The 54,609-nt window shown below is 65.2% G+C and carries 57 protein-coding genes (2 of these 57 only partly in view); 41 read left to right on the forward strand and 16 right to left on the reverse strand.

Annotation, left to right across the window (positions count from 1 at the left end; all coding sequences use genetic code 11):
* Together ACTJKQ_RS08215 and ACTJKQ_RS08220 are read right to left on the reverse strand one after the other, a co-directional pair.
* Positions 1-873, reverse strand: the 5' portion of a protein-coding gene (locus tag ACTJKQ_RS08215; RefSeq protein WP_440596553.1) for a sensor histidine kinase. Its footprint begins 1,302 nt before the window's first position; only the first 873 of its 2,175 coding nucleotides appear in the window; its start codon is at positions 871-873; its stop codon lies off the left edge, out of view.
* A complete protein-coding gene (locus ACTJKQ_RS08220) occupies positions 870-1,568 on the reverse strand; it encodes a response regulator transcription factor (RefSeq protein WP_056747842.1) in 699 nt (232 codons plus the stop codon). Before ACTJKQ_RS08220 ends, ACTJKQ_RS08215 begins: the two co-directional genes overlap by 4 nt.
* A 230-nt stretch (positions 1,569-1,798) precedes the next feature.
* Between ACTJKQ_RS08220 and ACTJKQ_RS08225 the strand changes: the two genes are divergently transcribed.
* The 3 genes from ACTJKQ_RS08225 to gph all read left to right on the forward strand — a co-directional run bounded on the left by ACTJKQ_RS08225 (position 1,799) and on the right by gph (position 5,464).
* Positions 1,799-3,148, forward strand: a complete 1,350-nt coding sequence (locus ACTJKQ_RS08225; protein ID WP_440596554.1) for an SPFH domain-containing protein — start codon at positions 1,799-1,801, stop codon at positions 3,146-3,148.
* Positions 3,149-3,150: 2 nt separating this feature from the next.
* Positions 3,151-4,674 (forward strand): hypothetical protein, encoded by a 1,524-nt coding sequence (locus ACTJKQ_RS08230; RefSeq protein WP_440596555.1) that lies wholly within the window; start codon positions 3,151-3,153, stop codon positions 4,672-4,674.
* A 79-nt stretch (positions 4,675-4,753) separates the two neighbouring features.
* Positions 4,754-5,464 carry a phosphoglycolate phosphatase gene (gene gph, locus ACTJKQ_RS08235; protein ID WP_436075838.1) on the forward strand — a complete coding sequence of 237 codons (711 nt, stop codon included), beginning with the start codon at positions 4,754-4,756 and terminating at the stop codon, positions 5,462-5,464.
* Between the two features lie 19 nt (positions 5,465-5,483).
* Here the strand turns inward: gph and ACTJKQ_RS08240 are convergent, their stop codons facing one another.
* Both ACTJKQ_RS08240 and ACTJKQ_RS08245 read right to left on the reverse strand, forming a co-directional pair.
* On the reverse strand, positions 5,484-7,133 hold the full coding sequence (locus ACTJKQ_RS08240) for a methyl-accepting chemotaxis protein (RefSeq protein WP_116748151.1): 1,650 nt from the start codon (positions 7,131-7,133) through the stop codon (positions 5,484-5,486).
* Between the two features lie 280 nt (positions 7,134-7,413).
* Positions 7,414-8,013 carry a chalcone isomerase family protein gene (locus ACTJKQ_RS08245; RefSeq protein WP_015016056.1) on the reverse strand — a complete coding sequence of 200 codons (600 nt, stop codon included), beginning with the start codon at positions 8,011-8,013 and terminating at the stop codon, positions 7,414-7,416.
* Between the two features lie 363 nt (positions 8,014-8,376).
* Between ACTJKQ_RS08245 and trpE the strand changes: the two genes are divergently transcribed.
* From trpE to ACTJKQ_RS08290, 9 genes are all read left to right on the forward strand, one after another.
* A complete protein-coding gene (gene trpE, locus ACTJKQ_RS08250) occupies positions 8,377-9,876 on the forward strand; it encodes an anthranilate synthase component I (RefSeq protein WP_440596556.1) in 1,500 nt (499 codons plus the stop codon).
* Positions 9,873-10,208: a chorismate mutase gene (locus ACTJKQ_RS08255; protein WP_121941203.1), complete on the forward strand. Its 336-nt coding sequence runs from the start codon at positions 9,873-9,875 to the stop codon at positions 10,206-10,208. The genes trpE and ACTJKQ_RS08255 overlap by 4 nt, the downstream gene beginning before the upstream one ends.
* On the forward strand, positions 10,205-10,792 hold the full coding sequence (locus tag ACTJKQ_RS08260; protein ID WP_436076890.1) for an aminodeoxychorismate/anthranilate synthase component II: 588 nt from the start codon (positions 10,205-10,207) through the stop codon (positions 10,790-10,792). The genes ACTJKQ_RS08255 and ACTJKQ_RS08260 overlap by 4 nt, the downstream gene beginning before the upstream one ends.
* Entirely contained in the window at positions 10,792-11,457 is a 666-nt protein-coding gene (locus ACTJKQ_RS08265; protein WP_440596664.1) for a LysE family translocator, read from the forward strand. Before ACTJKQ_RS08260 ends, ACTJKQ_RS08265 begins: the two co-directional genes overlap by 1 nt.
* A gap of 17 nt (positions 11,458-11,474) precedes the next feature.
* On the forward strand, positions 11,475-12,512 hold the full coding sequence (gene trpD / locus ACTJKQ_RS08270; RefSeq protein ID WP_440596557.1) for an anthranilate phosphoribosyltransferase: 1,038 nt from the start codon (positions 11,475-11,477) through the stop codon (positions 12,510-12,512).
* Positions 12,513-12,532: 20 nt separating this feature from the next.
* The gene (locus ACTJKQ_RS08275) at positions 12,533-12,682 is read left to right on the forward strand and encodes a hypothetical protein (protein WP_192421952.1); all 150 of its coding nucleotides are present in this window, start codon (positions 12,533-12,535) and stop codon (positions 12,680-12,682) included.
* Positions 12,675-13,478, forward strand: a complete 804-nt coding sequence (trpC, locus tag ACTJKQ_RS08280) for an indole-3-glycerol phosphate synthase TrpC (protein WP_440596558.1) — start codon at positions 12,675-12,677, stop codon at positions 13,476-13,478. The genes ACTJKQ_RS08275 and trpC overlap by 8 nt, the downstream gene beginning before the upstream one ends.
* A gap of 70 nt (positions 13,479-13,548) precedes the next feature.
* Complete coding sequence (locus tag ACTJKQ_RS08285; RefSeq protein ID WP_440596559.1) at positions 13,549-14,265, forward strand: uracil-DNA glycosylase; 717 nt, start codon at positions 13,549-13,551, stop codon at positions 14,263-14,265.
* A 28-nt stretch (positions 14,266-14,293) separates the two neighbouring features.
* Positions 14,294-14,563 carry a DUF3253 domain-containing protein gene (locus tag ACTJKQ_RS08290; protein ID WP_056747861.1) on the forward strand — a complete coding sequence of 90 codons (270 nt, stop codon included), beginning with the start codon at positions 14,294-14,296 and terminating at the stop codon, positions 14,561-14,563.
* A gap of 13 nt (positions 14,564-14,576) precedes the next feature.
* Here ACTJKQ_RS08290 and ACTJKQ_RS08295 read toward each other — a convergent pair whose 3' ends face one another.
* Positions 14,577-15,488, reverse strand: coding sequence for a LysR substrate-binding domain-containing protein (locus ACTJKQ_RS08295; protein ID WP_440596560.1), 912 nt, complete (start codon positions 15,486-15,488; stop codon positions 14,577-14,579).
* Between the two features lie 152 nt (positions 15,489-15,640).
* On the opposite strand from ACTJKQ_RS08295, the gene ACTJKQ_RS08300 reads away from it, so the two are divergent.
* Together ACTJKQ_RS08300 and ACTJKQ_RS08305 are read left to right on the forward strand one after the other, a co-directional pair.
* Positions 15,641-16,624, forward strand: a complete 984-nt coding sequence (locus ACTJKQ_RS08300) for a Bug family tripartite tricarboxylate transporter substrate binding protein (protein WP_440596561.1) — start codon at positions 15,641-15,643, stop codon at positions 16,622-16,624.
* Between the two features lie 168 nt (positions 16,625-16,792).
* Positions 16,793-18,394 (forward strand): gamma-glutamyltransferase family protein, encoded by a 1,602-nt coding sequence (locus ACTJKQ_RS08305; RefSeq protein ID WP_440596562.1) that lies wholly within the window; start codon positions 16,793-16,795, stop codon positions 18,392-18,394.
* Positions 18,395-18,478: 84 nt separating this feature from the next.
* On the opposite strand, the gene ACTJKQ_RS08310 is transcribed toward ACTJKQ_RS08305, so the two are convergent.
* From ACTJKQ_RS08310 to ACTJKQ_RS08325, 4 genes are all read right to left on the reverse strand, one after another.
* Positions 18,479-19,384 carry a DMT family transporter gene (locus ACTJKQ_RS08310; RefSeq protein WP_440596563.1) on the reverse strand — a complete coding sequence of 302 codons (906 nt, stop codon included), beginning with the start codon at positions 19,382-19,384 and terminating at the stop codon, positions 18,479-18,481.
* A complete protein-coding gene (gene queA, locus ACTJKQ_RS08315; protein ID WP_440596564.1) occupies positions 19,381-20,544 on the reverse strand; it encodes a tRNA preQ1(34) S-adenosylmethionine ribosyltransferase-isomerase QueA in 1,164 nt (387 codons plus the stop codon). The genes ACTJKQ_RS08310 and queA overlap by 4 nt, the downstream gene beginning before the upstream one ends.
* Before the next feature lie 90 nt (positions 20,545-20,634).
* A complete protein-coding gene (locus ACTJKQ_RS08320; RefSeq protein ID WP_146872042.1) occupies positions 20,635-21,594 on the reverse strand; it encodes a 1-phosphofructokinase family hexose kinase in 960 nt (319 codons plus the stop codon).
* Positions 21,595-21,597: 3 nt separating this feature from the next.
* Positions 21,598-22,878, reverse strand: a complete 1,281-nt coding sequence (locus tag ACTJKQ_RS08325) for an HD-GYP domain-containing protein (protein WP_056065324.1) — start codon at positions 22,876-22,878, stop codon at positions 21,598-21,600.
* Positions 22,879-22,988: 110 nt separating this feature from the next.
* Here ACTJKQ_RS08325 and recG point away from each other — a divergent pair, with 110 nt between their 5' ends.
* From recG to ACTJKQ_RS08350, 5 genes are all read left to right on the forward strand, one after another.
* Positions 22,989-25,148: an ATP-dependent DNA helicase RecG gene (gene recG, locus ACTJKQ_RS08330; RefSeq protein WP_440596565.1), complete on the forward strand. Its 2,160-nt coding sequence runs from the start codon at positions 22,989-22,991 to the stop codon at positions 25,146-25,148.
* Between the two features lie 41 nt (positions 25,149-25,189).
* A complete protein-coding gene (locus tag ACTJKQ_RS08335; RefSeq protein WP_056747872.1) occupies positions 25,190-26,155 on the forward strand; it encodes a LysR substrate-binding domain-containing protein in 966 nt (321 codons plus the stop codon).
* A 146-nt stretch (positions 26,156-26,301) separates the two neighbouring features.
* Positions 26,302-28,035, forward strand: coding sequence for a dipeptidase (locus tag ACTJKQ_RS08340; RefSeq protein WP_440596566.1), 1,734 nt, complete (start codon positions 26,302-26,304; stop codon positions 28,033-28,035).
* Positions 28,036-28,188: 153 nt separating this feature from the next.
* Complete coding sequence (locus ACTJKQ_RS08345; RefSeq protein ID WP_060984998.1) at positions 28,189-28,707, forward strand: Dps family protein; 519 nt, start codon at positions 28,189-28,191, stop codon at positions 28,705-28,707.
* A 185-nt stretch (positions 28,708-28,892) separates the two neighbouring features.
* Complete coding sequence (locus ACTJKQ_RS08350) at positions 28,893-29,261, forward strand: response regulator (protein ID WP_056747877.1); 369 nt, start codon at positions 28,893-28,895, stop codon at positions 29,259-29,261.
* A gap of 127 nt (positions 29,262-29,388) precedes the next feature.
* Here ACTJKQ_RS08350 and ACTJKQ_RS08355 read toward each other — a convergent pair whose 3' ends face one another.
* Genes ACTJKQ_RS08355 through ACTJKQ_RS08370 form a run of 4 tightly spaced genes read right to left on the reverse strand, consistent with a single transcriptional unit; the run spans position 29,389 to position 35,474 of the window.
* Complete coding sequence (locus ACTJKQ_RS08355; protein WP_440596567.1) at positions 29,389-30,513, reverse strand: hybrid sensor histidine kinase/response regulator; 1,125 nt, start codon at positions 30,511-30,513, stop codon at positions 29,389-29,391.
* A gap of 52 nt (positions 30,514-30,565) precedes the next feature.
* Positions 30,566-31,189: a chemotaxis protein CheB gene (locus ACTJKQ_RS08360; RefSeq protein WP_440596568.1), complete on the reverse strand. Its 624-nt coding sequence runs from the start codon at positions 31,187-31,189 to the stop codon at positions 30,566-30,568.
* On the reverse strand, positions 31,186-32,022 hold the full coding sequence (locus ACTJKQ_RS08365; RefSeq protein WP_440596569.1) for a CheR family methyltransferase: 837 nt from the start codon (positions 32,020-32,022) through the stop codon (positions 31,186-31,188). Before ACTJKQ_RS08365 ends, ACTJKQ_RS08360 begins: the two co-directional genes overlap by 4 nt.
* Before the next feature lie 8 nt (positions 32,023-32,030).
* Complete coding sequence (locus ACTJKQ_RS08370) at positions 32,031-35,474, reverse strand: response regulator (protein WP_440596570.1); 3,444 nt, start codon at positions 35,472-35,474, stop codon at positions 32,031-32,033.
* A 196-nt stretch (positions 35,475-35,670) separates the two neighbouring features.
* Between ACTJKQ_RS08370 and ubiA the strand changes: the two genes are divergently transcribed.
* The gene (ubiA, locus tag ACTJKQ_RS08375; protein ID WP_440596571.1) at positions 35,671-36,564 is read left to right on the forward strand and encodes a 4-hydroxybenzoate octaprenyltransferase; all 894 of its coding nucleotides are present in this window, start codon (positions 35,671-35,673) and stop codon (positions 36,562-36,564) included.
* A gap of 43 nt (positions 36,565-36,607) precedes the next feature.
* Here ubiA and proC read toward each other — a convergent pair whose 3' ends face one another.
* The 3 genes from proC to ACTJKQ_RS08390 form a co-directional block, all read right to left on the reverse strand.
* Positions 36,608-37,453, reverse strand: a complete 846-nt coding sequence (gene proC, locus ACTJKQ_RS08380; RefSeq protein WP_440596572.1) for a pyrroline-5-carboxylate reductase — start codon at positions 37,451-37,453, stop codon at positions 36,608-36,610.
* A gap of 207 nt (positions 37,454-37,660) precedes the next feature.
* The gene (gene glpK / locus ACTJKQ_RS08385) at positions 37,661-39,154 is read right to left on the reverse strand and encodes a glycerol kinase GlpK (RefSeq protein ID WP_121941181.1); all 1,494 of its coding nucleotides are present in this window, start codon (positions 39,152-39,154) and stop codon (positions 37,661-37,663) included.
* Between the two features lie 21 nt (positions 39,155-39,175).
* Positions 39,176-39,940, reverse strand: a complete 765-nt coding sequence (locus ACTJKQ_RS08390) for a DeoR/GlpR family DNA-binding transcription regulator (protein ID WP_440596573.1) — start codon at positions 39,938-39,940, stop codon at positions 39,176-39,178.
* A 236-nt stretch (positions 39,941-40,176) separates the two neighbouring features.
* Between ACTJKQ_RS08390 and ACTJKQ_RS08395 the strand changes: the two genes are divergently transcribed.
* The 21 genes from ACTJKQ_RS08395 to rpsK form a co-directional block, all read left to right on the forward strand.
* Positions 40,177-41,268, forward strand: a complete 1,092-nt coding sequence (locus tag ACTJKQ_RS08395; RefSeq protein ID WP_440596574.1) for an ABC transporter ATP-binding protein — start codon at positions 40,177-40,179, stop codon at positions 41,266-41,268.
* Position 41,269: 1 nt separating this feature from the next.
* The gene (locus ACTJKQ_RS08400) at positions 41,270-42,361 is read left to right on the forward strand and encodes an ABC transporter ATP-binding protein (RefSeq protein WP_440596575.1); all 1,092 of its coding nucleotides are present in this window, start codon (positions 41,270-41,272) and stop codon (positions 42,359-42,361) included.
* Positions 42,362-42,419: 58 nt separating this feature from the next.
* Positions 42,420-43,316, forward strand: a complete 897-nt coding sequence (locus ACTJKQ_RS08405) for a carbohydrate ABC transporter permease (protein WP_056065369.1) — start codon at positions 42,420-42,422, stop codon at positions 43,314-43,316.
* On the forward strand, positions 43,309-44,121 hold the full coding sequence (locus ACTJKQ_RS08410; protein WP_440596576.1) for a carbohydrate ABC transporter permease: 813 nt from the start codon (positions 43,309-43,311) through the stop codon (positions 44,119-44,121). The genes ACTJKQ_RS08405 and ACTJKQ_RS08410 overlap by 8 nt, the downstream gene beginning before the upstream one ends.
* Positions 44,122-44,133: 12 nt before the next feature.
* Positions 44,134-44,442 carry a DUF2160 domain-containing protein gene (locus ACTJKQ_RS08415; protein ID WP_056065375.1) on the forward strand — a complete coding sequence of 103 codons (309 nt, stop codon included), beginning with the start codon at positions 44,134-44,136 and terminating at the stop codon, positions 44,440-44,442.
* A 113-nt stretch (positions 44,443-44,555) separates the two neighbouring features.
* The gene (locus tag ACTJKQ_RS08420) at positions 44,556-46,286 is read left to right on the forward strand and encodes an ABC transporter substrate-binding protein (RefSeq protein ID WP_440596577.1); all 1,731 of its coding nucleotides are present in this window, start codon (positions 44,556-44,558) and stop codon (positions 46,284-46,286) included.
* Positions 46,287-46,474: 188 nt separating this feature from the next.
* Positions 46,475-48,067 (forward strand): FAD-dependent oxidoreductase, encoded by a 1,593-nt coding sequence (locus ACTJKQ_RS08425; protein WP_440596578.1) that lies wholly within the window; start codon positions 46,475-46,477, stop codon positions 48,065-48,067.
* 194 nt (positions 48,068-48,261) lie between these two features.
* Positions 48,262-48,630, forward strand: coding sequence for a 50S ribosomal protein L14 (gene rplN, locus ACTJKQ_RS08430; RefSeq protein ID WP_007861702.1), 369 nt, complete (start codon positions 48,262-48,264; stop codon positions 48,628-48,630).
* A gap of 9 nt (positions 48,631-48,639) precedes the next feature.
* On the forward strand, positions 48,640-48,960 hold the full coding sequence (rplX, locus tag ACTJKQ_RS08435; RefSeq protein WP_008906524.1) for a 50S ribosomal protein L24: 321 nt from the start codon (positions 48,640-48,642) through the stop codon (positions 48,958-48,960).
* A gap of 9 nt (positions 48,961-48,969) precedes the next feature.
* Positions 48,970-49,509, forward strand: coding sequence for a 50S ribosomal protein L5 (gene rplE, locus ACTJKQ_RS08440; protein ID WP_005793632.1), 540 nt, complete (start codon positions 48,970-48,972; stop codon positions 49,507-49,509).
* A gap of 8 nt (positions 49,510-49,517) precedes the next feature.
* Positions 49,518-49,823, forward strand: coding sequence for a 30S ribosomal protein S14 (gene rpsN / locus ACTJKQ_RS08445; RefSeq protein WP_015016017.1), 306 nt, complete (start codon positions 49,518-49,520; stop codon positions 49,821-49,823).
* Positions 49,824-49,843: 20 nt separating this feature from the next.
* Positions 49,844-50,239 (forward strand): 30S ribosomal protein S8, encoded by a 396-nt coding sequence (gene rpsH / locus ACTJKQ_RS08450; protein ID WP_005793636.1) that lies wholly within the window; start codon positions 49,844-49,846, stop codon positions 50,237-50,239.
* 25 nt (positions 50,240-50,264) lie between these two features.
* Positions 50,265-50,798, forward strand: a complete 534-nt coding sequence (rplF, locus tag ACTJKQ_RS08455; RefSeq protein WP_056065384.1) for a 50S ribosomal protein L6 — start codon at positions 50,265-50,267, stop codon at positions 50,796-50,798.
* Positions 50,799-50,809: 11 nt separating this feature from the next.
* Positions 50,810-51,175: a 50S ribosomal protein L18 gene (gene rplR / locus ACTJKQ_RS08460; protein WP_005793639.1), complete on the forward strand. Its 366-nt coding sequence runs from the start codon at positions 50,810-50,812 to the stop codon at positions 51,173-51,175.
* A 17-nt stretch (positions 51,176-51,192) separates the two neighbouring features.
* Entirely contained in the window at positions 51,193-51,711 is a 519-nt protein-coding gene (gene rpsE, locus ACTJKQ_RS08465; RefSeq protein ID WP_015016014.1) for a 30S ribosomal protein S5, read from the forward strand.
* Positions 51,712-51,725: 14 nt separating this feature from the next.
* The gene (gene rpmD / locus ACTJKQ_RS08470; protein ID WP_005793644.1) at positions 51,726-51,908 is read left to right on the forward strand and encodes a 50S ribosomal protein L30; all 183 of its coding nucleotides are present in this window, start codon (positions 51,726-51,728) and stop codon (positions 51,906-51,908) included.
* 10 nt (positions 51,909-51,918) lie between these two features.
* Positions 51,919-52,350, forward strand: a complete 432-nt coding sequence (gene rplO / locus ACTJKQ_RS08475) for a 50S ribosomal protein L15 (RefSeq protein ID WP_056065387.1) — start codon at positions 51,919-51,921, stop codon at positions 52,348-52,350.
* A 24-nt stretch (positions 52,351-52,374) separates the two neighbouring features.
* Entirely contained in the window at positions 52,375-53,694 is a 1,320-nt protein-coding gene (secY, locus tag ACTJKQ_RS08480) for a preprotein translocase subunit SecY (protein ID WP_056065391.1), read from the forward strand.
* A 137-nt stretch (positions 53,695-53,831) separates the two neighbouring features.
* Positions 53,832-53,945: a 50S ribosomal protein L36 gene (gene rpmJ / locus ACTJKQ_RS08485; protein ID WP_005793651.1), complete on the forward strand. Its 114-nt coding sequence runs from the start codon at positions 53,832-53,834 to the stop codon at positions 53,943-53,945.
* 23 nt (positions 53,946-53,968) lie between these two features.
* Complete coding sequence (gene rpsM / locus ACTJKQ_RS08490; protein ID WP_008906516.1) at positions 53,969-54,334, forward strand: 30S ribosomal protein S13; 366 nt, start codon at positions 53,969-53,971, stop codon at positions 54,332-54,334.
* Between the two features lie 16 nt (positions 54,335-54,350).
* On the forward strand, positions 54,351-54,609 hold the 5' portion of the coding sequence (gene rpsK, locus ACTJKQ_RS08495; protein WP_005793662.1) for a 30S ribosomal protein S11. It continues 146 nt past the right edge of the window; only the first 259 of its 405 coding nucleotides appear in the window; the start codon lies at positions 54,351-54,353; its stop codon lies beyond the right edge, outside the window.

The raw sequence follows: 54,609 nt of genomic DNA on the forward strand, positions 1-54,609 counted from the left end.
ACGCATCTGCCCCAGGTCCTCCGGCGGCCAGACCAGGCGCTCGTCCTTGCGGAACAGGGCTTCGCGGAACAGTTCGACCGGCAGGCGGATGGAGTAGTGGGTGCGGCGCAGGCAGTCAGTGGTGGTCGCCTCGCCAGCGGGCGAGCTGGCCGATGGGGGCGGCAGGTCGCGGCACTGGCCGTTTTGCCACAGCCAGCCGCGAAAGTCGCGCACCGGCCGCGCGCGGGCTTCGAGCTGCGGCGTGCCGTTGTCCACAAACCCCGTCAGGCGCCCGCGCACGGCCGCGCTGCCTTGTGGGGGCATGGCCTCATACGGCGCAATCCAGCGGTAGGTGGCACCGCGCATGTCGAGGCTGATGCGCGCGCGGTGCGCCTCGGCGGGCACCAAGGCGCCGCGCTCGCGGGGTATCAGCTCGCCGGCATAGAAGCTGCCCACCAGGTAAATGAAGCCGCCCGCATAGGGGTTGTTGCCAATCGCAACGCACACTGAGGCGCCATCGGGGTACTGCACGGAGCAGCCCGCCATCTCCACGGCTTGCTGTGATTTTTGCGGGTCGTCAAAGTCGATGGCCGCATAGGGCAGCAGCAGCGGCGCCAGCGGCGTCACGCCCTGGCTGAGGTGGCTGGCGTTGAGCAGCGCCAACTGGCCCGAGGGGTGGCGCAGCCGCGCCATGACCTCGGCCTGGCTGCGCACAAAGCCATGCTGGTAAGCCTGCCAGGCGCGCTCCTTTTCGTCCTTGAGCACCACCACGCTCAGCACCACCGTGGCCAGTGCCAGCAGCACGAACACCCCGCGCACCAGAATGCGCAGGCGGAACGCGGGCAGGCCCAGCCGGGGCATCTCCAGCGCGGGGCGGCGCAGCAGGCGCTTCATTTACCGACCCAGCGGAAGCCGCGCATGGGCACGTTCTCAATGCCTTCAAATCCGGGGTCCACTTCACGCAGCGCCTCGCGAATGGTGCTCACATGCTTGCGCACGTTGTCACGATTGCGCCCGCTTTTCACCACCTCGAACAGTTCGTCATACGACACCACCTCGCCACTGCGCTGGTGCAGCGTGGCCAGGATGCGCTGGGCCGTCAGTGGCAGGTTGATGCGCTCGCCGCGCCAAGTGGGGGTGCGCTGCCACAGCGGGTCCAGCACCAGTGCATCACCCACGGGGGCGGAGGGCGCGCTGGCTGGGGCCTGGGCCTGTGTGGTACGCAGGATGTCGAGAAAGGTCTCAATGAAATCGGCCTCTTCGAACGTGGTTTTCTGCAGGTAGTCCCACGCGTCCAGCGCCTTCATGATGCTGCGGTAGATGGCCGCAGGCATGGCCGACACCACCAGCACCGGCGTGCCCTGGCGCAGCTTGTTGATGGCGTTGATGAGGGCCACGCCCGCATGGCGCTCGCGGCCTAACTCAATGTCCAGCACCACCGCGTCGTAGTGCTCGCGGGCCAGCGCGGCCTCGGCCTCGTCGCGGGTAAACCACTGGTCGATGACGATGCCGCTCTTGGCGCTGCGTATCCACCCGGCCAACTGGTTGCTGGTGGGCAGGTCGTCTTCGATCACGGCAATGCGGGTCATGGGCAGGGCGGGGCAGTAGAGGGGTGGGTGGATTATCCCGGCGCCCCGTTCTGGGCGGTGTGAGTTTTTCTTCCGGGACCGGAAGGTTCGTGCGACCGGTGTGAGCGCATTGGGGGCTGCACTGCGTTGTTGCTTCCGGGGTGGATTCGAACAATCGGTCCTCAATGAGCCAGCCACGGCGACGGCTCAGAAACGACAACAACACCGAACCAACCTGAGAGAGAAACACCATGAAAGCCACCTGGAATCGCATCGTGCAGACCCTGAAGGGCCGCCGCTCTACCCCTTTGTCCGAAGCAGGCACGGAGCCCGTGCTGGAGGCTGAATTGCAAAGCCCTGTGGCAGCCGATGCACGCGGCGCCGAAGCCCCTCACCTGAACTGGGCCTACCTGCTGCCCACCGCCCGCACCGTGCGCTGGCTGACCGCTGGCGCTGTGGTGGCCGCTGCAGGCCTGATGGTGTACCGCAATCCGCCGGTGCAACACCTGGCGCAAGGCGACCTGGGTGTGCGCCTGAATCAGTTCACCGGTGCCGTGAGCCTGTGGCGCGATGGCAGCGTGTGGGTGGTGCCCGGCCTGCACACGGTGCGCGTGTTCTCGCTGCGTGACCAGAGTTACCGCCCCGAAGCCATGCGCCAGGCCACGGGCAGCGCGCCGCTGCAGTCGGTGGAAGGCCTGTCGCTGGGCCTGGACCTGAGCGTCCGCTATGCGCTGGACCCCAACTCGCCCGCCGTCAAGGCCGGCAACCTGCCCGACAACGTGGGTGTCAACATCGTGGAGCCTGCCGTGCAGGGCCTGGTCTACAAGGTGTTTGCCCGCTACACGGTGCGCGAAATCTTCTCGTCCAAGCGCGCCGAAATTGCACAGACCATCGAAACCGAACTGCGCGCCCGCCTGGCGGCCGATGGCGTGACGCTGCGCAGCCTGCAGATTGGCAAGGTGGACCTGCCCGCCGAATACCGCCGTGGCATGGACAGCCTACTGGCCGAAGAGCTGGCGTCCGAAAAAATGCGCTACACGCTGGAGCTGAAAGACAAGCGCGTGAAGGAAACCGAGCTGGACGCCAACGCCGACAAGGTGCGTCGCGAAGTGGCCGCCGAAGCCGCCGCGCGTGAGCAGGTCATCGCCGCCAAGGCCCAGGAAGAGGCCATGAAGCACGTGCTGCCCTTCAAGCAGCGCCAGATCGAACAGCGCCAGCTTGAAGCTGAAGCTGAACGTGTGGCCCGCGTGAAAGCTGCTGAAGGCGCCGCCCAGGCCCGCCGCATCGAAGCCAACGGCGAGGCCGACGCCCGCCAGAAGCTGGCCGAGGCCGAGGCCTACCGCATGGACCGCGTGGGCAAGGTCAACGCCGAGCAAATGGCCCGCGAAGGCGCACTGGTGACCAAACACCCCCTGCTCATTCAGAAGACGCTGGCCGACAAGCTCTCGGACAAGATCCAGGTCATCATCGCGCCCCCGCCTACCAACGGCGACTTCATCGGTGCTGCTCTGCTGGGCGGCAACCGCAACGCCCAGGCCGGTGCAGCCCATGCTGCAGCCGTGGCCGACGACGCCACCACTACCCAAGCCGTGGAGCAGTGAACATGAACGCCACCTTCGCAACTTTGTTGGCAGCCGTTGCCAGCGCTGCAGTGACCGTGGCGGCCGAGGCCGCCCCCCAGCCATCGCCCGGCGCTCAGGGCAGCGCCATCGTGGTGCAAGACCAGGCCAGTCTGCGCGCCGCACCCCGTGACGGTGCCCAGCAGCAGGCCAGCCTGTGGCAGGGCGAAGTGCTCGAAGTGCGCGGCGAACGCCTCGACTATTTGCAGGTGTGGGACCACAAGCGTGAGCGCGGTGGCTTCATCCGCGCCAGCGATGTGCGCCGCGTGGCTCTGACCGAGGCCGACGGCCCCGCGCTGCTGGCCGTGATGCGCTTTGTGCAGGACACGCCGGGTGCCGAAGCGCTGGGCATTGGCCTGACCGCCGCGTACTTGCAAGCCGCGCCCGCCAAGGCCCTGGCGGGTGTGGAGGGTGCCCAGGCCTTCGATGCCCTGGGCACCTTTGCCGACCGCCTGGCCCGCCGTGCCTCGGTGGCCGTGCCGGGCAAGGCCTCGGGCGCCGTGCTGTCGGCACACCTGGATGTTGCCAATGGCTACGGCGTGCGCTTTGCCACCTACGAGGTCGAAGGCCGCATGCAGGTCTGCTACGAGGGCGAGGCCTTTCGCCGCCTGCTGGCCATGCCCGTGGCCGATGCCGAGCAGCGCGCACGTGCCGTCCTGGCGCTGACCCGCCCCGAATGCATCAACCCCGACCTGCCCGCACACGAGCGTGCCAAGGTCACCGCCTGGCAGGCGGAGGTGCTGGAGCGCGTGGACGTGGCGGGCCTGCCCGGCTACCTGCGCAACCGGGTGCAGATGCGCCGCGCCAGCGTGTGGGGTACTGCAGCCTTCCAGCAGGCGCGCAGGAACGCGGCTGACCCGGCTGTGGCCGCAGCCGCCGCACGCGCCCTGACGGAATTCACTGGCGTGAACAAGGTTGACCTGCCCGACGAGGACCAGAGCGCCTACAACGACGCTGCCATGCGCGTGAGCGCCGTACGCTGGGCGCTGGTGCCTGCTGCGACGCCTGTCGCGACCGCCGCCGGAGCACGCCCCACACTGCTGACCGAACCCGGCGCCCCCGGCGAAACCTGCGTGCTGCTGGTGGACGCGCAGCACAGCGCCAAGGCCCCGCTGCTGCGCCGCTGCACCTACGGCGTGGTGTGGACTGCATCGGCCAGCACCAACCGTGAAGGCACGGCCGTGGCCCTGGCCGTGCAGCCCATGGAAGGCTGGCGCGAGCTGTGGGTGCTGCGCAAAACGGACGGCGGCTGGCTGGCCGATGTGTTGCCGCCTGCCGCCGCCACGCCCGAAACCGGCGTGGCCGAATGGGCGGGCTGGGTGCCTGGCGGCCAACAAATGCTGGTGGCGCGCGAAGCCCGGGGCCAGGGCCGCTACCGCAAGAGTTTTGAGGTGGTGCGGCTGGAGGGCTTGACCACCGAGCGCGTGACGGGCGATGTGGCAGCGCTGCCCCTGTTCCAGCGCTGGCAGGACCCTGCGTGGAAGCGCGAGACGCTCAGTCTGCGGTGAACGAAGCAAGGCAGACCAGGGGAGGATTTGACGGGTTCCGTAAACTTGGTCCCGTCTTCTCTTTCCGAATGCTTGCCCAATGTCTCTCGCCGTTACCCCCTCGCTGTCCACATTGCTCACCGGCGTGGACGCCGCCATCATCGACCTGGACGGAACCATGGTGGACACCATGGGTGATTTCAACGAGGCACTGAACCGCATGCTGCGCGAACTGGAGCTGCCGTCGATTGCGGCACAGACCATCGAGCACATGGTGGGCAAGGGGTCGGAGCATTTGCTGCGTTCAGTGCTCCACCACGTGCTGGCGCAGATAAATCATGCCTCTGTTGCTACTGAAATTGAAGCGTTGTATCCATCGGCCTGGGCCAGCTACCAACGCCACTATCTCGCCATCAATGGCCAGTATGCCGGGGTGTATGACGGTGTGGAGGCGGGGCTCCAGGCTTTGCGCGCCCGGGGTCTGCGTCTCGCCTGTCTGACCAACAAGCCCCGGGACTTTGCGCTGCCCTTGCTGCAGTCCAAGGGGCTTGACGGCTATTTCGAGAAGGTCTTCGGTGGCGACTCGTTCGAGCGCAAGAAGCCCGATCCGTTGCCGTTGCTCAAGACCTGCGAAGCCTTGGGTACCGACCCTGCGCGCACGCTCATGGTGGGCGACTCCAGCAACGATGCACAGGCCGCGCGGGCTGCGGGCTGCCCGGTGGTGCTGGTCACCTATGGCTACAACCACGGCCAGCCCGTGCGGGCCGTGGATGCCGATGGTTTTGTGGATGCGCTGGCGCAGCTCGCCTGAGCTGGCCGAGCCTGCCTGTTCAGGCGGTCAGCTGGCGCGGCGCCACGCTGCGGTAGTCCAGACGTGATGAAGCGGGGGGATTGCTGCGCACGGGGGCGGGCGCGGTGCTGCTGGGGCGCGTGGCGTTGTCCGAGAGGCGGAACACTGCCACGGCATCCACCAGCTGGCCGGCCTGGGTCTTGAGGCTATCGGCGGCGGCCGCACTTTGTTCCACCAGGGCGGCGTTTTGCTGGGTAGCCTGGTCCATCTGCGTGATGGCCTCGCCGACCTGTGAGACGCCCTGGCTTTGTTCGCTGCTGGCAGCGCTGATCTCGCCCATGATGTCGGTCACGCGCCGAATCGCGCTGACCACTTCGGTCATCGTGGCGCCGGCCTTGTCCACCAGGGCCGTGCCGCGCTCCACGCGTTCCACACTGGTTCCAATCAGACCCTTGATCTCCTTGGCGGCCTCGGCGCTGCGTTGCGCCAGGCTGCGCACCTCGCCCGCCACCACGGCAAAGCCCCGACCCTGTTCGCCCGCGCGTGCGGCCTCCACAGCCGCGTTCAGCGCCAGGATGTTGGTCTGGAAGGCGATGCCGTCGATCACGCTGATGATGTCTGCGATCTTACGGCTGCTGTCGTTGATGCCCTTCATGGTGTCCACCACCTCGGCCACCACATCCCCGCCCTGCACGGCCACGGTGCTGGCGCTCATGGCCAGCTGGTTGGCGGTGCGGGCGTTGTCGGCGTTCTGGCGCACGGTGGAGCCCAGCTCTTCCATGGAGGCTGCGGTTTCCTCCAGTGCGCTGGCCTGCTGTTCTGTGCGGGCACTCAGGTCGTTGTTGCCTGATGCAATCTCGGCACTGGCCGTGGCCACGCCCTCGGCGCTGTTGCGCACGTTGCCCACGATGGTGGCCAGGCGCGATTGCATGGTGGACAGTGCCTGTAGCAACTGGCCGGTTTCGTCATTGCCACTGGTGGTAATGGGGTGGGTCAGGTCGCCATCTGCAATGCTTTCGGCGGCTTGTTGGCCTTGCTGCAAGGGGCGCACGATGGAGCGCGTGACGGTCAGGCCCATCAATGCGCCGAGCGCGACGGCCACCAGCGTGCCTACGCCCAACAGCACCTGGCTGGCTTTGGCCAGGGTGGAGGTGTCTGCCTGGCTTTCGGCCAGCTGGGCGGCCATGGTTTTGCGCAGGTCGTCGAGGGATTGAAGGTATTTGTCGGCCAGCGGGCGCAGGTCTTTGTCCACGAGGGCGGGCACGTTGGGTTCGCCACCGCGGTGCAGTTCCCGGATTTCGTTGAGCTTGTCGTTGTAGGCCTGCCGGGCCGTCGCAATTGCGGCCAGAAGCCCCTTGGCCTGGTCGCCTTGCACCAGTGCCTCAATGCGCTTGACCTTGGCTTCCATGCCCTTCGCTGTCGCCTGGGTATCGGCGGTGAGCTTGTCCATGTAGTCGCGGTCGATGGCCTTGAGGAAGGCCTCGGTGCGTACCCAGTTCAGACGGATGTCCGACGCCCAGTCCTCCACAAGGGTTTGCTGCTCGATCTCCTGCGTGGCGACGCGCTCGCTGGCACTTTGCAGGCTGGCAATGCGCCACATCCCTGTGGCCGCAATGAGAGCCGTGATGAGAAGAATGGCGCCGAAGGATGCGCCCAGGCGCAGGCCGACGGAAAGGTTGCTGAGTTTCATGGTGGTGTCTGGCGCGTAAGGGGGCTGGGGGCAGAAGGGGCGTTACAGACGGCTCGTTGCGGGGCGCGGATAGCGCACAAAGCTCGGTTCAGGCCGTGGTCTCGGGCGCTGCGGGTGCACGCAGCGGGAGGCCGGTTGTCGCGTTGTCAAAAAAGGGCTGGAAAGGTTGTGCAATGGCTGGAGCGGGGACTGAGGCACAGGCTACTCCCGGGTAGGGGGTGCGTCTGTCGGGCGCGCGACAGCCTTTGCCGGGAGGGCGTGGGTGTTTGCCCTAGGACAACTAGGACGATGACTGGGCGGTCTTGCCCAGCAACGCGTCCTTGAGCTTCCAGTCAGCTGGCGCATTGCCCAGCCAGATACCCAGCAACGCGTTGAAGAACTCGGGTTCCTTGAAGGGCTCTCCCTGCGGCTTGCCCTTGACGGTGATGATGGTGCCGGTACCCGGAATCCAGTCGATCTGGAACTGGTCTCCCGCCACCAGCTTCTTGTGGTCCGAGAAGATCTGGCTCATGCGGAGCACGCCAGGAATGAGCTTGGAGAATGCCGCGCGGTCCATGTTGTCCTCCATGCCGCGCGAGAACAGCTTGCCCAGCTCTGTGGAGTCGATGTCGCGAAGCATGGTGATGCTCATGCGCTTGGGGCCCTTCTGGGCCATGACGTCGGCGGGTGTGCCAGCTTTCTTTTCAAGATACAGCCCCGCCGTGTACACCTTGAACACTGCCTTGTAGCGCACCCCTGCGCCGTTGAGCTGCAGGGTGCTGCCGCTCAGGCTGGCGGTTTCTTCGTACTTCACGTCGGCCACGGTAATGGGCTGGGCAATGGCACTGGCTGCCAACAGGCAAGCTCCCGCCATCACAGCGCATCGCGTCAGGAATTTCATGCGCAGCTCCTTAAAAAAGAACGGTCGTTCGTTTCAAATTGTTGCAGCGCTCCTGTCGGGCCGCAACAGGGTTTTCGAGCGGTTGTGCGATCTCGCTGTGAGGGCTGTCAAATCAGCCCGCTAAAAAAGCTTTGCTACACTTTGGCCCATGTTCATTCACCACGTGTTCATCACAGGTTGCAGCGACCGGGGAGCCTGGCCCTGGCGTCAGCCTGTCGCTTTGAACGCCTGATGGCACCTGGGCAGCAGCCCCAGCGTGCACCCGTGGCCTCCACCCGGATGCGGTGAGGCCGATTGAATGGACCGCAGCGCCCCCTTTCTATTGCACAGGGACACGCGCTGCGACAGCTGGGAGCCCTCCCCGTGATCACAGAACTTGAATTCAAAAGCCTGGCCAGCGAAGGCTATAACCGCATTCCGCTCATGGCCGAGGCCTTTGCGGACCTGGAAACTCCGCTCTCGCTCTACCTGAAGCTGGCGCACACCAAAGACGGCGGCAAGCACAGCTTCCTGCTCGAATCCGTGGTGGGCGGCGAGCGCTTCGGGCGCTACAGCTTCATTGGCCTGCCCGCCCGCACCCTGCTGCGCGCCAGCGGCTTTGGCGACCAGGCCAGGACCGAGGTGGTGACCGACGGTCAGGTGGTCGAGACCGCGCAAGGCAACCCGCTCGATTTCATCGAGGCCTACCAAAAGCGTTTCAAAGTGGCTTTGCGCCCCGGCCTGCCGCGTTTTTGTGGCGGCCTGGCCGGTTACTTCGGCTACGACGCGGTGCGCTATATCGAAAAGAAGCTGGAGACCACCTGCCCACCCGACACCCTGAGCTGCCCCGACATCCTGCTGCTGCAGTGCGAGGAGCTGGCCGTCATCGACAACCTCTCGGGCAAGCTGTACCTTATTGTCTACGCCGACCCGGCCCAGCCGGAGGCGTACGCCAAGGCCAAGAAGCGCCTGCGCGAGCTGAAAGAGCAGCTCAAGTATTCGGTGAGCGCCCCCGTAGTCAAGGCCACCGAAAGCCACCCCGCCCAGCGCGACTTTGCCAAGGCCGACTACCTGGCCGCCGTGGAGCGCGCCAAGGAGCTGATTGCCGCAGGCGACTTCATGCAGGTGCAGGTGGGCCAGCGCATCCACAAGCGCTACACCGAATCGCCCCTGTCGCTGTACCGCGCGCTGCGTTCGCTGAACCCGTCGCCGTACATGTACTTCTACGACTTTGGCGACTTCCATGTGGTGGGCGCCAGCCCCGAGATCCTGGTGCGTCAAGAGAAGACCGACGAAGGCACCAAGGTCACCATCCGCCCCCTGGCGGGCACCCGCCCGCGCGGCGCCACACCCGAGAAGGACAAGGCCACCGAGGTTGAACTCATCAACGACCCCAAGGAACGTGCCGAACACGTGATGCTGATCGACCTGGCGCGCAACGACATCGGCCGCATCGCCAAAACCGGCACCGTGAAGGTGACCGAGGCCTTTGCCGTGGAGCGCTACAGCCACGTGATGCACATCGTGAGCAACGTGGAAGGCATCCTGCACGACGGCATGACCAGCATGGATGTGCTCAAGGCCACCTTCCCCGCCGGCACACTCACCGGCGCGCCCAAGGTGCACGCCATGGAACTCATCGACCAGCTCGAACCCACCAAGCGCGGCCTGTACGGCGGCGCCTGCGGCTACCTGAGCTACGCGGGCGACATGGACGTGGCGATTGCGATCCGTACCGGCATCATCAAGAACGGCACGCTCTACGTGCAGGCGGCAGCCGGTGTGGTGGCTGACTCGGTGCCCGAGCTGGAATGGAAAGAAACCGAACACAAGGCCCGTGCGCTGCTGCGCGCCGCCGAACTGGTCGAGGAGGGGCTGGAATGACCCTCGCTATCACCCGAGTCAAACCCTGCGCCACCATGCAGGACGTGCGCCGCGAAGTGAACGCGCTGGACGACGTCCTGGTGCCCTTGCTGGTGGAGCGCGTGGGCTACATGACCCAGGCCGCCCGCATCAAGCAAGGTGTGGAACAGGTGCGCGATGAAGCGCGCATCGAGGCCATCGTGGCCCGCGTGCGCGAGCGCGCCCAAACCGAAGGCGGCGACGCCGACGTGATGGAAGCCATCTACCGCAGCCTCATGGAAGCCTGCATTGCCTATGAACACCGCGAGTTCGCCCGTCTGCGCGAGCCCGCCCTTGCCGGGAGCGCCGCATGACTAAACTCTTGATGGTCGACAACTACGACAGCTTCACCTACAACATCGTCCAGTACTTTGGTGAACTGGGTGCCGAGGTCGAGGTGTTCCGCAACGACGAGATCACCGTGGCCGAGATCGAGGCGCGTCTCAACGCGGGCCAGCTCGACCGCCTCGTCATCTCGCCCGGCCCTTGCTCGCCCGCAGAGGCGGGCATCTCCGTGGCCGCGATCAAGCACTTTGCCGGCAAGCTGCCCATCCTGGGCGTGTGCCTGGGCCACCAGAGCATTGGCGCGGCCTTCGGCGGCAACATCATCCGCGCGCAGGAGCTGATGCACGGCAAGACCAGCGTCATCACCACCACGCAAAAGGGCGTGTTTGCGGGCCTGCCTGAGCAATTCACCGTCAACCGCTACCACTCCCTCGCCATTGAGCGCGCCACCTGCCCCGATGTGCTGGAGGTGACGGCCTGGACGGAGGACGGCGAGATCATGGGCGTGCGCCACAAGACGCTGGCGATCGAAGGCGTGCAGTTCCACCCCGAAAGCATCCTCACCGAACACGGCCACGCCATGCTCAAGAACTTTCTGGAGCAGCGCGCATGATGATCGACACCCACCAGTTGGTGATGTTCATTGCCGCAGGCTGGCTGCTCAACCTCACGCCCGGGCCGGATGTGCTTTACATCGTGACCAACGCGCTCAAGTCCGGCACCCGCGCGGGCATCGTGGCGGGCCTGGGCATCACGGCCGGGTGTTTTGTGCACATCTTTGCGGCGGCCGTGGGCGTGGGCGCGCTGCTGGCCGCATCGGCCACGGCGTTCACCGTGCTCAAGTGGATCGGTGCAGCGTACCTGATGTGGATGGGTGTGCGCATGCTGTTGTCCAAGCCCGGTGCCGATGGGGGCAACAGCGCAGCGCTGGCAGCCGCGCAGGCGGCCCCTGCGCAGCACACACCGCTGCGCAAGGTGTTCCTCAGTGGCTTCTGGACCAATGTGCTCAACCCCAAGGTCGCGATCTTCTTCCTGGCCTTTGTGCCGCAGTTCATCGCGCCGGGCGCGGACAACAAGGCGCTGGCCTTTGTGCTGTTGGGCGTGCTGTTCAACCTCAACGCCATCCCCGTCAACGTGGGCTGGGCGCTCGCGGCATCGTGGATGGCACGGCGCGCCGGGGTGATCCAGCGCGGCATGCACTGGCTGGACCGCGTGGCCGGTGCCATGTTCATCGGCTTCGGACTCAAGCTGGCCCTGACGGACCAGCCCTCCGCTTAAATACCAGGAGACATTCCATGCCCATCACCCCCCAGGAAGCGCTGCAGCGCACCATCGAGCACCGCGAAATCTTCCACGACGAGATGCTGCACCTGATGCGGCTCATCATGAACGGCGAACTCTCGCCCGTCATGACCGCGTCCATCATCACCGGCCTGCGCGTGAAGAAGGAAACCATCGGCGAGATCACCGCAGCCGCGCAGGTGATGCGCGAGTTCAGCACCAAGGTGCACGTCAAGGACGCGACCCACATGGTGGACATCGTGGGCACGGGCGGCGACGGGGCCAACACCTTCAACATCTCCACCTGCTCGATGTTCGTGGCCGCCGCCGCGGGCGCCAAGGTCAGCAAACATGGCGGGCGCGGTGTGTCGAGCAAAAGCGGCAGCGCCGATGTGATGGAGGCCCTGGGCATCCACATCAACTTGAAGCCCGAGCAGATCGCCCAGTGCATCGCTGAAGTCGGCATCGGCTTCATGTTTGCGCCCAACCACCACCCGGCCATGAAGAACGTGGCCCCGGTGCGCAAGGAACTGGGCGTGCGCACCATCTTCAACATCCTGGGCCCGCTGACCAACCCGGCCGGTGCGCCCAACATCTTGATGGGCGTGTTCCACCCCGACCTCGTCGGTATCCAGGTGCGCGCGCTGCAGCGCCTGGGCGCCGAACACGCGCTGGTGGTGTACGGCCGTGATGGCATGGACGAAGTGAGCCTGGGCGCCGCCACGCTGGTTGGTGAGCTGAAGAACGGCCAGATCACCGAATACGAGATCCACCCTGAAGACTTCGGCCTGCCGATGGCCAGCAACCGGGCGCTCAAGGTCGAAACACCCGAGCAGTCGCGTGAGATGCTGATCGGCGTGCTCAAGGGCGAACCCGGTGCCGCGCAGGACATCGTCTGCCTGAATGCAGGCGTGGCCCTGTACGCCGCCAACGTGGCCGAGTCCATCCAGACGGGCATTGCCAAGGCACGCGCTGCGATTGCCTCCGGCGCCGCTCTGGCCAAGCTGGAGCAGGTGGTCACCCGCACGCATGCGCTGGCCACAGTGGTCTGATACGGCGGCCTGACCCCGCCATGTGGCACGACCCGGGCACCTGGATCGCACTGGGCGTCTCTGCCCTGTTCATCGTGGCCGGGGTCGTGATGCACCGCGTGTTCACCCGCATTCTGAAACAGGGCTCCGCTGAGCCCACCGAAACCGACAAGGCAGCCAACCATGAGTAGTGACATCCTCAACAAGATCGTGGCCGTCAAGCACGAAGAAGTGGCCGCCGCCAAGAAGCGCCTGCCGTTCGATGCCATGCGCGCCGATGCCGAGAGCCGCGTGCTCACGCGCGACTTTGAAGGTGCGCTGCGGGCCAAGATCGCCAAGGGCCAGGCGGCGGTGATTGCCGAGGTCAAGAAGGCCAGCCCCAGCAAGGGCGTGCTGCGCGCTGACTTCGAGCCCGCTGACATTGCGCAAAGCTATATGGAAGGCGATGGCAAGGTCAGCGCGGCCTGCCTGTCGGTGCTGACCGACCGCCAGTTCTTTCAGGGCCAGCCCGACTACCTGAAGCAGGCCCGTGCCAGCACCTTGCTGCCCGTGCTGCGCAAGGACTTCATGGTGGATGCGTACCAGATCTACGAATCCCGCGCCATGGGCGCCGATGCCATCCTGCTGATCGCTGCCTGCCTGGATGACGCGCAGATGGCTGATTTCGAGGCCATTGCCCGCAGCCTGGACATGGCGGTGCTGGTGGAGGTGCACGACCGCGCCGAACTGGAGCGCGCGCTCAAGCTCAAGACCCCGCTGGTGGGCATCAACAACCGCAACCTGCGCACGTTTGAAGTCACGCTGGACACCACCCTGGGCATGCTCAAGGATGTGCCTGCGGACCGTTTGCTGGTCACCGAGTCCGGCATCCTCAAGCCTGCCGATGTGAAGACCATGCGCGACGCGGGTGTGCACGCCTTTCTGGTGGGCGAGGCCTTCATGCGGGCGGATGACCCCGGCCTGGCGCTGGCCAAGCTGTTCGCTTGACAGTGATCGATCACTATGTTTTTGATAGCTGCTGGAGCATGTGTAACTAGCGCTACCAGCCCATTTCGCCATGAATTCCTCTGAAATGCCCGCCACGCAACTCCAGACGGCCCGACCCGCCGACTGGCCGGTGGCCCCTGGCTGGCAGCCCTTGATGGACGCCTTTTTTGCGGGCGCGCGTGGGCAGGCGTTGCTCGCTCACTTGCAGGCGCGGCTGCAGGCCGGGGCAGCGATCTTTCCGCCCCAGCCGCTGCGTGCGCTGGAGCTGACGCCACCCGAAGACGTGCGCGTGGTTATCCTGGGGCAGGACCCTTACCACGGCCGGGGCCAGGCCGAGGGTCTGGCATTTTCGGTGGCGCCGGGCGTGCGCCTGCCGCCCTCGCTGCAGAACATCTTCAAGGAAATGCAGCGCGACCTGGGGGTGGCGTTTCCCCCGTTCCCGAACCCCGGCGGTAGCCTGGTCAAGTGGGCAAAGAATGGCGTGCTGCTGCTCAACACCTGCCTCACGGTGGAAGAGGGCCAGGCCGCCAGCCATGCGGGCAAGGGCTGGGAAGAGCTGACCGACACCGTCATCCGCCACGTGGCCGAGGGCCCGCGTCCGGTGGTGTTCATGCTCTGGGGCTCGCACGCGCAGGGAAAGCGCGCGTGGATTCCCGCAGACCGGGGGCACCTGGTGCTCACGTCCAACCACCCCTCGCCGTTGTCGGCGCTGCGCCCGCCCGTGCCCTTCATTGGCAACGGGCACTTTGGCAAGGCGCGGGATTTTCGCGCGCAGCACGGGTACTGAGCAGGGTTCGCAACACCGCGCGCGCGCCATGACCGACGCAGACGTGGAGGCGCAAATCTTCGCCTTGCTGGCGCAGCGCAAGCCGCACACGACGATCTGCCCGTCAGAGGTCGCTCGGGCGTTGGTGCCAGAGGGCGGTGACTGGCGCCACTACATGCCTCAAGTCAGGCAGGTGGCGCAGGTTTTGGCACATCAGCAACGCCTGCGCGTCACGCGCGGCGGGGTGCTGGTGGATGCCACGGCGCCCGGCGGCCCGATTCGCCTCGGCCGGCCGATGGATGACCAGCCCCGCGCCTAGCCCACGCCAAGGGCTACCACGGCTGCGGTAGCCGCTCCTTGAGCAGTTCCAGAAACGCCTGCGCCGCCACCGGCAGGCTGCGCCCGGCCAGGGTCTGGATCTCGATGTCGCGCAGGTCCATGCCGGGGTCGCTGATGGGCAGGGCCACGATGGCGCCTTCGGCCACCAGGTGGCGCACGGCGATCTCGCTGGCCACCGACAACCCGCCGCCCAGCTGCACAAAGTTGACCACCGTCTTGGCGTGGTTGCTGATGAGCACGGCCTCCAGCTGCAGGCCCTGGCGGCTGCAGACGATGTCGATCATCTGGCGCACCGTGGTTTCAGGAGGGGGCAGCGCGAGGGGGTACCCGGCCATCTGCGCCAGGGTCACGCTGCCTGCGCTGGCCAGCGGGTGGCCCGGGGGCAGCAGGGCCAGCACCGGCGCGCTCTGGCGGTAGGCCACGTCGATGTCCTTGTGCGGTGCGCGGCTGAAGCACAGGCCGATGTCGGCTGCGCCGCTGCGCACGGCGTCGGGCACCTGTGCCGTGGGCAAGGCGATCACGCTGAACTGCACCCCTGCGTACGTGCGCTGGAACTCCACGCACAGGCGCGGCACCAGCTCGTTTGCGAACGCATCCGATGTGGCCAGACGCACCTGCCCCGCACGCAGGCCCTGCAGCGCGCCGATCTCGCCCAGCGCGCGCTCGGCGTCCAGCAACGTGCGGCGCGCGTGCACCGCCAGGATCTCGCCCGCCGCTGTCAGCACCATGCCGCGCGGGTGGCGCTCAAAGAGGGGCGTGCCCAGCTGGGCCTCCAGCCCCGCGATCTGGCGGCTCAGTGCCGAGGCGGCCACATGCAGCCGGGCCGAAGCCTCGGTGAGCGATCCACTCTGCGCCACGGCCAGAAAGTAGCGCAGGGTGGTGTCTTGCAGCAGGTGGGGACGCATGGAGGAAGGGGCGGAGAGGGAGGTGTTCAGTATGCGCCGGTTTGCCGTGGTGGCAAAGCAGCTTGCTGAAATGCTGGTGGTCAAGCAAGGTGCAGCTTCCTAAGATGGTTCCATCCTCTGTTGTGTCCGATTTCTTTGCGGGAGTGCTCTGTATGCGTCTACTTTCCTGGGGCCGTGGTGTCTGGGGCCTGGCCGGCCTGCTGGTGCTGGCATCTGCCGCGCAGGCACAAGCCAACTGGCCGGACCGCCCTGTGCGGGTGATCGTGCCCTTCCCGGCCAGCGGCGCGACCGACCTGGTGGCGCGCGTGGTCACGCAGCGTGTGGCGGCCGACCTGGGCCAGCAGCTGGTGGTGGACAACAAGCCCGGCGCTGGCGGCACCCTGGGCACGGCCGAGGCGGCCAAGGCCGCACCCGACGGCTATACCCTGCTGCTGACCACGAGCAGCACACATGCCATCTCGCCCCACCTCATGCCCAAGCTGGCTTATGACCCGCGCAAGGACTTCACGCCGGTGGCCCATGTAGCCGACGCACCCAGCGTGCTGCTGGTCACCAACAGCCTGCCGGTCAAGACCGTGGGCGAACTGATTGCCTACGCCAAGGCCCACCCCGGCAAGCTCAACTACGCCACCAGCGGCAATGGCACCATCGTGCACCTGAACACGGCCGCCTTCAGCGCCCAGGCGGGTGTGGAGATGACGCACATCCCCTACAAGGGAACGGCCCTGGCCATCCCGGACCTGATTGCCGGGCAGACGCATGTGCTGTTTGACTCGCTGCCCACCGGCATGCCGCACGCCAAGGCCGGCCGCCTGCGCGCACTGGCCGTGACCAGCGAAAAGCGCAGCACCCTGGCGCCCGAGCTGCCCACGCTGGCCGAATCTGGCCTGCCCGGTTATTCGTCGGTGACCTGGTTTGGCGTGTACCTGCCTGCGGGCGCACCGCCCGCGCTGGTCGAGAAGGTGCACAAGGCCTTCGCCAAAGCCGTGCAGGCGCCCGAAGTGGCCGAGAGCCTGGCCAAGCTGGGCGTGGAGCCCGCCGCACCGCGCACGCCCGCGCAGTTTGGTGCCATGGTGCAGGCCGATAGCAATCGCTGGGCGACGGTGATTCGCCAGCACAAAATAACCCTGGAGTGACATTCCCCTGAGCGGCTTTGCCGCTTCCCCCTTCTCTCGAATGGCGTTGCCATTCGGGAAGGGGGACGACGCCCTCGGTGCGGGGCGGCCCTTCCTCGGCGTCCCTCGCTTTGCGCCGCGCCGGTTTCATGCAGCCCGCCCTGTGCGGGGCAACAGAGTCAGAACGCTATGAATACCCCATCCCTCGACTGGTCCCTTCCCTACGCCTCCAACCGCAGCGCGGTCATGGGCCGCAACGTGGTCTCCACCTCGCAGCCGCTGGCCGCGCAGGCGGGCCTGCGCATGCTGCTGGCGGGTGGCAATGCGGTGGACGCTGCCATTGCCGCCGCCATGGCGCTCACGGTGGTGGAGCCCACGGGCTGCGGCCTGGGCAGCGACGGGTTTGCCATCGTGTGGGATGGCAAGGAGCTGCACGGCCTCAATGCTTCGGGCCGCTCGCCTGCGGCATGGACGCCTGAATACTTCGAGAAGCTGGGCGGCATCCCCGAGACGGGCTGGAACGCCGTCACCGTACCGGGTGCCGTGTCGGCCTGGGTGGCCTTGTCCAAGCGCCTGGGCAAGCTGCCGTTTGCGCAGCTGGCCCAGCCCGCCATCGACTACGCGCGCAACGGCTTTCCTGTGTCGCCCACCATCGCCCGCCTGTGGGCGCTGGGCGCGGCCAAGCTGGGCACGCAGCCCGGGTTCGCCGAGTGCTTCATGCCGAATGGTCGCGTGCCCCAGGCGGGCGAAATCTTCCGCAGCGACGCCCATGCGCGCACGCTGGAGCTGATTGCCGAGACCGAGGGCGAGGCCTTCTACCGGGGCGTGATTGCCGAGCGCATCGCCGCCCATGCCCAGGCCCATGGCGGCGCCATGACGATGGCCGACCTGGCCGCGCACCAGGCCGACTGGGTGGGCACCATCCAGCAGCGGTTTGGCGATTCGGTGGTCCATGAGATTCCGCCCAACGGCCAGGGCATTGCCGCACTGATGGCGCTGGGCATGCTCGACGCGCATGGCATTGGCGCGCACTCAGCGGACGATGTGGAGACCGTGCACGCCAGCATCGAGGCCATGAAGCTCGCGTTTGCCGATCTGCACCAGTACAACGCCGACATCGACGCCATGCCGGTGAAACCGGATGCGCTGCTGAACCCCGACTACCTGCGCAGCCGCGCTGCGCTGATCGACACCACGCGCGCTGGCGACCCCGGCTACGGCGCGCCGCGCCCCGGCGGCACGGTGTATCTGGCGGCGGCCGACGCGTCCGGCATGATGGTCTCGTTCATCCAGTCCAACTACATGGGCTTTGGCTCGGGCGTAGTGGTGCCGGGCACGGGCATCAGCCTGCAGAACCGGGGCCATGGCTTCAACCTGGTCCCAGGCCACGCCAACCAGGTGGCGCCGCGCAAGCGCCCCTCGCACACCATCATTCCGGCCTTTGCGATGCATGCCGACGGCACGCCGCAGATGGCGTTTGGCGTCATGGGCGGTCCCATGCAAAGCCAGGGCCACACCCAGATGGCGCTGCGCGTGCTGCGCTACGGCCAGAACCCACAGGCAGCTGCCGATGCACCCCGCTGGCGCATCACCGGCGGCAAGGGTGTGGCGGTGGAGCCAGGGTTCGACCCCGCCGTGGTCGCCGCGCTGCGCGCGCGCGGGCACGAGGTGACGGTGGAAGAGGGCAACGGCGTGTTCGCCTTTGGCGGCGCCCAACTGGTGCTCAAGAACGGCAACAGCTACATCGCGGGCTCCGACCCGCGCAAGGACGGGCACGCGGTGGCGTTCTGATCCCTGCCCAGGCGGCGGGCTTGATGCTATTGAATATATAGCTGCTTAGGCATATTGCACTAGCGCTACCGGCTGTTTGGGTGCTTAACGTGTCTCGCGCATGGTCAGCCAGGCGCTGGCCGCGCCGCTGAGCACGATGGCCGCAATGCCCGCCATCGACCACGCATCGGGCACATGGCGGTACACCAGCCAGCCCGCCAGCATGGCAAACCCGATCTGTGAATACAGGAACGGCGCAATCGTCACCGGCGTGGTGCGCGCATAGGCGTTGAGCAGCAGCATGTGGCCCACCGCGCTCGACAGGCCCATGGTGAACATGCCGGCCCACAGCCACGGGTCGCTCACCGGCTGCCAGAAGAATGGCACGCCCAGCGACACCAGCGCGGTGGCGATCCAGCTGGTGTAGAGCTGCGTGGTGGCGGGGCTCTCGTGCCCGGCCATCTTGCTGCTCAGCACTTGGTAGCCCGTGCCCGCAGCCAGCATGCACAGCGGCCACAGCAGCGCCCAGGTGAAGGCATCACCGCCGGGCCGGATGATGGCCAGCGTGCCCGCCAGGCCCGCCACCACCAGCAGCCAGCGCAAAGGGCTCACCGGCTGGTGCAGCCACAGGGCCGCCACCACCGTCACACACAGCGGCACCGTGGCCACGATGGCCGTGAACTCCGCCAGCGGCAAGGCCGTGAGGCTGATGAAGCCGAACAGGCTGGTCATGGCGAACAGCGCGCCGCGCAAGGCCTGGAAGCGGGGCTGTGTGGTGCGCAGGGCAGGGCGCCCCTCCCGTTGCAGCACGAAGGCCGTGGTCAGCAGCGACTGGAACACATAGCGCATCCACAGCGCCATGACGATGGGCACACCCACACTGACCAGCTTGCTCGCGGTGTCCAGCAGCGCAAAGAACGCGCAGGCCGTGACGGCCAGCGCGATGCCTGCCAGCGCCGCACGCCGGCGGGCTGCAGGACTGGTCGACGGCGCAGGGCCGGGGGGACTCACGGCGTGCCGCGCGCACGCTCCAGCAGCATGGCGTCGCCATAGCTGAAGAAGCGGTACTGATGCGCAATGGCGTGCCGGTACAGGCCCATGATGTGGGCGTAGCCCGCAAACGCGCTCACCAGCATCATCAGCGTGCTCTTGGGCAGGTGGAAGTTGGTGATCAGCACATCCACCACCTGAAATGCAAAGCCCGGTGTGATGAAGATGTTGGTGTCGCCAGAGGCCTGGCCCGTCTTCGCCCAGGATTCGAGTGTGCGCACGGTGGTGGTGCCCACGGCCACCACGCGGCCGCCGCGCTGGCGGCAGCGCTCCAGCGCGGCCAGCGTGGCCAGCGGAATCTCGTACCACTCGCTGTGCATCTGGTGCTCGGCCAGGTTCTCGGTCTTGCAGGGTTGGAAGGTGCCTGCGCCCACGTGCAACGTGACGCTGGCGCGATCGATGCCGCGTGCGGCCAGGTCGGCCAGCACGCCTTCGTCAAAATGCAGCGCGGCCGTGGGCGCTGCCACGGCGCCGGGGTTGCGGGCAAACACGGTCTGGTAGCGCTGGCTGTCCTCGGCCTCGTCGGGGTCGTGGTCGGTGTTTTGCTGGCGCTCGATGTAGGGCGGCAGCGGCAGGTGGCCGTGGCGGTCCATCAGCTCCCAGGGCGATTCGCCTGCGGGGCCGTGCAGCGCAAAGCGGAACAGCGGGCCGTCCTCGGTGGGCCAGCGGCCCAGCAACTGCGCGTCAAAGCCGCCCGCCTTGCGGCCACCGGCCATGTGCACCACGCTGCCGGGCAGGGGCTTCTTGCTGACCTTCATGTGGGCCACGACTTCGTTACCCGGGTTGCCAGCCTCGACGGGCAGCACGCGTTCGATCAGCAGCTCCAGCTTGCCGCCGCTGGCCTTCTCGCCAAAGATGCGCGCCTTGACCACGCGCGTGTCGTTGAACACCAGCAGGTCGCCTTCGCGCAGCAGTCCGGGCAGCTCGCGAAAGATGCGGTCTACCGGCTGCATGGCGCGGCCATCGAGCAGGCGCGAGGCGCTGCGCTCGGGCGCGGGGTGCTGGGCAATGAGTTCGGGGGGCAGCGAGAAGTCGAAGTCGCTGAGGGTGAACACGCGGGGCGTGGAAGGGCCGCCGGAGGCGAGGGGCGCACTGGTTGCGCCGCTGGAGAGATCAGTCATCGTGCTTGAGGGCCGAACGGGCCCGTGCCAAGGTAAAAATTGCGGAAGGCGCGATTGTCCCACGGGGCTGCAGCCCCTGCAGGCGCGGTGCTAGGGCGAGGTGGTGAATGCCACCGGTGCCGGTACGCTGTGCACCAGCCGTTGTACGTCATCGGCCTGGGCCAGGGTGGTGCCCGGATGCAGCAAGGCGGCAGCGCCTGCGGCCACGCCCCAGCGCAGCGCCTCGGCAGGCGCATCGCCCCGGTCCAGCGCCCAGACCAGTGCCGCCAAAAAGCAGTCCCCAGCGCCCGTGGTGCCGGTCGTAGCGGGCACGTTCAGCGCTGGCGCCTGCCATACCCCCTCCCGCGTGGCCAGCACGGCGCCTTGCTCGCCCACCGACAGGGCCACGGTGTCGGCGGCGCCGCTGCGCACCAGCGACTGGGCGGCAGTGCACCAGTCGGCCGCCTGTTCCAGGGGCTGTTGCAACAGGTCGCGCAGCTCGCGCAGGCTGGGTTTGACCAGCGCCACCCCAGCCTGCAATGCCGCCGCCAGCGGCGGCCCCGAGGTGTCGACGGCCACCCGCACGCCCCGGCCGGATGCGGCGCGCGCCAGCTGGGCGTAGAAGTCGTTCGGCGTGCCAGGCGGCAGGCTGCCGCTGGCAATCAGCCAGCGGGGTGGCGGTGTGTGGGTAGCCAGCGCATCCAGGCAGGCCTGCCACTCGCAGGCCTGCAGCATGGGGCCGGGCAGCACAAACCGAAACTCCTGGCCCGTGCTGGTCTCGACCACCGAGAAGTTCTCGCGCGTGTCGCCCGCAATGCGCTGCAGCTGCGTGAGCACGCCCTCGTCGGCCAGCAGCTGTTGCACCTGGGCGCCCGCCGCGCCGCCCGCCAGTGCCCAGGCGCTCACGTCCGCGCCCAGGCGGTGCAGCACCCGCGCGACGTTGATGCCACCGCCCCCCGCAAACCGCCGCACCGGGCCGCAGCGCAGCTTGTGTGTGGGGACCACGTGGTCGGTGGTGGTCGCCAGGTCGAGGGCGGGGTTGAGCGTCAGGGTGATGATCAGTGCAGGCATGGGCTACCAGACCTTGTCGGAGAAGCCGGACCACAGCTCGTCCAGGTCGGGAAAGCGCCACTTCTCGGGGTCTTCGCGTGCCACGATCTTCTCGTTGCAGTCCGGGGCGGCCAGGTTCACCACCTCGGGCGGAATGCGCAGGTCGGACTTGGTCGAGAAAAACACCTTGACGATGGGGGTGGTCAGCGCGGTGGGCGATTGCTCAGTCACGATGCCGATGCGGCCCGAGGTCAGCCGCACCAGCGAGCCCACGGGGTAGATGCCGATGCTTTTGACAAACGCCTGAAAGATGCGTGCGTCAAAGTGGTCCCTGGTCCACTCGGCCATGCGGCGCAGCGACTCGGCCGGGTCCCAGCCGCGCTTGTAGGGCCGGTCGGAGGTGATGGCGTCGTATACGTCGCAGATGGCCGTCATGCGGGCGATCACGCTGATGCCTTCTCCCTGCAGCTTGTCGGGGTAGCCCGAGCCGTCCACCTTTTCATGGTGGTGCAGGCAGGCGTCCAGCACGGCGTCGGGCACGTTGCCGCCTTCCTTGAGCATGTGGTAGCCCTCCACCGGGTGGCTGCGCACCACGGTGAACTCCTGGTCGGTGAGCTTGCCGGGCTTGTTGAGCACTGCCAGCGGGATGGCCGCCTTGCCCAGGTCGTGCAGCAGGCCCGCCATGCCAGCGAGCCGCTGCTGGTCGTCCTTGAGCTTGAGCTGCTTGGCCAGGGCCACCATGAGCGCGCACACCGCCACCGAATGCATGTAGGTGTAGTCGTCGGCCGTCTTCAGCCGCGCGAGGCTGATGAGTGCGCCGGGGTTGCGGGTGACGGAGTCGGAGATTTCTTCCACCAGGCTCTGTGCACTGGCCGAGTCCACTGCGCGGCCCATGCGGGCCTCGTTGAACATCGAGACCACCGCTTCCTTGGACTTGACGCAGATGGCGGCGGCCATCCTCAGTTCGCTGTGCATGTCCGCCGGTTGGCGGTCTCGCTTGGGGGGAGGAGGGGGTGAGGGCAGCGTCACCTTGATGGGGGGCAGGTCCTCCAGGCGGCTGAAGTCGGTCTCGATCTGCGCATCCACCTCTTCGCGCGACATCGACGCCGTGCCTGCGGCCACATCCAGGCCCTTGTCAGTGTCGATCCAGATTTCCTGAATGGCGGTGGCCTGGATGCGGGCGAGGTCCTTGGGGTCCTTGAGCAGGAACTTGGCCCGCCAGAAGGGGTGCTCCATCCACGAGCCGCAAAACTCATGCAGGTACATGCCCAGGGTCAGGTGTTGGATTTGAATGCGCTTGAGCATGACGGGGCCCCGGACTCGAAAACACGCCGTGATCAGGCGTTAGCAATGGTAACCATGGTAGCCTTTTCGGGCTGCGATCTCCGCTCGTTTTCCCTAGCAAATTGCTCTCCATGCCCGCTGCCGCCCCTGCTCCCGCCAAACCCACTGCGCGCTCCGCCGTCCCGGCCGCGCGTGGCCAGGGTGCGGCCTCGGTGGCGCAGAAGGCGTTGCAAAAACTGGGCCTGCGCCGCGATATCGACCTGGCCCTGCACCTGCCCTTGCGCTATGAGGATGAAACCCGCATCACCCCGCTGGCCAACGCGCGCGACGGCCAAACGGTGCAGATCGAGGCCACGGTCACTGCCAGCGAGGTGCAACTGCGCCCCCGCCGCCAGCTGCTGGTGCAGGTAGAGGATGACACCGGCAGTTGTGAGCTGCGCTTTTTCAGCTTCTACCCGTCGCACCAGAAGACCCTGGCCGTGGGCGCGCGCCTGCGCATTCGGGGCGAGGTCAAAGGCGGCTTCTGGGGGCGGCAGATGCTGCACCCCGCCTTCCGCGTGGCGGGTGGCGAGTTGCCCGCCGCTCTCACGCCCGTCTACCCCACCACCGCCGGACTGCCCCAGCCCTACCTGCGCCGGGCCGTCGTCAGTGCGCTGACGCGGGTGGATTTGTCGGACACCCTGCCACCCGGCACAGAGCCACCGATGGCCCGGGCTTATGGCCCCAATGGCCTGCAGCGCAGGTTCAGCTTGCGCGAGGCGCTCACTTTTTTGCACCATCCCACGCCCGATGTGGCGCTGTCCACGCTGGAGGACCAGAGCCACCCCGCCTGGCAGCGGTTGAAGGCGGAGGAGTTGCTGGCCCAGCAGCTGTCCCAGCAGCAGTCGCGGCGCGAACGCGACATGCTGCGCGCGCCGGTGCTGCGGCCCCGGCGCAGCGCCGACGGCGCCTTGCCATTGCACGAACAGTTGATGGGCGTATTGCCGTTTGACCTGACGGCGGCCCAGCGCCGCGTGGGCGAAGAGATTGCGGCCGATCTGGCCCGCCAGGTGCCCATGCACCGTCTGCTGCAGGGCGATGTGGGTTCGGGCAAAACCGTGGTGTCGGCCCTGGCCGCCTGCCTGGCCATGGACGCGGGCTGGCAGTGCGCGCTGATGGCACCCACCGAAATCCTGGCCGAGCAGCACTTTGCCAAGATGATCGGCTGGCTCGAACCGCTGCTGGCCGCACACGGCCGCAAGGTGGCCTGGCTGGTGGGCGGGCAAAAGAAGAAGGACCGTACTGCCATGCTGGCGCTGGTGGCCAGCGGCGAGGCGGCGCTGGTGGTGGGCACGCACGCCGTGATCCAGGACCAGGTACAGTTCAAGAACCTGGCGCTGGCCATCATCGACGAGCAACACCGCTTTGGCGTGGCGCAGCGGCTGGCCTTGCGGCAAAAGTTGGCGGCCCACGGCATGGAGCCGCACATGCTCATGATGAGCGCCACGCCCATCCCGCGCACCTTGGCCATGAGCTACTACGCGGACCTGGATGTGTCGGTGATCGACGAGCTGCCGCCAGGCCGCACGCCCATCGTGACCAAGCTGATTGCCGACAGCCGCAAGGACGAAGTGATCGAACGCATCGGTGCGCAGGTGGAGGCCGGGCGGCAGGTGTACTGGGTGTGCCCGCTGATCGAAGAGAGCGAGGCGCTGGACCTCTCCAACGCCACCGCCACACACGCCGACCTGAGCGAGGCCTTGCCGGGCTGCATGGTCGGCCTGCTGCACTCGCGCATGCCCACCGCCGAGAAGAAGGCCGTGATGGCGCTCTTCACCAGTGGCCAGATGGGCGTGCTGGTCAGCACCACCGTGATCGAGGTGGGCGTGGACGTGCCCAACGCCTCGCTCATGGTCATTGAACATGCCGAGCGTTTTGGCCTCTCGCAGCTGCACCAGCTGCGCGGCCGCGTGGGGCGCGGCGCGGCGGCCTCGGCCTGTGTGCTGCTGTACGCCACCAACGACAGCGGCCGCGTGGGTGAAACCGCCAAGGAGCGCCTGCGCGCCATGGCAGAGACCAACGATGGCTTCGAGATTGCCCGGCGCGACCTGGAGATCCGGGGCCCCGGCGAGTTTCTGGGCGCCCGCCAGTCGGGCGATGCGCTGCTGCGGTTTGCCGACCTGGCGACCGACACCCATCTGCTGGAATGGGCGCGCGAGCTGGCCCCCCAGATGCTGGACCGCTACCCGGAATTGGCCGCCAAACACGTGGCGCGCTGGTTGGGTGGAAAATCGGACTATCTCAAGGCATGAGACGCTCAGAACGACACTGACGTGGCCCGCAGGAACACACCATGACCCTCACCGAACTCAAGTACATCGTTGCGGTGGCCCGCGAGAAGCACTTTGGCCATGCGGCCGACGCCTGCTATGTGTCGCAACCCACGCTCTCGGTGGCCATCAAGAAGCTGGAAGAAGAGCTGGACGTGAAGCTGTTCGAGCGCAGCGCGGGCGAAGTCACGGTGACCCCGCTGGGCGAGGACATTGTCCGCCAGGCGCAAAGCGTGCTGGAGCAGGCCGCGGCCATCAAGGAAATCGCCAAGCGCGGCAAGGACCCGCTGGCCGGGCCGCTCACGCTGGGCGTGATCTACACCATCGGGCCCTATCTGCTGCCCGAGCTGGTGCGCCAGTCCATCACGCGCACCCCGCAGATGCCGCTGATGCTGCAGGAGAACTTCACCGTCAAGCTGCTGGAGATGCTGCGCACGGGCGAGATCGACTGCGCCATCCTGGCCGAGCCTTTCCCCGACACCGGCCTGGCCATGGCGCCGCTGTATGACGAGCCCTTCATGGCGGCCGTGCCCAGCACGCACCCCTTGGCGGCCAAGAAGTCGGTCACGGCTGCCGAGCTGAAAAACGAGACCATGCTGCTGCTCGGGGCGGGCCATTGCTTCCGGGACCATGTGCTGGAGGTGTGCCCCGAGTTTGCGCGCTTTGCGAGCAACGCCGAGGGCATCCGCAAGTCGTTTGAGGGCTCATCACTGGAGACCATCAAGCACATGGTGGCCGCCGGCATGGGGGTGACGCTGGTGCCACGCCTGTCGGTGCCGCGCGATGCGTTGCTCACGGTGTCGCGCCGCCGCAAGAGCGACGAGACCTACATCCGCTACCTGCCCATCCGTGAGGAAGACGGTGGCCCGCCGCCCGTGCGCCGCGTGGTGCTGGCGTGGCGCCGCAGCTTCACGCGCTACGAAGCCATTGCCGCCCTGCGCAACGCCATCTATGCGTGCGAGCTGCCAGGCGTGACGCGACTGTCCTGAACGGCTGCTGGGCACTGATTCGCTTCCTGGAATCGGCGCTACACTCCCGCCGCCCCTGCGCAGGTCCACCCGGCCCGGGCAGGCCCTGCTCCACGGCGCCCTCTGCCCATCGGCGGTCGGTGCCTTTGCCCCCACAAGAGGTTCCTATGAAGACGCTTTGGCTCACCGCCACGCTGGTTGCCGCCCTGACGGCTTGCTCCACCCCCACCCCCCCAACCGTAGCCCAGACGCTGAAGAAGCCTGCGCTCGACCGCATTGCGGCCGCGCCTGCCGCCGCTGCCGCAGCGGACTTCCGACAGTTCCTGGCGCTGGCTGCACAGATGCAGCCGCAGCTGCAGACCGCCGTGTCGGCTTACCTGGCGCACAAGCCTTTGGTGGGTGATGACCTGGTCAACATCAGCCGCTTGCTGGGTCTGCACAACCGCTTGCGCAACCAGGCGGCGGTGATCGACGCCACGGCGAAGATGGTGGCCATTCCCACGGTGCGGGCCGACAAGGTGCCGCCGCACGAGGACAAGCACATCATCGCGTTCGGTGCCTTGGTCGAAGGGATGGCCAAGGACTTTGGCCTGCAGTACCGCAATGTGGATAACCGCATCTTTGAAGTGAAGCTGCCCGGCAGTGGCCCCGAAGAATTCGGCATCCTCACCCATGCCGACGTGGTACCCGTGGTGGCCGACGAATGGGTGCTGGACGATGGCACGAAGCTTGACCCCTTCCAGCTGACCCGCGTGGGCGGCAACCTGTATGGCCGGGGCTCCATTGACGACAAGGGCTCCATCGCCACGGTGCTGTTTGCGATGAAGGCCGTCAAGGACAGCGGCCTGCCGCTGGCGCGCACCATCCGACTCATGATCGAAACCACCGAAGAAACCGGTGGCGACGCGATGAAGTACTACCGCGCCAAGACCTCGCTGCCTGAGTACAACATCGTGCTCGATAGCAAATATCCTGCGGTGGTGGCCGAGAAGGGCTCGGGTGCGCTGCGCACCACCTTTGCCTTGGGCGCCGCGGCAGGCAACCAGCCCACCATCGTGGCCATGGCGGGCGCCGCATCGGCCAACGCCGTGCCCCAGACGGCCACGGCCCGCCTGCGTGGCGGCAACGCCGATGCCACCACCCGCCAGCTCAGCGCTGGCAAGGACGCCTTTATCGGCAAATACACCAGCCAGGGCGGCAAGTTCAGCATCGATGTGGCGCGTGAAGGCGCAGACATCTTGGTCAAGGTCACGGGCGCATCGGCCCACGGCTCGCGCCCCGAAGAAGGCGTGAACCCGCTGCCGCGCCTGGCGCTGTTCCTCAAGGAGTCGGGCCTAGTGCTGGCCCCCAACGGCTACGCGCAGGCCGTGCGTTACCTCACAGACCTGTATGGCACCGACTACCTGGGTCGTACGATGGGGCTGGCCTACAGCGATGACTTCATGGGCCCGCTCACGATGTCTCCCAACCTCATCCGCGAAAAGGATGGCAAGGTCGATGTGCTGGTGAACGTGCGCATGCCCCGTGGCAACACGCCCGAAGCACTGGCCAAAGCCACCACCGAACGCATCAAGGCCTGGGGCGCCCAGGCGGGTGTGGCGGTGGAGGTGGACCACAACCAAGGCAACTGGATGGCCCGCGACCCCAAGGGCGCCTGGCTGGCCACGTTGCTCAACACTTTTGGCGACACCACCGGCCTCGAAGCCAAGCCCGCGCCCACGGCCGGCAGCACCACCGCCAAGCTGATGCCCAACGCCATCAACTTTGGCCCTGCCATGCCTGGCAAGAAGTACACCGCCCACAATGCCAAGGAGTTCAAGGAAGTGGCGGACCTGGATGCCGACATGCAGATGTTCACCGAAATGCTGGTGCGCATTGGCAACTTGCCGCACATGCAATAAGCCTGTGGGGCTTGGCTCCGCTTGCGTTTTCTTGACCCAGGTGCAAGGCATCGGCCTTGGCTGACATGGGGGACCAGTCGCTTGCGCTACAGTATTTGAGGACCCCGCACAGCGCGGGGTGTTTCATGTTCTCCGCACGGAAGGAACCTCCCCATGGCCAAAGCTCCTGGCAAAGCCGCATCCGGCAAACCCTCTGCCCCCAGTATCAACATCGGCATCAGCGACAAGGATCGCGCTGCCATTGCTCAGGGCCTGTCGCGCCTGCTGGCCGACACCTACACGCTGTACCTCACCACCCACAACTTCCACTGGAACGTCACGGGCCCCATGTTCAACACCCTGCACACCATGTTCATGGCGCAGTACACAGAACTGTGGAACGCGGTGGATCCGATTGCCGAGCGCATCCGCTCGCTGGGCCATGTGGCACCAGGTTCTTATGCCGAGTTTGGCAAGCTGGCGACGGTACCCGACGCCCCCGCCAAGCCCCCCAAGGCGCTGGACATGGTGCGTGTGCTGGTTGAGGGCCACGAAGCCGTGGCCCGCACGGCGCGCAGCCTGTTCCCCCTGGCCGACAAGGCCAGCGACGAGCCCACGGCCGACCTGCTGACCCAGCGCCTCACGGTGCACGAACAGACGGCGTGGATGCTGCGCTCGCTGCTGGAAGAATAAAAGGGCTCTCCTTCCCCTGCGCGCGTCGGCCGACGCACGGCCCGGCTGCGCGCGGCGGAGATGGCACAGGCGCGCAGAATAGCGCCTTGTCCTACACGGCGCAGCACGGTCGCCTGCGCATGATGCGGGTTTTGGTCATGCTCCCTTTCCGCAGGACGGCATGGCGGATCAACTCCCTGTGATGTATGCGAATCCTGTACGTTGAAGACAACCCGGAGCTGCGCGAGACCATCGGCATGCTCATGGAAGGCGAAGGCCGGACGGTCACGCCCTGCGCCTCTGCCGAAGAGGCGCTGGCGCTGGATGCTGGCGACCCCTTTGACGTGCTGGTGACCGATGTCAGCCTGCCCGGCCTTTCGGGCACGGATCTGGCCCGCCAACTGCTGGCAGATGATCCGCAGCGCTGGGTGGTGCTGTGTTCCGGGTATGAACTGGGCAGCCATCCGAGCAATTGGGGGCCGAACGTGCGCGCCTTGCTCAAACCCTTCGAACTGGAAGAGCTGGAGCAGCTGCTCGATTCCATCCAAAGCGCGCTGGCCTCGGCCGCCGGCTGACGCTTGCGGGCACGGCCCGCTCGCGGTTCGTCTCCCCCCCTGTCACATCACCCTGGTAGCGCCTTCACGGCTTCCGGTGGGCGGCTTGTCTGCTGGTTGGCACGCTGGCTGGGCTCGCTTGGCATGGTCAACTGCGGTGCGGGCGCGCTGGCGAATGGCGCGGCAGTGTTACTTGGAAGGTGGTGACATTGTCTTGCGACCTGGCTTCGATGGTTCCACGGTGGGTCCGCACGATCTGGTGTGCAATAAAAAGCCCCAGCCCCAGACCCTGGTGGCGGCCAGGCTCGCGTTCTCCTCCCCGGAAAGGGTCGAACAAATGCGGTAACAGCTCGGGGGGGATGGTGCCGCCGTTGGCCACCGTGATGCTTATCTGCTCGGGGCGGGTCCCGTCCACCGCAATCCGTACGGGGTGGTCGGCGCTGCCGTGGTGCAGTGCATTGCCGACCAGATTGGTGACCACTTGGCACAGGCGCTCCGCATCCCAGGTGCCTGCAAGGTCTCCCTGCAGGGTGGAATCGATGGGGCGTTCCGGGTGGCTGGTGGCCACCTCGTCCAGCGTGCGCTGCACCAGCGCCTGCATGTGGGCAGGGCCCAGCTGAAGTGCCAGCCCACCCGCCTGGCGGATGCGGGTCACGTCCAGCAGGTCTTCGATCATGTGGCCCATGCGCTGGCTGGCGCCCAGCACCCGGTCGGCCATGAGCACCGCTTTGTCGGGGGGCGGCTGGCGCTTGAGCACGGTGGCCGCCGCGACGATGGACTGCAGCGGTGTGCGCAGGTCGTGGCTCAGCACTGCCATGAACATTTCGTTGATGCGCAAGGCCTCAGTGCGCGCGCGCAGCTCGTGCGCCAGCGCCTGCTTGCGCCGGTGCAGTTCAAAGAACACGCTTGCCTTGTTGGTGAGCATGTGCGGGTCGATGGGTTTGTAGAGAAAGTCCACCGCCCCGCTCTCGTACCCCCGGAACTGCCAGTTCTGCTCGCGTGAGCCCGCCGTCATGAAGATGAGCGGGATGTGCCGGGTGCGCTCGCTGCCCCGGATCAGTTCCGCCAGCTCGAAGCCGTTCATGTCGGGCATCTGCACGTCCAGCAAGGCCAGGGCCACGTCGTCATGCGCCAGCAGCAGTTCCAGGGCCTCGGGGCCCGACTGGGCCTTGAGGATGTCCAGCCCGTCGCGTTGCAGCAGCGCCTCCAGGGCGATCAGGTTTTCCTCGACATCGTCAACGAGCAGGCATTTGGTGCGGTCGGTCTGGGGCATGGGCGGTGGGGAGGGTGGATGGGGTTCTCAAGGAAGGACGCATATGCCCGTATCAAAGCTGCTGGCGGCGGTGCAGGTCCACCAGCAGCCTGGCAATGCCTTCAGGGGGCAGGATGTGGTCAACCGCCAAGGCCGCGATGGCCGCCTGCGGCATGGTGGGCATGCTGGCGCTGGCGGGGTCTTGCACGATCGTGAGGCCGCCCGCCGCCTGAATGGCTTGCAGGCCGTGCACACCGTCTTCGTTGGCGCCCGACAGCAGGATGCCCACCAGCCGGGGGCCGTAGTGGTCTGCCGCCGATTCGAACAGCACGTCGATGGAGGGGCGGGAAAAATGCAGAGGGGCGTCCAGCGACAGCCCCACATGCGGGCCCCGGGGCCCGGCATCGACCAGCAGGTGGTAGTCCGGAGGCGCAAAGCTGACCGAGCCTGGCGTGATGGCGTCCTTGTCCTGCGCCTCGCGCAGCGCCAGGGCGCAGCGGGGCTGGAAGATGTCCACCAGCAGGCTGCGCCGGTCTCGGGGCAGGTGCAGCACGACCAGAACCGCGGCCTGCAGTGTGGCGGGCAGCGCGGGCAGCAGATGCAAGAGGGCATCAATACCGCCCGAAGAGCCACCCACTACGACGGCGTGGTAGCCCCCCGGTGGCGATGGCCTTGGCGCCAGCGCGGGGCTGGTCATAGTCCAGCCTTTTTTCGGTAGATGCGGTCCTCCAGCACGAAGTCCTCGAAGGCATCGGTGTGCGCAGAAAACCGCAATGACTCCTTGGAGCCCAGGCCCAGGAAGCCCCGGTGGCACAGCGACTCGCGGAACAACCCGAGTGCACGGTTCTGCAGGTCGCGCTCGAAGTAAATGAGCACATTGCGGCAGGACACCAGATGGACCTCGGCAAACACGCTGTCGGTGGCCAGGCTGTGGTCAGAGAACACCATGTGCTCGCGCAAGCCCTTGTCGAACACCACGCGGCCATAGCCGGCAGCGTAGTAGTCCGACAACGAGCTGCGGGCGCCGGAGCGCGCATGGTTCTCGGTGAAGGCGGGCACCCGGGACAGGTCGAACACACCCGCCTCGGCGGCGCGCAGCGCGTGTGGGTTGATGTCCGTGGCGTAGATCAGCGTGCGGTCCAGCAGGCCTTCTTCCTGCAGCAGGATGGCCAGCGAATACACCTCTTCTCCCGCGCTGCACCCGGCCACCCAGACCTTGAGCGAAGGGTAGGTGCGCAGCAGTGGCACCACCTCCTGGCGCAGCGCCTGGAAGTAGCTGGGATCGCGGAACATGTCGCTCACCTGCACGGTGAGGTATTCGAGCAGCGCAGGGAACACGGCGGGCTCGTGCAGCACGCGGTCCTGCAGCTGTGACAGCGTCTTGCAGTCGAACTGCACCAGCGCCGACGCCAGCCGCCGCTTGAGCGACGCCTGTGCGTAGCCCCGGAAGTCGTAGTGGTAGCGGTGGTAGATGGCATCGATCAGCAGGCGCTGCTCGATGTCTGCGGTGCGGGCCTTGCGATGGGGCATGGCGGGGCCTACTTGGGCATCCACACCCGCACCAGGGACAGCAGCTTCTCCACGTCCAGCGGCTTGGCGATGTAGTCATTGGCCCCGGCGGCCAGGCATTTTTCCTGATCGTCCTTCATGGCCTTGGCGGTCAGCGCGATGATGGGCAGGCGGCGCCACTCAGGGCGGTTGCGGATCTCGCGCATGGCGGTGTAGCCGTCCATCTCCGGCATCATGATGTCCATCAGCACCAGGTCAATCGCGGGGTGGCCGCCGCTGCCGGCGCGCTCCAGCGCCTGCAGGGCCTCCCGGCCGTTGCGCGCGATCTCCACGTGGATGCCGGTGGGCTCCAGGATGCTGGAGAGCGCAAACACGTTGCGCACATCGTCTTCCACCACCAGCACGTTGCGGCCTTCCAGGGCAGTCTCGCGGTTGCGGGCCACCTGCAGCATCTGGCGATGCTCTGCCGACAGCTCCGACTCCACCTGGTGCAGGAACAGCGTGACCTCGTCGAGCAGTCGCTCGGGGGAGCGGGCGTCCTTGATGATGATGGACTTGGAGAACCGGCGCAGCTGCTGCTCCTCGTCGCGCGACAGGGCGCGGCCTGTGTACACGATGACGGGCGGGAAGGAGACGCCGTCCTGCTCCGTCATCTGCTGCAGCAATTCGTAGCCGCTCAGGTCGGGCAGGTTCAGGTCCATCACCATGCAGTCAAAGGTGGAGCCGCGCAGGTGCGCCAGCGCCTCGGCTGCCGTGCCGGCGCCCACAATCTCCACGTCGTCGTTGGTGAGCAGGTGGCGCACGCTCTCGCGCTGGCGTTCGTCGTCTTCCACCACCAGCACGCGCCGCAGGTTCTGGGTGAACTTGGCTTCCAGGCGCTGCAGGGCATGCACCAGTTCGTCGCGCTTGACGGGCTTGAGGGCGTAGCCCACGGCGCCCCGGCCCAAGGCCTCTTGCGAGTAGTCGGCCACCGAGACCACGTGCACCGGAATGTGGCGCGTGGCCGGGTTGCGCTTGAGCTGGTCGAGCACGCCCAGGCCCGAGAAGTCGGGCAGGTTCACGTCCAGCACGATGGCGCTGGGCAGGCTGTGTATCGCATAGGCCAGGCCGTCGGCCGCGTTGTGGGCCAGGTGGCAGTCAAAATCCATCTCACCGGCCAGGTCGCTCAGGATCTGCGCAAAGCGCACGTCGTCCTCAATCACCAGAATGCTGCGCGCGCTCGCGCGGCGCGGGGCTACGGGTGCGGTGGGGGCCGCCACGGATGGCAACGCGTGGGCCGAAGGAGCCGGTGCGACGACCGGTGCCGTCGCGTGGGCTGGCGCAGGCGCCGCCAGCGGCATTGCGGATTCAGCTTCAGGCGACGAAGGCGCCAGCTTCTGGGGCAACACCAGGGTGAAGACGCTGCCCTCGCCCGGCGTGCTGTGCACGTGGATGGACCCACCCAGCAGCTGAGCCAGATCGCGCGAGATCGACAGGCCCAGGCCCGTGCCGCCGTACTTGCGGTGGGTGCTGCCATCGGCCTGGCGGAAGGCTTCGAAGATCAGTTCCTGCTGGTGTGCCGGAATGCCGATGCCCGTGTCCTTGACGGCAAACGACAGGGTGTCGTCCGGGTTGCGCGACACATGCAGCGCCACCGAGCCCTTCTCGGTGAACTTGAGCGCGTTGGACAGCAGGTTCTTGAGCACCTGCCCCAGGCGCTGCGGGTCGGTGTCCAGCGTGGCGGGTGCGTCGGGCGCGACGGTGGCAGTGAACGTCAGGCCCTTTTCTTGCGCCAGCGGGCGCAGCGGGTCGATCAGGGTTTGCAGGGCCCTGGACAGCGTCACCGTTTCCACCGACACGGTGGCCTGGCCGGCTTCGATCTTGGACAGGTCGAGGATGTCGTTGATGAGTGCCAGCAGGTCGTTGCCCGCCGCGTAGATGGTCTGCGCGTACTTCACCTGTTCGGCGCTCAGGTTGCCTGGCTTGTTGTCGGACAGCAGTTTGGCGAGGATCAGGGTGGAGTTGAGCGGTGTGCGCAGCTCGTGGCTCATGTTGGCCAGGAACTCGCTCTTGTACTGGCTGGCCAGCTCCAGTTCGCGCGCCTTGTCCGTCATGGCGCTTTGGGCGCGCAGCAGTTGCTCGCGCTGGTATTCCAGCTGCTGGGTCTGCGCCTCCAGGTGGGCGTTGGTCTGCTCCAGCTCGGTCTGCTGCACCTCCATCTGGGCCTGCGACTCTTGCAGGATGCGGCTTTGCTGCTCCAGCTCCTCGTTGCTCACACGCAGCTCTTCTTGCTGGGTCTGCAGCTCCTCGGACTGGCGCTGGGTTTCTTCCAGCAAGGCTTCCAGGCGGTTGCGGTCAATCCCAGCGCGGATCGCCACCGCCAGAATGCTCGAGGCGCGTTCCATCAGGGTGCGCTCAGGCTCGGTCAGGGGGCGATGAAAGCCCAGCTCGATCACGGCAAACACTTCGCCGTTCTCGATGGCGGGGGCCAGCAGCAGCTCGGTTGGCGCGGACTGGCCGGTGCTGGACGACACCATCAGGTGCCCGGCGGGCACATCGCGCACATGCAGCATCTGGCGCGAGCGCGCGACCTGGCCCACCAGGCCTTCGCCGGGCAGCAGGCGCTGCTCCAGCCGCTCGCGGGGCAGGGCGTAGCCACCAAACAGGGTGAGCGCGCCGTTGCAGTCGGCCACATAGCCTGCCCCCACGGCCGCGCGCAGGTATTGCGCCAGGTATTCGAGCGTGAGCTGGCCCAGGTCCTCCAGCCGGTGGTCGCCCTGGATGCGCTGGCTCAGCCCGTTGAGGCCGGCCGCGACCCAGGACTGCTGCGCCTTGAGGCGGTACTCCCGTGCATTGGCGGCAGCCGACAGGCAGATGAGCACCAGCAGCACGAACGAGCCGCCCCAGGAGTAGTAGGTGGACATCGAGGCGGCCTCTACCCACTGCTTGCGGTCACTTTCCAGCTGCTGGTTCAGCAGCGTGGACAGGTCCGATGCCAGGTCGCGGATGCGGTCCATCAGCACCCTGCCGGCATCACTGCGGGTTACGGCCACGGCGGCCTCCTGGCCCTTTGAACGGCGCAGTTCAATGGTCTCGCCCAGCTCGCGCAGTTTTTCGTGGCGCAGGTCGTCGATCTGCACGACGAGGCGGCGCTGCACGGCGCTGTCATTCGTCAGCTCCTTGAGGCGCGCCATGTTGCGCTCCATGGCGCCCAGGGACAGGTTGTAGGGCTGCAGATAGGTGTCGTCCCCCGTGAGCAGATAGCCGCGTTGCCCGGTCTCGGCGTCTTTCAGCGAGGACACGAACAGGTTGAGGTGGCGCATGGTCACCGTGGTTTCGTCCATGGCTTCCACCGCTTGCGCGCGCACCTGGGCGGTGCGGAAGTTCACCAGCGCGATCAGCACCGTGGCGAGGGCAGCAATCACAAAGCCCACCAGCATTCCGCGGGGGACAGCAAAACGCGTGGCGGCCTGGGAGGTCGATGTATGGGGCATGCGTTGGTGCCCCAGGGGGCGGTGCGTTGGGGGAACGAGCGGAGACTTTAACGGGTTTTGTGCTCGCGCTGGGGCTGTTACCTGGCCCCGGTGATGCGTGCCCCAGTCGCGGCGCTGCTGCTACATTCTGTGCGCCCGTGGCCCGCCACCCGCTGCAGCGTCTTGCTGCGGAGCCTGCTCTTGTAATGGTCCCATCATGTCGTCGTCCCCTGTTTCCCCCCGCAGCAGTTTTTCGCTCTATCTCGACCTGATCCGCTGGGACCGCCCCGCTGGCTGGCTGGTGTGCCTGTGGCCCACGCTGAGCGCGCTGTGGATTGCGGCCGACGGCTTCCCGGGCTGGCACCTGCTGACGGTGTTTGTGCTGGGCACCATCCTCATGCGCAGCGCGGGCTGCTGTGTGAACGACGTGGCCGACCGCGACTTTGACAAACACGTCAAGCGCACGGCGCAGCGCCCGGTCACCACCGGTGCGGTGTCGGTGAAGGAGGCGCTGGGCCTGGGCGCGGTGCTGGCGCTGGTGTCGTTTGGCCTGGTGCTCACCACCAACACCGCCGCCATCGCCTGGTCGGTGCCCGCCGTGCTGGTGGCCATTGCCTACCCGTTCACCAAGCGCATCATCTCCATGCCCCAGGCGGTGCTGGGTATTGCGTTCAACTTCGGCATCGTCATCGCGTTTGCCGCCGTGCAGGGCAGCGTGCCTGCGGTGGCGTGGTGGATGTGGCTGGGCAATATGTTCTGGGTGCTGGCCTACGACACCGAATACGCCATGGTGGACCGGGACGACGACCTCAAGATAGGCATCAAGACCTCGGCCATCACCCTCGGGCGGCTGGATGTGGCCGCCATCGTGGTGTTTTATCTGCTTTTCTTGGGTATTTGGGCGGTAGCGCTACAACCGTATGCCTTGGGTGCTATATTTTATGTAGCGCTTGCGGCGGCGCTGGCCCAGGCCGTGTGGCACTTCACCCTGATCCGCACCCGCACCCGCGAGGGCTGCTTCAAGGCGTTCCGCATCAACCACTGGCTGGGCGCCACGGTGTTTGCGGGCATTGCGGGCAGCTATCTGGTGCGGGCGGCGCTCACAAATTAATAGCGGTCAGCGCTTGATCGACTAGCGCTACCGCCCCAAAACATTAAGATCCGAACTCGTTGCCGAGTTCGTTGGCACGCTTTTCGGCAGCGCGCATGGCGGCCTCGAACGCCTGCGACACGCTGCTGGCTTCCATCGACTGCAGGGCGGCATAGGTGGTGCCGCCCTTGGAGGTGACGCGTTCACGCAGCACGGCTGGGGGCTCGTCCGAGCGGCGGGCCAGCTCCGAGGCGCCCACAAAGGTGCCCACGGCCAGCTGGTGCGCCTGCGCTTCGGTCAGGCCCATGCCCACACCGGCGCGCGTCATGGCTTCGAGGAAATAGAACACATAGGCCGGGCCCGAGCCCGACAGGGCGGTGACAGCGTCCAGCTGGGTCTCGCTCTCCACCCACAGGAATTCGCCGGTGGACGCCATGATGGCCTCCACGCTCTGGCGCTCGGCGCTGGTCACGGCGGGGCGTGCGTAGATCGCGCTCATGCCCTTGCCCACCAGCGCGGGCGTGTTGGGCATGGTGCGCACGATGCGCTCGGTGCCCAGCCACTGGGCGATGCTGTCCGAGCGGATGCCCGCCGCCACGCTCAGGTGCAGGGCCTGCTGGGTATGCGCCTTGGCCTGCGCGGCGGCGTCCTTGAAGGTCTGGGGCTTGACCGCCCAGACCACGATGCTGGCGCGCTGCAGTGCAGCGCCCGCCTCGGGCTGCGCCGTGAGTCCAAAGTTCTTGAGCAGCGCCTCGCGCGTGGGGGCGTAGGGCTCGACCACCTCGATCTGGCTGGCCGGGTGGCCCTGGCGGATCAGCCCGCCGATGATGGCGCTGGCCATGTTGCCGCCGCCGATGAAGGCGATGGTGGGGAGGGAGGGGTTTGCTGTGGCTGGAGCGGGGGAGGTCATTTTGCGGGCAGGCTGGAAAGGGAGAGCCGATGGTAGCGCCGGAGACCTGTGATTGTCCGAATGGCCTGCGCAACTGGCGCGGCCCATGCCAGTGCTCCCGCGCAAGGGCCGCCAGCATTCCCAGGTAGGGGCGCTGGGAGCGTCCCCCGCTCGCAACGCGCAGCGATGCGAGAGCGGGGGGAAGGCGCCGAAGGCGACTCAGGGGGGCTACTCTGCAACAGTTTGGCGCACGGCGTGTTCCCAGTTCGCCATCAGCTCCTGCGCACGCGCGCTGCCGAGCGTGGGCACAAAGCGGCGGTCGGCGCGCCACAGCCGCGAGAGTTCATCCGTGCTGCGGTACACGCCGCTCGACAGCCCTGCCAGGTAGGCTGCGCCCAAAGCAGTGGTCTCGATGACTGCAGGCCGCACCACCGGGATGCCCAGCAGGTCGGCCTGGAACTGCATCAGCAAGTCGTTGATGCAGGCGCCGCCGTCCACACGCAGCTCGCTCACCGGGGCGCCGCCAGCGGCCACGGCGTCGCGGCTCATGGCCAGCAGCAGGGCGGCGCTCTGGTAGGCAATGCTTTCGAGCGCCGCGCGCGCGATGTGGCCCAGCGTGGTGCCACGCGTGAGGCCCGTGATGGTGCCGCGTGCGTCAGGCTTCCAGTACGGGGCGCCCAGGCCGGTGAAGGCGGGCACCATCATCACGCCGCCCGAATCGGGCACGCTTTGGGCCAGTGACTCCACCTCGTTGCTGGTGGAGATGGCGCGCAGGCCGTCGCGCAGCCACTGCACCACCGCGCCGCCGACAAACACACTGCCTTCCATCGCAAATTCAGGTTGCGCCGTCGCCTGCGCTGCGCTGGTGGTGAGCAGGCCGTTTTGCGATGTCTGGAACGTGCCGCCCGTGTGCATGAGCATGAAGCAGCCCGTGCCATAGGTGTTCTTGGCCATGCCGGCGGTGAAGCAGGCCTGGCCGAACAGCGCGCTTTGCTGGTCGCCCGCCACGCCGCCAATGCGGATGGCGTGGCCCAGCAGGTCGGCCGCGATGTCGCCAAAGTGGGCGCTGGACGGCAACACCTCGGGCATCAGCGCCTTGGGAATGCGCAGCAGCGCCAGCAGCTCGTCGTCCCACTGGTTGGTGTGCACATTGAACAGCATGGTGCGCGAGGCGTTGCTCACATCTGTCACGTGCACTTTGCCGTGGGTGAGCTTCCACATCAGCCAGCTGTCCACCGTGCCAAAGGCCAGCTCGCCGCGCTCGGCCGCTTGCCGCGCGCCGGGCACATGGTCCAGCATCCACTGCAGTTTGGTGCCGGAGAAGTAGGCGTCCACCAGCAGGCCGGTCTTGGCCTGGATGGTGGCGGCATGGCCTTGTTCGCGCAGCTGGGCGCAGGCGGGTTCGGCGCGCCGGTCCTGCCACACGATGGCGTGGTGCACGGGCTGCCCGGTCTGGCGGTTCCACAGCACGGTGGTTTCGCGCTGGTTGGTGATGCCGACAGCGCGTATGTCGCTGGCCGCAATGCCCGCCTTGGCCAGCGCATCGCGTGCGGTGGCGAGCTGGGTGCGCCAGATCTCCAGCGGGTCGTGCTCCACCCAGCCGGGCTGGGGGTAGATCTGCGGCAGCTCCAGCTGCGCCTGCGCCACGATGTGGCCGCCTTCGTCAAAAACGATGCTGCGGGAGCTGGAGGTGCCTTGGTCAAGAGCGAGCAGGTAGGTCATGAGGGCAAAGGATAGGTGAAGCTATGCAGCTACCGTGCAGATGACTTCAGCATCTTGCAGAAGGGCCGGGAAGGGCTCGGGCGGCGGTGTGTCGGTGAACAGGCGGTCGATCTGCGCCAGCGTGGCCAGCTGCACCATGGCCGGGCGGTTGAACTTGCTGAAGTCGGCCGCCAGCCAGACCTCGCGCGCGTGCTCGATGATGGTTTGCGCCACCTTCACCTCGCGGTAGTCGAAGTCGCGCAGCGACCCGTCCGGCTCAATGCCCGAAATGCCGATGAGCGCAATGTCCACCTTGAACTGGCGGATAAAGTCCACCGCCGCTTCGCCCACGATGCCCCGGTCACGGGCGCGCACCACGCCGCCGGCCACGATGACCTCGCACTCGGGGTTGCCGCTCAGGATCGCGGCCACGTTGAGGTTGTTTGTGATCACGCGCAGGCCCCGGTGGTGCAGCAGCGCCTTGGCAATTGCCTCGGTGGTGGTGCCGATGTTCAGGATCAGCGAGCAGTCGTTGGGCACCTGTTCGGCCACGGCGCGCGCAATGCGCGCTTTGCCTTCGGCATGCAGGTTTTCGCGCTGGGTGTGGGCCAGATTCTCCACCGTGGAGCTGGGCACGCGCACGCCGCCATGAAAGCGCGTGAGCAGTCCCGACTCCGCCAGGCGCTGCACATCGCGGCGCACCGTCTGCAGCGTGACCCCCAGGGTGTCGGCAAGTTGTTCCACCGTGGCGGACTTGCGCGCGCGCACTTCTTCGAGGAGTTGGAGTTGGCGGGGATTGGTGTTCACGGTGGGGGTGTTGTGCGCAGTGTTATGTCACCGAATCGTAACGAATCTGAAACATTCGCTTTGGTGCCCGGTGGCACGCTAAAGACTGTAAATCGAACAAAAACGAATTGATTAAGGGTAAACCTTGATTCGATTCGAACAAAAAGGAACAAAAATGAAAAAGATCGAAATTTGAGGGCTGCCGTGCGTGTGTGCAGCCCTTTCACACAGGCCTCAGGGCCGGAAGAGGATGCTTCATGCAGCTGGCGTTGGACAGCATCAGCAAAAAAGTCGGGGCGCAGACCTGGCTGTACGACATGAACCTGTCGCTGCAGCCCAATGCCGTGACGGTATTGCTGGGAGCGACCCAGGCGGGCAAGACCAGCCTGATGCGCATCATGGCCGGGCTGGATACGCCCACGTCGGGCACCGTCAAGGTCGATGGTGTGGATGTGACTGGCATGCCCGTGCGCGACCGCAATGTGGCCATGGTCTACCAGCAGTTCATCAACTACCCCTCGATGAAGGTGGCGGCCAACATTGCGTCGCCCCTGAAGCTGCGCGGTGAAAAGAACATCGACGCCAGGGTGCGTGAGATTGCGAGCCGCCTGCACATCGACATGTTTCTGGATCGTTACCCGGCCGAACTCTCCGGCGGGCAGCAGCAGCGTGTGGCGCTGGCGCGTGCGCTGGCCAAGGGTGCGCCGCTGATGCTGCTGGATGAGCCGCTGGTGAACCTGGACTACAAGCTGCGTGAAGAACTGCGCGAGGAGTTGACCCAGTTGTTTGCCGCCGGCCAGTCCACCGTGGTCTATGCCACCACCGAGCCGGGCGAGGCGCTGCTGTTGGGTGGCTACACCGCAGTGCTCGACGAAGGTCAGCTGCTGCAGTACGGCCCCACCGCCGAGGTGTTCCATTCCCCCAATTCGCTGCGTGTGGCGCGCGCTTTCAGCGACCCGCCCATGAACCTCATTGCTGCCTCGGCGGCCCCTTCCGGGGTGCGTCTGCAGGGTGGGGTGGAGCTGGCCGTGCATCTGCCGCAAGGGGTGGCCACGGCGGCAGGGCTCACGGCAGGCGTGCGCGCCAGTGCGCTGCGCGTGGTGGCCCGCCCGGGTGACATCAGCGTGGGCGGAGTGGTCGAGCTGGCCGAAATTTCGGGCTCCGACACCTTTGTGCACGCGGCCACACCCTGGGGTGACCTGGTGGCGCAGCTGACCGGTGTGCATTACTTTGAACTGGGCACGCCCATCACGCTGCACCTGGACCCTGCCCAGGTCTATGTGTTTGGTGCCGACGGCCGACTGGCATGGGCGCCCGTACGGCCCGCTACTGCACAAGGAGGGCGCTGACATGGCCCGCATCAGCCTGGACTTGGCGCATTCGTACAAGCCCAACCCGCAGCAGGACGGCGACTACGCGCTGCTGCCTTTGAAGATGGAGTTCGAGGACGGTGGTGCCTATGCGCTGCTCGGCCCCTCGGGCTGTGGCAAGACCACCATGCTCAACATCATGTCGGGCCTGCTCGTGCCGTCGCACGGCAAGGTGCTGTTTGACGGGCGTGACGTGACGCGCGCCAGCCCCCAGGAGCGCAACATCGCCCAGGTGTTCCAGTTCCCGGTGATCTACGACACCATGACGGTGGCCGAGAACCTGGCCTTCCCGCTGCGCAACCGCAAGGTGCCCGAGGACCAGATCAAGCAGCGTGTGGGCGTGATCGCCGAGATGCTGGAAATGAGCGGCCAGCTCAACCAGCGCGCGGCAGGCCTCGCGGCCGACGCCAAGCAGAAGATCTCGCTGGGCCGTGGACTGGTGCGCGCCGATGTGGCGGCCGTGCTGTTCGACGAACCGCTCACGGTGATCGACCCGCACCTCAAGTGGCAGCTGCGCCGCAAGCTCAAGCAGATCCACCACGAACTCAAGCTCACGCTGATCTACGTGACCCACGACCAGGTGGAGGCGCTGACCTTTGCCGACCAGGTGGTGGTGATGACGCGCGGCAAGGCCGTGCAGGTGGGATCGGCCGATGCCTTGTTCGAGCGGCCTGCGCACACTTTTGTGGGGCACTTCATTGGCTCGCCGGGCATGAACTTTTTGCCTGCGCACAGCGAGGGCGACAGTCTCACCGTGGCCGGGCACCGCCTGGCCAGCCCCGTGAGCCGTGCGCTGCCGAATGGTGCCGTGCAGGTCGGCATCCGGCCCGAATACCTGGCGCTGGCCCAGCCGCAGCAGCCGGGCGCATTGCCTTGCAAGGTGGTGCAAGTGCAGGACATCGGCACCTACCAGATGCTGACCGCCAAGGTGGGCGAGCACACCGTCAAGGCGCGCTTCACGCCCGAGACGCGGCTGCCATCGGCCGGTGACATGGCATGGCTGCAGGTGCTGGGAACCCACACCTGCTTCTACCAGAACGAGCAGTTGCTGACCGCGGAGGTCGCCCCATGAGCGCCGCCCGGCCGCCCGAAAGCACTCAGCACCGCAGTGCGCAGCACGGAGGTTTCCAATGAGTACCACGACCAAACCCGTGAACCAGAAGGCCTGGTTCCTGATCCTGCCCGTGATTTTGTGTGTGGCCTTCTCGGCCATCCTGCCGCTGATGACGGTGGTGAACTACTCGGTGCAAGACATCATCAGCCCGGAGCGCCGCGTGTTCGTGGGCACCGAGTGGTTCGTGCAGGTGATGCGCGACGAGGAACTTCACGCCGCGCTGCTGCGCCAGCTCACCTTCTCGCTGGCCGTATTGGCGGTGGAGATTCCGCTGGGCATCCTGCTGGCGCTGTCCATGCCTGCGCAGGGCTGGAAGTCGTCGGCCGTGCTGGTGGTGGTGGCGCTGTCGTTGCTGATCCCCTGGAACGTGGTGGGCACCATCTGGCAGATCTATGGCCGTGCCGATATCGGCCTCATGGGCAGGCTGCTGCAAGAGGTGGGCATCGAATACAGCTACACCGGCAACGCCACGCAGGCCTGGCTCACGGTGCTGCTGATGGATGTGTGGCACTGGACGCCGCTGGTCGCTCTGCTGGCCTTTGCCGGGTTGCGCTCCATCCCCGACGCGTACTACCAGGCGGCACGCATCGATGGCGCCAGCAAGTTCGCGGTGTTCCGCTACATCCAGCTGCCCAAGATGCGTGGCGTGCTGATGATTGCGGTGCTGCTGCGCTTCATGGACAGCTTCATGATCTACACCGAGCCGTTCGTGCTGACCGGCGGCGGGCCGGGCAATGCCACCACGTTCCTGAGCCAGTACTTGACGACCAAGGCCGTGGGCCAGTTCGACCTGGGCCCTGCCGCAGCGTTCTCGCTGATCTATTTCTTCATCATCCTGCTGCTGTGCTTCATCCTCTACAACTGGATGCAGCGCGTGGGTACCGCCAGCAACGAAGGAGCCGGCCATGAATGAAAAGCGCTTCCAGAAGCGGTCGATTTTTCTCGTTGCCTACCTGGTCTTCGCCGTGTTGCCCATCTACTGGATGGTCAACATGAGCTTCAAGACCAACGCGGAGATTCTCTCGACGTTCTCGTTTTTTCCCCAGCATTTCACGTGGGACAACTACAAGACCATCTTCACCGACGAGTCCTGGTATTCGGGCTACATCAACAGCCTGATCTATGTGGGCATCAACACGGTGATCTCGCTCACCGTGGCGCTGCCCGCCGCCTATGCCTTCAGCCGCTACCAGTTCCTGGGAGACAAGCATGTGTTCTTCTGGCTGCTGACCAACCGCATGACGCCGCCCGCCGTGTTCCTGCTGCCGTTCTTTCAGCTCTACACCACCGTGGGGCTGATGGACACGCACATTGCCGTGGCACTGGCGCACCTGCTGTTCAACGTACCGCTGGCGGTGTGGATTCTGGAAGGCTTCATGAGCGGTATTCCGCGCGAGATCGATGAGACGGCCTATATCGATGGCTACAGCTTTCCACGCTTTTTCATGACCATTTTCCTGCCGCTCATCAAGGCTGGTGTGGGTGTGGGAGCGTTCTTCTGCTTCATGTTCAGCTGGGTGGAACTGCTGCTGGCGCGCACGCTGACCAGCGTGAATGCCAAGCCCATCGTGGCCACCATGACGCGCACCGTGAGCGCCTCGGGCATGGACTGGGCGACGCTGGCCGCCGCTGGCGTGCTGACCATCGTGCCAGGTGCGATCGTGATCTGGTTTGTTCGCCACTACATCGCAAAAGGCTTTGCGATGGGGCGGGTTTGAGGAGGCAGCGACATGTTTGATTGGATGGCCTGGACGCTGCCCGTGGCGGTGTTCTTCATTTGCATCGTGCTGATGCTGATCGGTATGACGGTGTGGGAGATCAAGTCGCCCACGACGATGCGCAAGGGTTTTTTGCCGCTGGAGACGACGCGCGGTGATCGGCTGTTCATTGGGTTGTTGTCGGCGGCCTACGTGAATCTGATTTTTGTCGGCGTCAGCGGCAAGCTGGCCCAGTGGTTCAGCCTGCAGGGCGACCCGTCGATCTGGATCAGCTTTGTGTTGTCGATGGCGCTGCTGCTGCTCATCCTGCGCAAGGGGTGAGGTGTTTGCAGGCAGCCTTGATTTCAATGGTTCCCGTCGCGCGGCTCAACCCTTCCCCGGAGCCGCGTGACCCTTGCATCCAAAGGGGAGATGACTATGAGGAGACAGGCACTATGAAGACGCGGTACACAGCGCTGGCACTGGCAGTGGCGGTCATGACGGGTCAGGCCGCCATGGCGGGCGAGGCGGAGGCCAAAAAATGGATCGACACCGAGTTCCAGCCCTCCACGCTGAGCAAAGACCAGCAGATGGCCGAAATGAAGTGGTTCATGGACGCGGCCAAGAAGCTGCAGGCCAAGGGTGTGAAGGAAATCTCGGTGGTGTCCGAGACCATCACCACCCACGAATACGAATCCAAGACGCTCGCCAAGGCGTTTGAGGAAATCACTGGCATCAAGGTCAAGCACGACCTGATCCAGGAGGGCGACGTGGTCGAGAAGCTGCAGACCTCCATGCAGTCGGGCAAGTCCATCTATGACGGCTGGATCTCGGACTCGGACCTGATCGGAACGCACTACCGCTACGGCAAGATCATGAACCTGACCGACTACATGGGCGGTGCAGGCAAGGAGTGGACCAACCCCGGCATCGACATCAAGGACTACATCGGCACCAAGTTCACGACCGGACCAGACGGCAAGCTGTACCAGTTGCCCGACCAGCAGTTCGCCAACCTGTACTGGTTCCGCGCCGACCTGTTCGACCGCAAGGACATCAAGGACAAGTTCAAGGCCAAGTATGGCTACGACCTGGGTGTGCCGCTCAACTGGAGCGCCTATGAGGATATCGCCGAGTTCTTCACCAACGACGTGAAGAACATCGATGGCAAGCCTATCTATGGCCACATGGACTATGGCAAGAAGGACCCCTCCCTGGGCTGGCGTTTCACCGACGCATGGCTGTCCATGGCGGGCTCTGCCGACATCGGCGCGCCCAACGGCCTGCCGATCGACGAATGGGGCATCCGCGTGGCGGACGACAAGTGCACTCCCGTGGGCGCCAGCGTGGCCCGTGGCGGTGCGACCAACTCGCCCGCAGCCGTGTATGCGCTGACCAAGTATGTGGACTGGATGAAGAAGTACGCGCCCAAGGAAGCCACGGGCATGACCTTCGGCGAAGCCGGCCCCGTGCCCGCACAAGGTCAGATCGCGCAGCAGATCTTCTGGTACACCGCCTTCACGGCCGACATGACCAAGCCCGGCCTGCCCGTGGTGAATGCTGACGGCACGCCCAAGTGGCGCATGGCCCCCGGCCCCAACGGCCCCTACTGGAAGCAGGGCATGCAGAACGGCTACCAGGACGTGGGCTCCTGGACCTTCTTCAAGGACCATGACGCCAACAAGACGGCTGCCGCCTGGCTGTACGCCCAGTTCGTGACGGCCAAGACCACGTCGCTCAAGAAAACGCTGACCGGCCTGACCCCGATCCGCGAGAGTGACATCCGGTCCAAGGCCATGACGGACGCCGCGCCCAAGCTCGGTGGCTTGGTCGAGTTCTATCGCAGCCCGGCGCGCGTAGCATGGTCGCCTACCGGCACCAATGTGCCCGACTACCCCAAGCTGGCCCAGTTGTGGTGGAAGAACGTGGCGCAGGCCGTCACGGGCGAGAAGACTCCCCAGGGCGCCATGGACACCCTGGCCGACGAGATGGACCAGGTGATGGCCCGTCTGGAACGCGCAGGCATGGCCCACTGCGCGCCCAAGCTCAACCCCAAGAGCGACCCCAACAAGTGGCTGAGCGACAAGCAGGCGCCCTGGAAGAAGCTGGCGAATGAGAAGCCAAAGGGCGAAACCATTGCCTACGACAAGCTGCTGCAGGCGTGGAAGGACGGCAAGACGCGCTGATCCACAGATCAAGGTGTGGTTGTAACCACCATTGATCGGCAGCCAGGGCTCACAAGGTCTCTGGCTGCCTTTTTTGCTCGATACCGCCCTCGGCACCTGTGCGGCTGCGGGGCGGGTTCTCACCCCGGGAGTGTCAGGAATTCAAGGGTAAACCCTTGGTTTCTACTCCGCCCATGGACAATCACCCCATGACCATTGCCACCGCACCCCTTCCTACACGGCGCGCCGACCTCCTGGCCCGCCTCGCCCAGCCGCACCAGTATGACCTCGCCGTGATCGGCGGTGGCGCGACGGGCCTGGGGGTGGCGCTGGATGCCGCGGCGCGCGGCTTCAGCGTCGTGCTGGTGGATTCACACGATTTCGCCAAAGGAACCTCGTCCCGGGCCACCAAGCTGGTGCATGGCGGGGTCCGTTACCTGGCCCAGGGCAACATCGCGTTGGTGCGCGAGGCGCTGCATGAACGCACCACGCTGCTGCACAACGCGCCCCATCTGGCGCAACCGCTGCCCTTTGTGATGCCGTCGTACCGTTTCTGGGAAACACCCTTCTATGGCATCGGGCTGATGATGTATGACGCGCTTGCAGGCAAGGCTGGCCTGGGCGCTACGGAGTTTCTGGGGCGCGCTCGCACCCTGCAATGTCTGCCCACCGCCCGTACCGAGGGGCTCAAGGGCAGTGTCAAATATTGGGACGGCCAGTTCGATGACGCTCGCCTGGCCTTGGCGCTGGCGCGCACGGCTGCCAGCCTGGGCGCTTTGGTTGTCAATTACTGTCCTGCACGGTCGCTGGTTCATGAGGCTGGCAAGGTCGTGGGTTTTGTCTGCGAGGATGCGGACAGCGGCCAGCAATTCACGGTGCGCGCTCGGTCGGTGGTCAACGCCACGGGCGTGTGGGTGGACACCCTGCGCCAGATGGACGGCGAAGCCATCGGTCGGCCTGTCAAGCCCATGGTGGCGCCCAGCCAGGGGGTGCACATTGTGGTGGACCGGGAGTTCTTGCCGTCCGACCACGCGCTGATGGTGCCCAAGACGGCCGATGGCCGCGTGCTGTTTGCTGTGCCTTGGCTGGGCAAACTTATTCTGGGCACCACCGACAGCCCGCGCCAGGATGTGGTGCGCGAGCCTGAGCCCTTCCGGGAGGAAGTGCGGTTCATCCTGGAGGAGTCCGCGCGCTACCTGACCCGCGCGCCCCGCGTCGAGGACATCCGTAGCATCTGGGTGGGCTTGCGTCCGCTGGTCAAGCCGCAGGACGACGACGGTGACAACACCAAGAAGATCAGCCGGGAGCACACCGTGCTGGCCAGCCGCAGTGGCCTGATCACCGTGACGGGTGGAAAATGGACCACCTACCGGGCAATGGCCGAAGATGTGTTGCAAAAATGCTTCACCACGGGGCTGTTGCCTGAAAAACCAGCTGGGGTGACCAATCATCTGCCGTTGGTGGGAACTCCTCGGGAGCCCGTACAGCACCGCATCAGCGATGCCCAAGGACTGCACTCTTACGGCACGGAAGCGGCTGAGGTGCGGGCAATGCCCGGAGCGCAGACGGATCTCGGGGGCGGCCTGACGGAGGCAATGGTGCGCTTTGCGGCCCGCTACGAATACGCCTGTACGGTGGAAGATGTGCTGGCGCGGCGTTCGCGTCTGCTGTTCCTGGATGCCCGCAAGGCGATTGAGCTGGCGCCGGTTGTCGCAGGCCTCCTGCGCGAGGAGCTAGGCGCCGATCCGCAACTGGAGGCCTTTCTGGCCCTGGTGCAACAGTATCTGCATGTGCCCACATAACACGCGCTTGACTTCCTAAAAGTCTTTTGCAATAATCGAAGGCTTCGCGTTTCATACGTGAAGTTTCTGCCCAGCGGGAAGTGCTGCAAATGGTTTGCGGTGCGGACGACGGGCCCAAGACTGACTGGCTGATTTGCAGCCCTCGAGAAGTTCTCTGGGGCTGTTGTCTTCTGGTGCAAGTTGGGAATATTGAAATGATCCAGACAGAATCTCGGTTAGAGGTTGCCGACAATACCGGCGCCAAGTCCGTCCTTTGCATCAAGGTGCTGGGTGGCTCGAAGCGTCGCTATGCAAGCGTTGGCGACATCATCAAGGTGAGCATCAAAGAAGCCGCTCCACGTGGCCGCGTCAAAAAAGGCGAGGTTTACAGCGCAGTGGTGGTTCGCACGGCGAAGGGTATTCGTCGCGGCGACGGTTCGCTCGTCAAATTCGACGGCAACGCAGCAGTGTTGCTGAATGCAAAGTTGGAGCCCATTGGCACCCGCATCTTTGGACCCGTGACGCGTGAACTGCGTACCGAGAAGTTCATGAAGATCGTGTCCCTGGCTCCTGAAGTTCTCTAAGGACGCGCCATGAACAAGATTCGCAAGGGCGACGAAGTCATCGTGCTGACCGGCCGTGACAAGGGCAAGCGTGGCACTGTGTCGCTGCGCAAGGATGACTCTCACCTCGTCATCGACGGTATCAACCTGGTCAAGAAGCACGCCAAGCCAAACCCTATGAAGGGTACGACGGGCGGCATCATCGAAAAGGCCATGCCGATTCACCAGTCCAACGTGGCCATCTTCAATGCCGCTACTGGCAAGGCTGATCGCGTGGGCATCAAGGTGCAGGCTGACGGCACGCGCGTTCGCGTGTTCAAGTCCAGCGGCGCTGAAATCAAGGCGGCCTAAGGGGTAAACATGGCACGACTCCAAGAAATTTACCGCGACAAGATCGCTCCCGAGCTGACCAAGCAGTTCGGTTACACCTCGCCGATGCAGGTTCCCCGTCTGACCAAGATCACCCTGAACATGGGCGTGAGCGAAGCAGTCTCGGACAAGAAGGTGATGGACAACGCTGTGGCCGACCTGACCAAGATTGCTGGTCAGAAGCCTGTTGTGACCAAGGCCAAGAAGGCTATCGCTGGTTTCAAGATCCGCGAAGGCCAGGCCATTGGCTGCATGGTCACGCTGCGTGGCGTGCAGATGTATGAGTTCCTGGATCGTTTCGTGACCGTGGCGCTGCCCCGCGTTCGTGACTTCCGTGGTATCTCCGGTCGCGCCTTCGATGGCCGTGGCAACTACAACATCGGCGTCAAAGAACAGATCATCTTCCCTGAAATTGAGTACGACAAGGTTGACGCCCTGCGCGGTCTCAATATCAGCATCACCACGACGGCCAAGTCCGACGAAGAAGCCAAGGCGCTTCTCGCTGGTTTCCGTTTCCCGTTCAAGAACTGAGGCGAAGCATGGCTAAAGTAGCTTTGATCCAGCGCGAACTGAAGCGCGAAAAACTGGCAGCCAAGTACGCAACCAAGTATGCGGAACTGAAGGCAATCGCTGGCGATGCCAAGCGCAGCGACGAAGAGCGTGATGCAGCCCGCCTGGGCCTGCAAAAGCTCCCGCGCAACGCAAACCCCACACGTCAGCGTAACCGTTGCGAAATCACCGGTCGTCCACGTGGCACCTTCCGTCAATTCGGTCTGGCTCGCGCCAAGATCCGCGAACTGGCTTTCAATGGCGACATCCCAGGTGTCACCAAGGCCAGCTGGTAAGCAGGCAGGAGAGATTAAACATGAGCATGAGTGATCCCATCGCTGACTTGCTGACCCGCATCCGTAATGCACAGATGGTCTCCAAGGCCACGGTTCTGGTGCCATCTTCCAAAGTGAAGATCGCCATCGCCCAGGTGCTGAAGGACGAAGGTTATATCGACGGCTTCCAGGTCAAGACCGAAGCTGGCAAGTCCGAACTCGAAATTGCCCTGAAGTATTACGCGGGCCGTCCAGTGATTGAGCGCATCGAGCGCGTCAGCCGCCCTGGTCTGCGTGTCTACAAAGGCCGTGATTCTATTCCACAAGTCATGAACGGTCTGGGTGTGGCAATTGTCACAACGCCCAAGGGCGTGATGACCGATCGCAAGGCGCGCGCTACCGGTGTCGGTGGCGAAGTGCTCTGCTACGTGGCCTAACCCGCGGCATTGAGGAGAAACTGAAATGTCCCGAGTAGGAAAAATGCCCGTGACCATCCCCGCAGGTGTGGATGTGTCCGTGAAAAGTGACCAGATCTCCGTGAAGGGTTCTGGCGGCACCCTGTCGCTGGCGCAAAACGCGCTGGTGAAGGTGTCCAGCAATGAAGGCAAGCTCAGCTTTGAGCCTGCCAATGATTCCCGCGAAGCCAATGCCATGAGCGGCACGATTCGCCAGTTGGTCAACAACATGGTGGTCGGCGTCAGCAAGGGCTTCGAAAAGAAGCTGAGCTTGGTAGGCGTGGGTTACAAGGCTGCTGCAGCCGGTTCCAAGCTGAACTTGGCCGTCGGCTATTCGCACCCGGTCAACATCGAGATGCCCGCTGGTATCACGGTTGCCACCCCTACCCCCACTGAAGTGGTGATCAAGGGTGCTGATCGTCAACGCGTCGGTCAGATCGCCGCTGAGATCCGTGCTGTTCGTCCACCCGAGCCCTACAAGGGCAAGGGCATCCGCTACGCGGACGAAAAGATCACGATCAAAGAGACCAAGAAGAAATAAGGAGCTGCAACATGTTGACCAAGAAAGAGCAGCGTCTTCGTCGTTCGCGCCAGACCCGCATCCGCATTGCACAGCAAGGCGTGGCGCGTCTGACCGTGAACCGTACGAACCTCCATATCTACGCCAGTGTGATCTCCGGCGACGGCAGCAAGGTGCTGGCAAGCGCTTCGACGGCAGAAGCCGACGTGCGCAAGTCGCTCGGCGGTTCGGGCAAGGGTGGCAATGCCGCTGCAGCCCAGATCATCGGCAAGCGTATCGCTGAAAAGGCGAAAGCTGCAGGTGTCGAGAAGGTTGCATTTGATCGCGCAGGCTTCGCCTACCACGGTCGCGTCAAGGCTTTGGCCGACGCAGCCCGTGAAGCCGGCCTGCAGTTCTAAGCGGAGCGGAATAAAAAATGGCTAAATTTCAACCCAAAGTGCAAGACGAAGGTCGTGACGACGGTCTGCGCGAAAAAATGATCGCGGTCAACCGCGTGACCAAAGTCGTGAAGGGTGGCCGTATTCTCGGTTTCGCCGCACTGACTGTGGTTGGCGACGGTGACGGCCGCGTGGGCATGGGTAAGGGCAAGTCCAAGGAAGTGCCTGCTGCTGTGCAAAAGGCGATGGAAGAAGCCCGCCGCAACATGGTCAAGGTGTCCCTGAAGAACGGCACCATCTATCACAACGTGACTGGCCACCATGGCGCGGCGGTGGTGATGATGGCTCCCGCACCCAAGGGTACCGGTATCATCGCTGGCGGTCCTATGCGCGCAGTCTTTGAAGTACTGGGTGTGACCGACATCGTGGCCAAGAGCCATGGTTCGTCCAACCCCTACAACATGGTCCGTGCTACCTTTGACGCGCTCGTCAATTCGACGACTCCGTCGAACGTTGCAGCCAAGCGCGGCAAGACAGTCGAAGACATCTTCGCCTGAACCGGAGCCTGAATATGACAACGCAACAAACCGTCAAGATTCAACTGGTGCGCAGCCCGATCGGCACCAAGGAATCGCACCGCGCCACCGTCCGTGGCCTGGGTCTGCGCAAGCTGAACAGCGTCAGCGAATTGAAGGATTCGCCCGAAGTTCGCGGCATGATTAACAAGATCAGCTACCTGGTCAAAATCGTCTGAGAGATAGATCATGGAACTCAATAGCATCAAGCCCGCAGACGGCGCCAAGCATGCCAAGCGCCGCGTAGGCCGTGGTATCGGCTCCGGCCTGGGCAAGACCGCTGGCCGTGGTCACAAGGGCCAAAAGTCCCGCTCTGGTGGCTACCACAAGGTGGGCTTCGAAGGCGGTCAAATGCCGCTGCAACGTCGCTTGCCCAAGCGCGGCTTCAAGTCGCACCTGCTCAAGTTCAATGCAGAAGTTACGCTGACGGCGCTGGACCAGCTGGGCCTGGCCGAAGTGGATGTGCTGGCACTGAAGCAAGCCGGTCTGGTGGGCGAGCTGGCCAAGGTGGTCAAGGTCATCAAGAGCGGTTCCCTGAGCAAGGCAGTCAAGCTGTCTGGCGTGGGTGCTACGGCTGGTGCCAAGGCAGCCATCGAAGCTGCTGGCGGCAGCGTCGCCTGAGTGTGGCACTGAAGGAAGGCATCTGTGGCTACTAGCGCGGCTCAAATTGCAAAGACCGGAAAATTCGGCGACCTGCGTCGTCGTCTGGTTTTTCTGTTGCTGGCGCTGGTCGTATACCGCATCGGGGCTCATATCCCTGTGCCTGGTATCGATCCAGCCCAACTTCAGCAGCTGTTCAGTGGCCAGCAGGGCGGCATCCTGAACCTGTTCAACATGTTTTCGGGGGGCGCGCTGTCGCGTTTCACAGTGTTCGCACTGGGGATCATGCCGTACATCTCGGCATCGATCATCATGCAGCTGATGACCTACGTGCTGCCCGCGTTTGAGCAGTTGAAGAAGGAAGGCGAAGCTGGTCGCAGGAAGATCACGCAATACACCCGTTACGGAACCCTGGGCCTGGCCCTGTTCCAGTCTCTGGGTATTGCCGTGGCTCTCGAAAGCTCTGCTGGCTTGGTTCTGAGCCCCGGTTTTGGCTTCCGCCTGACTGCGGTGGTCAGTTTGACGGCCGGAACCATGTTTCTGATGTGGTTGGGTGAGCAGATCACCGAGCGTGGTCTGGGCAACGGGATTTCGATCCTGATCTTCGGTGGTATCGCCGCCGGGTTGCCCAGTTCGATCGGCGGTCTTCTGGAGTTGGTTCGTACTGGCGCGATGAGCATCCTGGCAGCCATCTTCATCGTTATCGTGGTGGGTCTGGTGACTTACTTCGTGGTGTTTGTGGAGCGTGGTCAGCGCAAGATCCTGGTGAACTATGCACGGCGACAAGTCGGCAACAAGGTGTATGGCGGTCAATCGTCGCACTTGCCCTTGAAGCTGAACATGGCTGGTGTGATTCCTCCGATCTTCGCGTCGTCCATCATCTTGCTGCCTGCGACTGTGGTGAACTGGTTCAGTGCTGGTGAATCGATGCGTTGGCTCAAGGACATCTCGGGTGCACTGACTCCAGGTCAGCCGATCTATGTGATGTTCTATGCCGCTGCGATCATCTTCTTCTGCTTCTTCTACACGGCGTTGGTGTTCAACAGCCGCGAGACAGCAGACAACCTGAAGAAGAGTGGCGCGTTCATCCCAGGCATTCGTCCGGGTGAACAAACTGCCCGTTACATCGACAAGATCCTGGTTCGCCTGACCTTGGCCGGTGCCGTGTACATCACCTTCGTGTGTCTGTTGCCGGAGTTTCTGATCCTTAAGTACAACGTACCGTTTTACTTTGGTGGAACTTCCCTGCTGATCATTGTGGTGGTGACCATGGACTTCATGGCCCAGGTCCAGAACTACATGATGTCGCAACAGTACGAATCGCTGCTCAAGAAGGCGAACTTCAAAGGCAGTGCAGGCGGTTGACATCACGAGGGCAGCGCCCAGCGCTGCCTGCAAAGAGTTGGATATCGGTTGAGTTGGCGCCCCACGATTTTTCGCGGGCACAAATTGTGTTCCGTGCGAAGCAGCCGGGACGGATGGAAAAGTTTTAGGAGAATGCAATGAGAGTTTCGGCTTCGGTCAAAAAAATCTGCCGCAACTGCAAGATCATCCGCCGCAAGGGTGTGGTGCGCGTGATCTGCACGGATCTGCGTCACAAGCAGCGCCAAGGTTGATTGGAAAGTATTAGAGGACGCATATGGCACGTATCGCTGGCATTAACATTCCGCCGCACAAGCACGCGGAAATCGGTTTGACCGCCATTTTTGGCATTGGTCGCACCCGCGCTCGCAAGATCTGCGAAGCAACTGGTATCGCTTACTCCAAGAAGATCAAGGATCTGACGGACGGCGATCTGGAAAAAATTCGCGAGCAAATCGAGCAGTTCACCATTGAAGGTGACCTGCGCCGCGAAACCACGATGAACATCAAGCGTTTGATGGACATCGGCTGCTATCGTGGCTTCCGCCATCGCCGCGGTCTGCCAATGCGTGGTCAGCGCACCCGTACCAATGCTCGCACTCGCAAGGGTCCGCGCAAGGGTGCAGCTGCACTGAAGAAATAAAGATTGAAAGATCATCATGGCTAAGTCTCCTGCCAATAACGCAGCTCAGCGCGTTCGCAAGAAGGTCCGGAAGAATGTTTCGGACGGCATTGCACACGTGCACGCCTCGTTCAACAACACCATCATCACGATCACCGACCGTCAGGGCAACGCTCTGTCGTGGGCTTCGTCCGGTGGCCAAGGTTTCAAGGGTTCGCGCAAGTCCACCCCATTCGCAGCCCAGGTGGCTTCGGAAGTGGCCGGTCGCGCTGCCATCGATCAAGGTATCAAGAACC

The organism is Acidovorax sp. 22279 (assembly GCF_052045435.1).
Classification (GTDB): domain Bacteria; phylum Pseudomonadota; class Gammaproteobacteria; order Burkholderiales; family Burkholderiaceae_C; genus Acidovorax; species Acidovorax delafieldii.

Excerpts from the sequence above, each read along its gene's own strand:
- ACTJKQ_RS08410 (WP_440596576.1), top strand. The coding sequence starts at position 43,309 with ATGAATGAAAAGCGCTTCCAGAAGCGGTCGATTTTTCTCGTTGCCTAC.
- ACTJKQ_RS08240 (WP_116748151.1), bottom strand. The coding sequence starts at position 7,133 with ATGAAACTCAGCAACCTTTCCGTCGGCCTGCGCCTGGGCGCATCCTTC.
- ACTJKQ_RS08295 (WP_440596560.1), bottom strand. The coding sequence starts at position 15,488 with ATGCGTCCCCACCTGCTGCAAGACACCACCCTGCGCTACTTTCTGGCC.
- ACTJKQ_RS08340 (WP_440596566.1), top strand. The coding sequence starts at position 26,302 with ATGAAGACGCTTTGGCTCACCGCCACGCTGGTTGCCGCCCTGACGGCT.
- ACTJKQ_RS08415 (WP_056065375.1), top strand. The coding sequence starts at position 44,134 with ATGTTTGATTGGATGGCCTGGACGCTGCCCGTGGCGGTGTTCTTCATT.
- rplO (WP_056065387.1), top strand. The coding sequence starts at position 51,919 with ATGGAACTCAATAGCATCAAGCCCGCAGACGGCGCCAAGCATGCCAAG.
- ACTJKQ_RS08290 (WP_056747861.1), top strand. The coding sequence starts at position 14,294 with ATGACCGACGCAGACGTGGAGGCGCAAATCTTCGCCTTGCTGGCGCAG.
- ACTJKQ_RS08400 (WP_440596575.1), top strand. The coding sequence starts at position 41,270 with ATGGCCCGCATCAGCCTGGACTTGGCGCATTCGTACAAGCCCAACCCG.
- ACTJKQ_RS08225 (WP_440596554.1), top strand. The coding sequence starts at position 1,799 with ATGAAAGCCACCTGGAATCGCATCGTGCAGACCCTGAAGGGCCGCCGC.
- rplE (WP_005793632.1), top strand. The coding sequence starts at position 48,970 with ATGGCACGACTCCAAGAAATTTACCGCGACAAGATCGCTCCCGAGCTG.
- ACTJKQ_RS08345 (WP_060984998.1), top strand. The coding sequence starts at position 28,189 with ATGGCCAAAGCTCCTGGCAAAGCCGCATCCGGCAAACCCTCTGCCCCC.
- ACTJKQ_RS08255 (WP_121941203.1), top strand. The coding sequence starts at position 9,873 with ATGACCCTCGCTATCACCCGAGTCAAACCCTGCGCCACCATGCAGGAC.
- proC (WP_440596572.1), bottom strand. The coding sequence starts at position 37,453 with ATGACCTCCCCCGCTCCAGCCACAGCAAACCCCTCCCTCCCCACCATC.
- ubiA (WP_440596571.1), top strand. The coding sequence starts at position 35,671 with ATGTCGTCGTCCCCTGTTTCCCCCCGCAGCAGTTTTTCGCTCTATCTC.
- ACTJKQ_RS08425 (WP_440596578.1), top strand. The coding sequence starts at position 46,475 with ATGACCATTGCCACCGCACCCCTTCCTACACGGCGCGCCGACCTCCTG.
- ACTJKQ_RS08365 (WP_440596569.1), bottom strand. The coding sequence starts at position 32,022 with ATGCCCCATCGCAAGGCCCGCACCGCAGACATCGAGCAGCGCCTGCTG.
- ACTJKQ_RS08325 (WP_056065324.1), bottom strand. The coding sequence starts at position 22,878 with ATGCTCAAGCGCATTCAAATCCAACACCTGACCCTGGGCATGTACCTG.
- ACTJKQ_RS08320 (WP_146872042.1), bottom strand. The coding sequence starts at position 21,594 with ATGCCTGCACTGATCATCACCCTGACGCTCAACCCCGCCCTCGACCTG.
- ACTJKQ_RS08420 (WP_440596577.1), top strand. The coding sequence starts at position 44,556 with ATGAAGACGCGGTACACAGCGCTGGCACTGGCAGTGGCGGTCATGACG.
- rplN (WP_007861702.1), top strand. The coding sequence starts at position 48,262 with ATGATCCAGACAGAATCTCGGTTAGAGGTTGCCGACAATACCGGCGCC.
- rpsM (WP_008906516.1), top strand. The coding sequence starts at position 53,969 with ATGGCACGTATCGCTGGCATTAACATTCCGCCGCACAAGCACGCGGAA.
- ACTJKQ_RS08230 (WP_440596555.1), top strand. The coding sequence starts at position 3,151 with ATGAACGCCACCTTCGCAACTTTGTTGGCAGCCGTTGCCAGCGCTGCA.
- ACTJKQ_RS08405 (WP_056065369.1), top strand. The coding sequence starts at position 42,420 with ATGAGTACCACGACCAAACCCGTGAACCAGAAGGCCTGGTTCCTGATC.
- ACTJKQ_RS08245 (WP_015016056.1), bottom strand. The coding sequence starts at position 8,013 with ATGAAATTCCTGACGCGATGCGCTGTGATGGCGGGAGCTTGCCTGTTG.
- ACTJKQ_RS08300 (WP_440596561.1), top strand. The coding sequence starts at position 15,641 with ATGCGTCTACTTTCCTGGGGCCGTGGTGTCTGGGGCCTGGCCGGCCTG.
- rpsH (WP_005793636.1), top strand. The coding sequence starts at position 49,844 with ATGAGCATGAGTGATCCCATCGCTGACTTGCTGACCCGCATCCGTAAT.
- queA (WP_440596564.1), bottom strand. The coding sequence starts at position 20,544 with ATGACTGATCTCTCCAGCGGCGCAACCAGTGCGCCCCTCGCCTCCGGC.
- ACTJKQ_RS08260 (WP_436076890.1), top strand. The coding sequence starts at position 10,205 with ATGACTAAACTCTTGATGGTCGACAACTACGACAGCTTCACCTACAAC.
- recG (WP_440596565.1), top strand. The coding sequence starts at position 22,989 with ATGCCCGCTGCCGCCCCTGCTCCCGCCAAACCCACTGCGCGCTCCGCC.
- ACTJKQ_RS08305 (WP_440596562.1), top strand. The coding sequence starts at position 16,793 with ATGAATACCCCATCCCTCGACTGGTCCCTTCCCTACGCCTCCAACCGC.
- glpK (WP_121941181.1), bottom strand. The coding sequence starts at position 39,154 with ATGACCTACCTGCTCGCTCTTGACCAAGGCACCTCCAGCTCCCGCAGC.
- rplX (WP_008906524.1), top strand. The coding sequence starts at position 48,640 with ATGAACAAGATTCGCAAGGGCGACGAAGTCATCGTGCTGACCGGCCGT.
- ACTJKQ_RS08395 (WP_440596574.1), top strand. The coding sequence starts at position 40,177 with ATGCAGCTGGCGTTGGACAGCATCAGCAAAAAAGTCGGGGCGCAGACC.
- trpC (WP_440596558.1), top strand. The coding sequence starts at position 12,675 with ATGAGTAGTGACATCCTCAACAAGATCGTGGCCGTCAAGCACGAAGAA.
- rpsE (WP_015016014.1), top strand. The coding sequence starts at position 51,193 with ATGGCTAAATTTCAACCCAAAGTGCAAGACGAAGGTCGTGACGACGGT.
- trpD (WP_440596557.1), top strand. The coding sequence starts at position 11,475 with ATGCCCATCACCCCCCAGGAAGCGCTGCAGCGCACCATCGAGCACCGC.
- rplR (WP_005793639.1), top strand. The coding sequence starts at position 50,810 with ATGTTGACCAAGAAAGAGCAGCGTCTTCGTCGTTCGCGCCAGACCCGC.
- ACTJKQ_RS08350 (WP_056747877.1), top strand. The coding sequence starts at position 28,893 with ATGCGAATCCTGTACGTTGAAGACAACCCGGAGCTGCGCGAGACCATC.
- ACTJKQ_RS08355 (WP_440596567.1), bottom strand. The coding sequence starts at position 30,513 with ATGCCCCAGACCGACCGCACCAAATGCCTGCTCGTTGACGATGTCGAG.
- rpmJ (WP_005793651.1), top strand. The coding sequence starts at position 53,832 with ATGAGAGTTTCGGCTTCGGTCAAAAAAATCTGCCGCAACTGCAAGATC.
- rplF (WP_056065384.1), top strand. The coding sequence starts at position 50,265 with ATGTCCCGAGTAGGAAAAATGCCCGTGACCATCCCCGCAGGTGTGGAT.
- ACTJKQ_RS08285 (WP_440596559.1), top strand. The coding sequence starts at position 13,549 with ATGAATTCCTCTGAAATGCCCGCCACGCAACTCCAGACGGCCCGACCC.
- ACTJKQ_RS08275 (WP_192421952.1), top strand. The coding sequence starts at position 12,533 with ATGTGGCACGACCCGGGCACCTGGATCGCACTGGGCGTCTCTGCCCTG.
- rpsN (WP_015016017.1), top strand. The coding sequence starts at position 49,518 with ATGGCTAAAGTAGCTTTGATCCAGCGCGAACTGAAGCGCGAAAAACTG.
- gph (WP_436075838.1), top strand. The coding sequence starts at position 4,754 with ATGTCTCTCGCCGTTACCCCCTCGCTGTCCACATTGCTCACCGGCGTG.
- ACTJKQ_RS08265 (WP_440596664.1), top strand. The coding sequence starts at position 10,792 with ATGATCGACACCCACCAGTTGGTGATGTTCATTGCCGCAGGCTGGCTG.
- ACTJKQ_RS08360 (WP_440596568.1), bottom strand. The coding sequence starts at position 31,189 with ATGACCAGCCCCGCGCTGGCGCCAAGGCCATCGCCACCGGGGGGCTAC.
- ACTJKQ_RS08335 (WP_056747872.1), top strand. The coding sequence starts at position 25,190 with ATGACCCTCACCGAACTCAAGTACATCGTTGCGGTGGCCCGCGAGAAG.
- rpmD (WP_005793644.1), top strand. The coding sequence starts at position 51,726 with ATGACAACGCAACAAACCGTCAAGATTCAACTGGTGCGCAGCCCGATC.
- ACTJKQ_RS08370 (WP_440596570.1), bottom strand. The coding sequence starts at position 35,474 with ATGCCCCATACATCGACCTCCCAGGCCGCCACGCGTTTTGCTGTCCCC.
- ACTJKQ_RS08220 (WP_056747842.1), bottom strand. The coding sequence starts at position 1,568 with ATGACCCGCATTGCCGTGATCGAAGACGACCTGCCCACCAGCAACCAG.